This is a genomic window from Rhodovulum strictum (assembly GCF_009649175.1).
GTDB classification, from domain to species: Bacteria; Pseudomonadota; Alphaproteobacteria; order Rhodobacterales; family Rhodobacteraceae; genus Rhodovulum; species Rhodovulum strictum.
In genome coordinates this window covers 1-56563 of the sequence record NZ_WJPO01000013.1, presented here as the reverse complement: position 1 = coordinate 56563, position 56563 = coordinate 1, and the positions used below count along the sequence as shown (strand labels likewise).

General features: G+C 67.4%; 51 protein-coding genes (1 of these 51 cut by a window edge). 30 read left to right on the top strand and 21 right to left on the bottom strand.

The annotated features are described in order from the left end of the window. The 4 genes from GH815_RS09855 to GH815_RS09840 all read left to right on the top strand — a co-directional run. Positions 1–1412 carry the 3' portion of an acyl-CoA dehydrogenase gene (locus GH815_RS09855; RefSeq protein WP_153748607.1) on the top strand. It extends 367 nt beyond the left edge of the window, so 1412 of the gene's 1779 nt are visible here — the last part of the coding sequence; its start codon lies off the left edge, out of view; the stop codon is at positions 1410–1412. Between the two features lie 22 nt (positions 1413–1434). After that, a complete protein-coding gene (locus tag GH815_RS09850; RefSeq protein ID WP_153748606.1) occupies positions 1435–1647 on the top strand; it encodes a hypothetical protein in 213 nt (70 codons plus the stop codon). A gap of 307 nt (positions 1648–1954) precedes the next feature. Further along, a complete protein-coding gene (locus tag GH815_RS09845; protein ID WP_153748605.1) occupies positions 1955–3166 on the top strand; it encodes an acetyl-CoA C-acetyltransferase in 1212 nt (403 codons plus the stop codon). Between the two features lie 11 nt (positions 3167–3177). Beyond that, the gene (locus tag GH815_RS09840; RefSeq protein WP_153748604.1) at positions 3178–5364 is read left to right on the top strand and encodes a 3-hydroxyacyl-CoA dehydrogenase NAD-binding domain-containing protein; all 2187 of its coding nucleotides are present in this window, start codon (positions 3178–3180) and stop codon (positions 5362–5364) included. Here the strand turns inward: GH815_RS09840 and GH815_RS09835 are convergent. Further along, positions 5352–6062, bottom strand: a complete 711-nt coding sequence (locus GH815_RS09835; RefSeq protein ID WP_170290329.1) for a Hint domain-containing protein — start codon at positions 6060–6062, stop codon at positions 5352–5354. The two genes, GH815_RS09840 and GH815_RS09835, sit on opposite strands and share 13 nt — an antisense overlap. Before the next feature lie 383 nt (positions 6063–6445). On the opposite strand from GH815_RS09835, the gene GH815_RS09830 reads away from it, so the two are divergent. Next, the gene (locus tag GH815_RS09830; RefSeq protein WP_153748602.1) at positions 6446–8071 is read left to right on the top strand and encodes an AMP-binding protein; all 1626 of its coding nucleotides are present in this window, start codon (positions 6446–6448) and stop codon (positions 8069–8071) included. Between the two features lie 73 nt (positions 8072–8144). Further along, the gene (locus GH815_RS09825; protein WP_153748601.1) at positions 8145–9161 is read left to right on the top strand and encodes a hypothetical protein; all 1017 of its coding nucleotides are present in this window, start codon (positions 8145–8147) and stop codon (positions 9159–9161) included. 66 nt (positions 9162–9227) lie between these two features. Here GH815_RS09825 and GH815_RS09820 read toward each other — a convergent pair whose 3' ends face one another. The 6 genes from GH815_RS09820 to GH815_RS09795 form a co-directional block, all read right to left on the bottom strand. Then, complete coding sequence (locus GH815_RS09820; protein WP_153748600.1) at positions 9228–9638, bottom strand: SPOR domain-containing protein; 411 nt, start codon at positions 9636–9638, stop codon at positions 9228–9230. A 167-nt stretch (positions 9639–9805) separates the two neighbouring features. Then, complete coding sequence (gene upp / locus GH815_RS09815; protein ID WP_153748599.1) at positions 9806–10438, bottom strand: uracil phosphoribosyltransferase; 633 nt, start codon at positions 10436–10438, stop codon at positions 9806–9808. After that, a complete protein-coding gene (locus GH815_RS09810; RefSeq protein ID WP_343030775.1) occupies positions 10431–11423 on the bottom strand; it encodes an adenosine deaminase in 993 nt (330 codons plus the stop codon). Before GH815_RS09810 ends, upp begins: the two co-directional genes overlap by 8 nt. Next, positions 11420–12631 carry a phosphopentomutase gene (locus tag GH815_RS19190; protein WP_343030773.1) on the bottom strand — a complete coding sequence of 404 codons (1212 nt, stop codon included), beginning with the start codon at positions 12629–12631 and terminating at the stop codon, positions 11420–11422. The genes GH815_RS09810 and GH815_RS19190 overlap by 4 nt, the downstream gene beginning before the upstream one ends. Continuing rightward, on the bottom strand, positions 12628–13938 hold the full coding sequence (locus tag GH815_RS09800) for a thymidine phosphorylase (protein WP_153748598.1): 1311 nt from the start codon (positions 13936–13938) through the stop codon (positions 12628–12630). The genes GH815_RS19190 and GH815_RS09800 overlap by 4 nt, the downstream gene beginning before the upstream one ends. Next, positions 13938–14330 (bottom strand): cytidine deaminase, encoded by a 393-nt coding sequence (locus GH815_RS09795; RefSeq protein ID WP_153748597.1) that lies wholly within the window; start codon positions 14328–14330, stop codon positions 13938–13940. Before GH815_RS09795 ends, GH815_RS09800 begins: the two co-directional genes overlap by 1 nt. Before the next feature lie 151 nt (positions 14331–14481). Here GH815_RS09795 and prpE point away from each other — a divergent pair, with 151 nt between their 5' ends. From prpE to GH815_RS09780, 3 genes are all read left to right on the top strand, one after another. Then, positions 14482–16377 (top strand): propionate-CoA ligase PrpE, encoded by a 1896-nt coding sequence (gene prpE, locus GH815_RS09790; RefSeq protein WP_153748596.1) that lies wholly within the window; start codon positions 14482–14484, stop codon positions 16375–16377. Between the two features lie 182 nt (positions 16378–16559). After that, positions 16560–18104: a response regulator gene (locus GH815_RS09785; RefSeq protein ID WP_246176383.1), complete on the top strand. Its 1545-nt coding sequence runs from the start codon at positions 16560–16562 to the stop codon at positions 18102–18104. Then, entirely contained in the window at positions 18101–19531 is a 1431-nt protein-coding gene (locus tag GH815_RS09780; RefSeq protein ID WP_153748594.1) for a sigma-54-dependent transcriptional regulator, read from the top strand. The genes GH815_RS09785 and GH815_RS09780 overlap by 4 nt, the downstream gene beginning before the upstream one ends. Positions 19532–19573: 42 nt before the next feature. On the opposite strand, the gene GH815_RS09775 is transcribed toward GH815_RS09780, so the two are convergent. Then, a complete protein-coding gene (locus GH815_RS09775; RefSeq protein WP_153748593.1) occupies positions 19574–20341 on the bottom strand; it encodes an NAD kinase in 768 nt (255 codons plus the stop codon). A gap of 171 nt (positions 20342–20512) precedes the next feature. On the opposite strand from GH815_RS09775, the gene glyA reads away from it, so the two are divergent. Continuing rightward, the gene (gene glyA / locus GH815_RS09770; protein WP_153748592.1) at positions 20513–21808 is read left to right on the top strand and encodes a serine hydroxymethyltransferase; all 1296 of its coding nucleotides are present in this window, start codon (positions 20513–20515) and stop codon (positions 21806–21808) included. A gap of 395 nt (positions 21809–22203) precedes the next feature. On the opposite strand, the gene glmS is transcribed toward glyA, so the two are convergent. Together glmS and glmU are read right to left on the bottom strand one after the other, a co-directional pair. After that, on the bottom strand, positions 22204–24024 hold the full coding sequence (glmS, locus tag GH815_RS09765; RefSeq protein ID WP_153748591.1) for a glutamine--fructose-6-phosphate transaminase (isomerizing): 1821 nt from the start codon (positions 24022–24024) through the stop codon (positions 22204–22206). Between the two features lie 4 nt (positions 24025–24028). Beyond that, complete coding sequence (gene glmU, locus GH815_RS09760) at positions 24029–25378, bottom strand: bifunctional UDP-N-acetylglucosamine diphosphorylase/glucosamine-1-phosphate N-acetyltransferase GlmU (protein ID WP_153748590.1); 1350 nt, start codon at positions 25376–25378, stop codon at positions 24029–24031. A 124-nt stretch (positions 25379–25502) separates the two neighbouring features. Between glmU and GH815_RS09755 the strand changes: the two genes are divergently transcribed. The 5 genes from GH815_RS09755 to GH815_RS09735 all read left to right on the top strand — a co-directional run bounded on the left by GH815_RS09755 (position 25503) and on the right by GH815_RS09735 (position 28861). Then, a complete protein-coding gene (locus tag GH815_RS09755; RefSeq protein ID WP_153748589.1) occupies positions 25503–26180 on the top strand; it encodes an HAD-IA family hydrolase in 678 nt (225 codons plus the stop codon). Beyond that, a complete protein-coding gene (locus GH815_RS09750; protein WP_153748588.1) occupies positions 26177–27364 on the top strand; it encodes a DegT/DnrJ/EryC1/StrS family aminotransferase in 1188 nt (395 codons plus the stop codon). Before GH815_RS09755 ends, GH815_RS09750 begins: the two co-directional genes overlap by 4 nt. 84 nt (positions 27365–27448) lie before the next feature. Beyond that, a complete protein-coding gene (locus tag GH815_RS09745; protein ID WP_153748587.1) occupies positions 27449–27832 on the top strand; it encodes an NADH:ubiquinone oxidoreductase subunit NDUFA12 in 384 nt (127 codons plus the stop codon). Between the two features lie 4 nt (positions 27833–27836). Continuing rightward, positions 27837–28301 carry an outer membrane lipid asymmetry maintenance protein MlaD gene (gene mlaD, locus GH815_RS09740; protein ID WP_153748586.1) on the top strand — a complete coding sequence of 155 codons (465 nt, stop codon included), beginning with the start codon at positions 27837–27839 and terminating at the stop codon, positions 28299–28301. Continuing rightward, the gene (locus GH815_RS09735; RefSeq protein ID WP_153748585.1) at positions 28298–28861 is read left to right on the top strand and encodes a DUF2155 domain-containing protein; all 564 of its coding nucleotides are present in this window, start codon (positions 28298–28300) and stop codon (positions 28859–28861) included. Before mlaD ends, GH815_RS09735 begins: the two co-directional genes overlap by 4 nt. Here the strand turns inward: GH815_RS09735 and aat are convergent. From aat to accB, 3 genes are read right to left on the bottom strand one after another with little or no spacing between them, the layout of a single operon-like run. Beyond that, entirely contained in the window at positions 28825–29469 is a 645-nt protein-coding gene (aat, locus tag GH815_RS09730) for a leucyl/phenylalanyl-tRNA--protein transferase (RefSeq protein ID WP_153748584.1), read from the bottom strand. The genes GH815_RS09735 and aat overlap by 37 nt on opposite strands. Before the next feature lie 35 nt (positions 29470–29504). Beyond that, positions 29505–30854, bottom strand: a complete 1350-nt coding sequence (gene accC / locus GH815_RS09725) for an acetyl-CoA carboxylase biotin carboxylase subunit (protein WP_153748583.1) — start codon at positions 30852–30854, stop codon at positions 29505–29507. Between the two features lie 10 nt (positions 30855–30864). Next, positions 30865–31356 (bottom strand): acetyl-CoA carboxylase biotin carboxyl carrier protein, encoded by a 492-nt coding sequence (gene accB / locus GH815_RS09720; RefSeq protein ID WP_153748582.1) that lies wholly within the window; start codon positions 31354–31356, stop codon positions 30865–30867. 273 nt (positions 31357–31629) lie between these two features. Between accB and GH815_RS09715 the strand changes: the two genes are divergently transcribed. Continuing rightward, positions 31630–32970: an NAD(P)-dependent oxidoreductase gene (locus tag GH815_RS09715; RefSeq protein ID WP_153748581.1), complete on the top strand. Its 1341-nt coding sequence runs from the start codon at positions 31630–31632 to the stop codon at positions 32968–32970. Between the two features lie 3 nt (positions 32971–32973). Beyond that, a complete protein-coding gene (gene preA / locus GH815_RS09710) occupies positions 32974–34278 on the top strand; it encodes an NAD-dependent dihydropyrimidine dehydrogenase subunit PreA (RefSeq protein WP_153748580.1) in 1305 nt (434 codons plus the stop codon). A 28-nt stretch (positions 34279–34306) separates the two neighbouring features. Here the strand turns inward: preA and GH815_RS09705 are convergent, their stop codons facing one another. Together GH815_RS09705 and GH815_RS09700 are read right to left on the bottom strand one after the other, a co-directional pair. After that, positions 34307–34639: a hypothetical protein gene (locus GH815_RS09705; RefSeq protein WP_153748579.1), complete on the bottom strand. Its 333-nt coding sequence runs from the start codon at positions 34637–34639 to the stop codon at positions 34307–34309. Positions 34640–34753: 114 nt separating this feature from the next. Further along, entirely contained in the window at positions 34754–35368 is a 615-nt protein-coding gene (locus GH815_RS09700; protein WP_153748578.1) for a TetR family transcriptional regulator C-terminal domain-containing protein, read from the bottom strand. A 190-nt stretch (positions 35369–35558) separates the two neighbouring features. Here GH815_RS09700 and GH815_RS09695 point away from each other — a divergent pair, with 190 nt between their 5' ends. Next, positions 35559–36887, top strand: a complete 1329-nt coding sequence (locus GH815_RS09695) for an aspartate aminotransferase family protein (protein WP_153748577.1) — start codon at positions 35559–35561, stop codon at positions 36885–36887. Positions 36888–36939: 52 nt separating this feature from the next. Here GH815_RS09695 and GH815_RS09690 read toward each other — a convergent pair whose 3' ends face one another. Beyond that, a complete protein-coding gene (locus GH815_RS09690; RefSeq protein ID WP_153748576.1) occupies positions 36940–37500 on the bottom strand; it encodes an ABC transporter C-terminal domain-containing protein in 561 nt (186 codons plus the stop codon). Between the two features lie 252 nt (positions 37501–37752). Here GH815_RS09690 and GH815_RS09685 point away from each other — a divergent pair, with 252 nt between their 5' ends. Genes GH815_RS09685 through GH815_RS09650 form a run of 8 tightly spaced genes read left to right on the top strand, consistent with a single transcriptional unit; the run spans position 37753 to position 44646 of the window. Then, positions 37753–39003, top strand: coding sequence for a Zn-dependent hydrolase (locus GH815_RS09685; protein WP_153748575.1), 1251 nt, complete (start codon positions 37753–37755; stop codon positions 39001–39003). Continuing rightward, positions 39000–39416: a hypothetical protein gene (locus GH815_RS09680; protein WP_211365062.1), complete on the top strand. Its 417-nt coding sequence runs from the start codon at positions 39000–39002 to the stop codon at positions 39414–39416. Before GH815_RS09685 ends, GH815_RS09680 begins: the two co-directional genes overlap by 4 nt. A gap of 20 nt (positions 39417–39436) precedes the next feature. After that, positions 39437–40891, top strand: coding sequence for a dihydropyrimidinase (gene hydA / locus GH815_RS09675; RefSeq protein ID WP_153748574.1), 1455 nt, complete (start codon positions 39437–39439; stop codon positions 40889–40891). Between the two features lie 51 nt (positions 40892–40942). Beyond that, the gene (locus GH815_RS09670) at positions 40943–41725 is read left to right on the top strand and encodes an ABC transporter ATP-binding protein (protein ID WP_153748573.1); all 783 of its coding nucleotides are present in this window, start codon (positions 40943–40945) and stop codon (positions 41723–41725) included. Continuing rightward, entirely contained in the window at positions 41715–41924 is a 210-nt protein-coding gene (locus tag GH815_RS09665) for a hypothetical protein (RefSeq protein WP_153748572.1), read from the top strand. Before GH815_RS09670 ends, GH815_RS09665 begins: the two co-directional genes overlap by 11 nt. Then, the gene (locus GH815_RS09660; RefSeq protein WP_153748571.1) at positions 41917–42792 is read left to right on the top strand and encodes an ABC transporter permease; all 876 of its coding nucleotides are present in this window, start codon (positions 41917–41919) and stop codon (positions 42790–42792) included. The genes GH815_RS09665 and GH815_RS09660 overlap by 8 nt, the downstream gene beginning before the upstream one ends. Next, entirely contained in the window at positions 42789–43637 is an 849-nt protein-coding gene (locus tag GH815_RS09655; RefSeq protein WP_153748570.1) for an ABC transporter permease, read from the top strand. Before GH815_RS09660 ends, GH815_RS09655 begins: the two co-directional genes overlap by 4 nt. A gap of 22 nt (positions 43638–43659) precedes the next feature. After that, a complete protein-coding gene (locus GH815_RS09650; RefSeq protein ID WP_153748569.1) occupies positions 43660–44646 on the top strand; it encodes an ABC transporter substrate-binding protein in 987 nt (328 codons plus the stop codon). A gap of 36 nt (positions 44647–44682) precedes the next feature. On the opposite strand, the gene argE is transcribed toward GH815_RS09650, so the two are convergent. Beyond that, entirely contained in the window at positions 44683–45849 is a 1167-nt protein-coding gene (argE, locus tag GH815_RS09645) for an acetylornithine deacetylase (RefSeq protein ID WP_153748568.1), read from the bottom strand. Further along, positions 45846–47060, bottom strand: coding sequence for a M24 family metallopeptidase (locus tag GH815_RS09640; protein ID WP_153748567.1), 1215 nt, complete (start codon positions 47058–47060; stop codon positions 45846–45848). Before GH815_RS09640 ends, argE begins: the two co-directional genes overlap by 4 nt. Positions 47061–47236: 176 nt before the next feature. On the opposite strand from GH815_RS09640, the gene GH815_RS09635 reads away from it, so the two are divergent. From GH815_RS09635 to GH815_RS09625, 3 genes are all read left to right on the top strand, one after another. Continuing rightward, the gene (locus GH815_RS09635; protein WP_153748566.1) at positions 47237–48607 is read left to right on the top strand and encodes an aspartate aminotransferase family protein; all 1371 of its coding nucleotides are present in this window, start codon (positions 47237–47239) and stop codon (positions 48605–48607) included. A gap of 272 nt (positions 48608–48879) precedes the next feature. After that, complete coding sequence (locus GH815_RS09630; RefSeq protein ID WP_153748565.1) at positions 48880–50631, top strand: type I secretion system permease/ATPase; 1752 nt, start codon at positions 48880–48882, stop codon at positions 50629–50631. Next, the gene (locus GH815_RS09625; protein ID WP_343030770.1) at positions 50628–52001 is read left to right on the top strand and encodes an HlyD family type I secretion periplasmic adaptor subunit; all 1374 of its coding nucleotides are present in this window, start codon (positions 50628–50630) and stop codon (positions 51999–52001) included. The genes GH815_RS09630 and GH815_RS09625 overlap by 4 nt, the downstream gene beginning before the upstream one ends. A gap of 95 nt (positions 52002–52096) precedes the next feature. On the opposite strand, the gene GH815_RS09620 is transcribed toward GH815_RS09625, so the two are convergent. The 3 genes from GH815_RS09620 to GH815_RS09610 form a co-directional block, all read right to left on the bottom strand. Further along, entirely contained in the window at positions 52097–53140 is a 1044-nt protein-coding gene (locus tag GH815_RS09620; protein ID WP_153748564.1) for a cytochrome-c peroxidase, read from the bottom strand. A gap of 76 nt (positions 53141–53216) precedes the next feature. Continuing rightward, positions 53217–53930 carry a hypothetical protein gene (locus GH815_RS09615; RefSeq protein WP_170290327.1) on the bottom strand — a complete coding sequence of 238 codons (714 nt, stop codon included), beginning with the start codon at positions 53928–53930 and terminating at the stop codon, positions 53217–53219. Between the two features lie 49 nt (positions 53931–53979). Further along, positions 53980–54612 carry a hypothetical protein gene (locus GH815_RS09610; RefSeq protein WP_153748562.1) on the bottom strand — a complete coding sequence of 211 codons (633 nt, stop codon included), beginning with the start codon at positions 54610–54612 and terminating at the stop codon, positions 53980–53982. 239 nt (positions 54613–54851) lie between these two features. Here GH815_RS09610 and GH815_RS09605 point away from each other — a divergent pair, with 239 nt between their 5' ends. Beyond that, the gene (locus GH815_RS09605; RefSeq protein ID WP_153748561.1) at positions 54852–56312 is read left to right on the top strand and encodes a caspase family protein; all 1461 of its coding nucleotides are present in this window, start codon (positions 54852–54854) and stop codon (positions 56310–56312) included. The last annotated feature ends 251 nt before the right edge of the window (positions 56313–56563 follow it).

Below are 56563 nucleotides of genomic sequence, written 5' to 3'. Positions count from 1 at the left end.
ACATGTATTGGGGCCTGACCCATGGCGCGATGTCGGCGATCCACGAACATGGCTCGGACGCGCAGAAGGCGCTGTATCTGCCCAGGATGATCGCGGGCATCTGGTCGGGCACGATGAACCTGACCGAACCCCATTGCGGCACGGATCTGGGCCTGATCCGGACGCGCGCCGAACCGCAGCCCGATGGCAGCTACGCCATCACCGGCACCAAGATCTGGATCTCGGCCGGCGAACATGACCTGACCGAGAACATCATCCATCTGGTGCTGGCGAAAATCCCGGGCGGGCCCGAGGGCACCAAGGGCATCTCGCTGTTCATCGTGCCGAAATTCCTGCCCGATGCCGAGGGCAGGCCGGGCGCGCGCAACGCGCTGGCCTGTGTCGGGCTGGAACACAAGATGGGCATCCATGCCAACGCCACCTGCGTGATGAGCTACGAGGGCGCGACCGGATTTCTTGTGGGCGAGGAACACAAGGGCATGCGCGCGATGTTCACCATGATGAACGAGGCCCGCCTGGGCGTCGGGCTTCAGGGCTACGGTCAGGGTGTCGTCGCCTATCAGAACGCGCTGGCCTGGGCGAAAGAGCGGTTGCAGGGCCGCGCGCCGAGCGTGCCCGCCAATCCCGACGGACCGGCCGACCCGATCATGGTCCACCCCGATGTGCGCCGGAACCTGATGCACCAGAAAAGCCTTGTCGAAGGGGCGCGCGCCTTCACCTTCTGGGGGGCGCAACTGATCGACCGGGCACGCCGCTGCAATGACGACGGCGCCGAGGCGCTGATTTCGCTGCTGACCCCGGTCATCAAGGGCTTCCTGACCGACAAGGGCTTCGAGACCACGGTTCTGGCGCAGCAGACGCTGGGCGGCACCGGGTTCACCCGCGCCGCGGGGCTGGAACAATTCGTGCGCGATGCGCGGATCACGATGATCTACGAGGGCACCAACGGCATCCAGTCGCTGGATCTGGTGGGCCGCAAGCTGCCGCAGGAGGGCGGCCGCGCGATGCGCGATTTCTTCGAGATCGTGAAGGCTTTCATCAGGGAAAATGAGGGCGATGCCGAGCTCAAGGCGGGCTTCCTCGACCCGCTCAAGGCGGCGTCGAAGGATCTTCAGGCGGCGGTGCTCTATTTCGTCGAACAGGGAATCAGGAGCCCGGCCAATGCGCTGGCGGGCAGCTACGACTTCATGCACCTGTTCGGCCATGTCTGCCTTGGCCTGATGTGGGCCCGGATCGCGCACGCTGCGCGCGCGGGGCTGGCGGCGGGCACGGGCGATCCGGCCTTCCTGAATGCCAAGCTTGTAACGGGGCGCTACTACATGACTCGCCAGTTGCCCGCGACGACGCTGCATCTGGCGCGCATCACCTCGGGCGCCGAGACGGTGATGGCGCTGGAGCCCGACGCCTTCTAGCCGCCCGAAAGGAAGGACAGCCATGCCCCGACGCCTGCGCCTGACCCGCCGCTTTCCGGTTGCCATGTCCGAGGATGCCTATCGCCGACTGCGCCGTTTCGCGCGCGAGGCCGGGCTCGACGAGGGTGAGGCGCTGTCCTTCCTGTTCGAGCATTTCGACAGCGTGACCGATTCCGAGGTGCTGACCCACCGGCTGCGGCTGTTCAATGCCGAGCTTGAGGAGCGCAAGCGATGAACCCCGGAGGTCGCGCAGGATGGCGAGGGCAGCGTCGTGGGTATTTTTGCCAAGAAGAAGGCAGATGCGCGGCCCCCCGCCCGGACGGCGCCCCCGGTCGATACCGGGGTGGAGGCGCCGGGCGGAGGGTCTTCTCCTTGGGCGGTCATCGGCTCCCCAGCCTGTACCGCGAGTCGCAGACTGGCGCGTTAACGTTAACGCGCGGTTACGGGGCGCGGCCGTGCATTTCTTCTTGGCGAAAATACCCCTGCAACGCTGCCGCCGGGCGCAGCGCCAACCGTTTCTTCCCGACTGCGAGGACACAGAAATGACCGATGCCTATATCTACGACGCGATCCGCACCCCGCGCGGCAAGGGGCGTCAGGATGGCAGCCTGCACGAGGTCACGGCGCTGCGGCTGTCGGCACAGGTGCTCGATGCGCTGGCCGAGCGCAACGGGCTGACCGGCCACGCGGTCGAGGACGTGATCTGGGGCAATGTTACCCAGGTGGGCGAGCAGGGCGGCTGCCTTGCCCGCAGCGCGGTTCTGGCCTCGCGGCTGGACGAACGCATACCCGGCCTGTCGATCAACCGCTTCTGCGCCTCGGGACTCGAGGCGGTGAACCTGGCGGCCAATCAGGTGCGGGCCGGTGCGGGCGCGGGCTATATCGCGGGCGGGGTCGAGATGATGAGCCGCGTTGCCATGGGCAGCGACGGGGCGGCCATCGCCGTCGATCCGGGCCTTGCGATAAAGGCCCATTTCGTGCCGCAGGGCATTTCGGCCGATATCATCGCCACCCGATACGGCTTCACCCGCGATCAGGCTGACGCTCTGGCCGTGGAAAGCCAGCGCCGCGCCGCGCAGTCCTGGGCCGAGGGGCGGTTCGCGCGCTCTATCCTGCCGGTCCGGGATGTGAACGGCCTGACGATCCTCGATCGCGACGAGCATCTGCGCCCCGAGACCGACATGCAGAGCCTGGGCGCGCTGAAACCTGCCTTTCGCGAGATGGGCGAAACGATGCCGGGCTTCGATCAGGTGGCGCTGATGAAATACCCCGATCTTGAACGGATCGAGCATATCCACCACGCAGGAAATTCCTCAGGTATCGTCGATGGTGCCGCCGGTATCCTGATCGGCAGCGCTGAGTTCGGGCAGGCGAATGGCCTGAAACCAAGGGCGAAAATCCTGGCAACGGCCAAGATCGGCACCGATCCGACGATCATGCTGACCGGTCCAGTGCCCGTGACCGAGAAGATCCTGGCCGATGCAAGGATGCAGATTTCCGATATCGACCTGTTCGAGGTGAACGAGGCCTTTGCCGCGGTCGTGCTGCGCTTCATCCAGGCGTTCGGGGTCGATCCCACGCGGGTCAATCCCTGTGGCGGGGCGATCGCGATGGGTCATCCGCTGGGGGCAACGGGCGCGATCATTCTCGGGACATTGCTGGACGAGCTGGAGCGCACCGACAAGGCGACCGGGCTGGCGACGCTGTGTGTGGCCAGCGGCATGGGTGCCGCCACGATCATCGAACGGGTCTGAGGGAGGCTGGGATGGCAGAGTTTCATTACGCGGTGGATGCCGATGGCGTGGCCAGCATCACCTGGGATGTTGCGGGGCGCAGCATGAATGTCCTCAGCCTTGAGGGGTTGAAGGAGCTTGATGCCCATGTCGACGCCGCGCTTGCCGATGAGGCGGTCAGGGGCGTGGTCATCACCAGCGGAAAGAAGGATTTCGCGGGCGGGATGGATCTGAACGTCATCGCCCGCATGCGGGACGAGGCGGGCGACGATCCGGCGCGGGGGCTGTTCGAGGGCGTGATGGCGATGCATGGCGTGCTGCGCAAGATCGAGCGCGCGGGCATGGACGACCGGAACAAGGGCGGCAAGCCGATTGCCGCTGCCCTGCCGGGTACGGCGCTGGGGATCGGGCTGGAACTGCCGCTGGCCTGCCACCGGATCTTTGCCGCCGACAACCCCAAGGCCAAGATCGGGTTGCCCGAGATCATGGTCGGCATCTTCCCCGGGGCGGGGGGCACGACGCGGCTGGTGCGCAAGCTGGGCGCGATGGCGGCGGCGCCCTTCCTGCTGGAAGGCAAGCTGAGCGATCCGAGAAAGGCGAAATCGGCGGGGCTGATCGACGAGGTGGTGGACGATCCGGTGGCGGCGGCAAGGGCCTGGGTCCTGTCGGGTCCGTCCATCGTCAAGCCCTGGGACGAAAAGGGCTACAGGATGCCGGGCGGCGCGCCCTACAGCCCTTCAGGCTTCATGACCTTTGTCGGTGCCAGCGCGATGGTCAATGGCAAGACCAAGGGGGTCTATCCGGCGGCAAAGGCGCTTTTGTCGGCGGTCTATGAGGGGGCGCTGGTGCCCTTTGACACCGCGCTGCGGATCGAGGCGCGCTGGTTCACGCATGTGCTGATGCACCCGTCCTCGGGCGCGATGATCCGGTCGCTGTTCATCAACAAGGAGGCGCTGGAAAAGGGCGCCGTGCGGCCCGCGGGCGTGCCGGACCAGAGCGTGCGCAAGCTGGGCGTGATCGGCGCGGGCATGATGGGGGCGGGCATCGCGCTGGTGGCCGCACAGGCGGGTATCGAGGTGGTGCTGGTCGACCAGTCGCAGGAGGCCGCAGACAAGGGCCGGGCCTATACCGAAGCCCACATGGACAAGGGCATCGCGCGGGGCAAGGCGAGCCCCGAGAAAAAGGCCGAGATTCTGGGCCGGATCACCGCGACGACGGATTATTCCATCCTTTCCGGTGCCGATCTGGTGATCGAGGCGGTCTTCGAAGACCCCGCAATCAAGGCCGAGGTAACGAAACGGGTGCAGGCGGCGGTGGGCGAGGCGTGCATCATTGCGACGAATACCTCGACCCTGCCGATCAGCGATCTGGCCCGCGCTGCCGACCGGCCCGGCGATTTCATCGGCATCCATTTCTTCAGCCCCGTCGACAAGATGATGCTGGTCGAGATCATCAAGGGCCGCGAGACCGGCGACCGCGCCGTGGCCCGGGCGCTGGATTTCGTGCGCCAGATCCGCAAGACGCCCATCGTGGTGAACGACGCGCGCTTCTTCTACGCCAATCGCTGCATCATCCCCTATATCAACGAAGGCATCCGCATGGTCGGCGAGGGCGTGGCGCCCGCGCTGGTCGAGAATGCGGCGAAACTGGTGGGCATGCCGCTGGGGCCGCTGCAACTGGTGGACGAGACCTCGATCGAGCTGGGGGTCAAGATCGCAAGGGCCACGAAGGCCGCGATGGGGGCCGCCTATCCGGATGAGGCGGTGGATGCGGTGCTGTTCTGGCTGGCCGATCAGGGGCGGCTGGGGCGCAAGGCGGGCGCGGGTTTCTATGCCTATGACGAGGCGGGCAAGCGCACCGGGTTGTGGGTGGGGCTTGGCCATTACACGCCCGCTGCACAACAGCCGGAACTGTCCGAAGTGCAGCACCGGTTGTTGTTCGCGCAGGTGCTGGAAGCGGTCCGCGCGCTGGAACAGGGCATTCTGACCGATATCCGTGAGGGCGATGTGGGCGCGATCCTGGGCTGGGGCTTTGCGCCCTGGTCGGGCGGGCCGTTCTCGTGGCTGGACATGATCGGGGCGGGCCGCGCGGTCGAAATCTGCGCCGATCTGGCTGCGCGCCACGGCCCCCGCTTTGCCCCGCCCGCATTGCTGCGCGAGATGGCCGAGCGGGATGAAACCTTCTATGGCCGCTTCGATCCTGCGGCTCAGGCCGCCTGACGCGGACCAAAGCCGGGGTCCGGCGCCGGACCCTGGTCGCCCAACGCCTTGGCAAGCCGCCGCGCGTCATGCGGGGCGCGGGGGCGCAGGTAGTTGCAATCCTCTGCGACCTGCAATTCGCAAAGTCGGTTCAGCGGCACGGTTTCGCCCTCGCCCCGGGCCGGGCAGAACACCAGCGCGGCGCCGTTCGCAAGGGCGATCTCGGGCCGGTCGAACAGGGGCACGATCACCTCGACCGGCATCCCGAGCCGGGGCGCGACGCGCTCGATGCCCAACGCGTCTTCGAGATAGCGCGCGGGCAGAAGCACGAATGGATCGCCGTACAGGTCTTCGGCAAGGTCGGATTCGACCAGAACGCTTTGCTCCGCCAACAGCGTCAGCGGGGTGGAATTGCCCAGCACCCCCGCGGGCACCAGAAGCGGCCAGAGCGGGGCGGGGCAGGGCGTCCAGCCCCGCCACAGGAACCCGCGCTGGACCGCGCGCACCGGCTGCGAGCCATGATCGAAGGTCAGCACCCGGTCGCCCGGCGCCAGCGCCTCGACCGCCCGCCATCCGGTCGTGGTGGCGATCTCGGTCCCCGCGACAAAGCCCGAGGCCAGCCCGGCGATCCCGCGCACCGGCCCGCCCCCGCAAGGTTGTGGTTCGTCCTCGAACCCCGTGGCCGGTTCGCAGCCTTCGAAGGCGATCCTGAATTCCATCTTCCGCTCCCCAGAATGTTGGTGCGGCCCTGGTTTGTCAGGGGCCGTGATCGGGTGGTCTGCCGTCGGCATGCCGGGTCGGGGCCGGCCTGTTCGCTACAGCAACGTTAACCCGGGCGTGCGGACGGCAATTCGGCCCGATTGCGATTGCATTGCGGCGCGCGTGTCGCGGGCTCGCGCAATCGGATGCGTCGCGGGGGCATTGGGGGCCGGTCAGGAACAGTCAACCATGACCGGGCCGCCATCGACCGGCGCGCCGGGCGCAGGAGAATCGGCGCAGCCCGATGCGGCGCAGGGTCTGATCTGCGCGACGGCCCTTTTCAAAGCTGCGCGCCGCGGCCAAACTCCGCGCCGTCCAACGAAGCACCGGGAGGCAAGGAACAATGGGCTGGCTGTCCGACGAAACGGGTCTGGAGAAATGCGCGGCGAATTTCGTGCCGCTGACGCCCTTGTCCTTCCTTGCCCGGGCCTTGCAGGTGTTTCCCGATCACGAGGCCCTTGTCTACGGTGGCCGCCGCTACACCTACCGGCAGTATCATGCGCGGGTGACGCGGCTGGCCTCGGCGCTGGCGGCGATGGGTGTGAAACCGGGCGATGTGGTGGCGACGCTCTTGCCCAACATCCCCGCCCAGGCCGAGGCGCATTTCGGCGTGCCCGCCTGCGGGGCGGTGCTGAACACGATCAACATCCGGCTCGACGCCAATACGGTCAGCTACATCCTGGACCATGGCGGGGCCAAGGTGCTGCTGTGCGATCCGCAATTCATCCCGCTGGCCGCCGCCGCCATCGAGGACATGGAGGGCGAGCCCCCCGTCATCATCGAGGTGGCCGACGATGCCGCAGGCGTGCATGCGATCGGCGAGTATCCCGAATACGAGGATATCCTGGCCAAGGCCGATCCCGATTTCGACTGGATCCTGCCCGAGGACGAGTGGGAAAGCCTGGCGTTGAACTACACGTCGGGCACCACCGGGCGGCCCAAGGGCGTGGTCTATCACCATCGCGGCGCCTATCTGAACGCGATGGGGCAGGTGATTTCCTGGCGGATGACGCTTCATCCGAAATACCTGACCATCGTGCCGCTGTTCCATTGCAACGGCTGGTGCCACACTTGGATGATGCCGCTGGTCGGCGGCACGGCCGTCTGTTGCCGCGACATCACGGCGCGCGCGATCTTCGACGCCATCGCGGACGAGGGCGTGACCCATTTCGGCGGTGCGCCGATCGTTCTGAACATGCTGGTCAACGCCAAGGACGAGGACCGGCGCGAATTTGGCCACCTGGTCGAGGTCTTCACCGCGGGCGCCCCCCCTGCCCCGGTCACGCTGGCCCGGATCGAGCCGATGGGATTCAACATCACCCATGTCTACGGGCTGACGGAAACCTATGGCCCGGCGACAGAATGCACATGGAACAGCAAATGGGACCATGCGCAGGGCGAGGAGCGCGCCGCGCTCAAGGCGCGGCAGGGTGTGGCGATGCCCTTCATGGAACCGGCGCGGGTCTGGGACGAAAAGCACCAGCAGGTGCAGATGAACGGGCAGACGCAGGGCGAGATCGTGTTCCGCGGCAACGGGGTGATGAAGGGCTATCTGAAGAACCCCCGCGCCACGCGCGAGGCTTTCCAGGGCGGCTATTTCCATTCGGGCGACCTGGCGGTGCATCATCCCGACAGCTACCTTCAGATCGCCGACCGGGCCAAGGACATCATCATCTCGGGCGGCGAGAATGTCAGCTCGGTCGAGGTCGAGGGCGTGCTGATGCGCCACCCCGATGTGCTGCTGTGCGCCGTGGTGGCCAAGCCCGACGAGAAATGGGGCGAGGTGCCCTGCGCCTTTGTCGAGTTAAAGGACGGCCACAGTGTCGACGAGGCCACGCTGATCGCCTTTGCCCGCGACCAGCTTGCCGGGTTCAAGACGCCCAAGACGGTGGTATTCCGCGAATTGCCCAAGACCTCGACCGGCAAGATCCAGAAGTTCGAGCTGCGCAAGCTGGCGAAGGAGTTGTGAGATTGTGGCGCGCGCGCTGCGCGGGTATCTCTGGGCGTGATTGCAGGCAACGGACAGGCACGGTCGGCCGCCCATGACGGCGCTCAAGCAGTATCAACGGCTCGAAAGCCCCGGGGTCTGGCGCGAACACGCCGAGGCCCAGCGCCGGAACGTGATCCTGTCCTTCGGCGACGCCTCGCTGGTGGTTGCCGACAGTGCCGACCGGGTGCTGACGCATTGGTCGCTGGCCGCTCTGGACCGGCTGAACCCGGGCGAGATGCCCGCGCTTTATGCCCCCGACACCGACAGCGACGAGACGCTGGAGGTGGACGATCCCCTGATGATCGAGGCGCTGGAAACCGTGCGCACGGCCGTATCGCGGGCCGAACCGCATCCCGGGCGGCTGCGGCTGGCGATCCTTGGTGCCATCGCCGCCGGGATCATGGCGCTGGGCGTGTTCTGGCTGCCGGGCGCGCTGGTGCGCCATACCGTGTCGGTCGTGCCGCTTCAGGTCCGCGCCGAGATCGGGCGCGATCTTCTGGGCCGGGTGACGCAGGTCACCGGCCCGCCCTGCACCCGCCCGGGCGGTGCGCAGGCGCTGGACCGGCTGACCGAGCGGCTTCTGCCCGGCAGCGGGGCGCGTGTCTTCGTGCTGCCCACGGGGATGCCGCGGGCGACGCATCTGCCGGGGCGGATCATCCTTCTGAACCGCGCGCTGGTCGAGGAGCATGACGATCCCAGCGCCGTTGCGGGGTTCATCCTGGCCGAATCCGCCCGCGCCGCGCGGTCCGATCCGCTGGCCATGCTGCTGAAGGAGGCGGGCGTTCTGGCGACCTTCCGGCTGCTGACAACCGGCCACCTGCCCGAGCGCGCGCTTGACCAGCACGCCCGCACCGTGCTGACGGCACCCCCCCGGCCGCTGCCCGACGACGCCCTGATCGAGCGCTTCGCCCGCGCGGGCGTGCCCTCGGCGCCCTATGCCTATGCGCTCGACATCTCGGGCGAGCGGGTGCTGGGTCTGGTCGAGGCCGACCCGATGCGCGGCAAGCTGGCGCCGCCGCTGCTGTCGGATGGCGACTGGGTGCAGCTTCAGGCGATCTGCGGGGGCTGAGGCAGCCCTGCAAAGTGAAACGCCCCGTCCGGGGACGGGGCGCCTCTGTCTTGCTGCTCGATCGTCTTACTTGCGATATTCGAGGTCGAAGAAGCCTGCGCGTTTCAGCCGGGTTTCGGCCCGCGCCAGTGCTGCGGCATCGCGGAAGGGGCCGGCATAGATCACCTGGACGGGCTGGCCGGCGCGCTGCCCGGATGCCCGGCTGACCGGCAGGCCAAGGCCCTGGATCGTCCGGACGGTCGGCCGGGCCGCCGTGTCCGTGTCATAGGCGCCGACTCGCAGAAAGCGGGGCGCCGCCGCGGCCGGGACCGTGGGCTTTGCCAGTTGCATCGGCACCGTATCGGTCCAGACCAGCGCCATCTGGGCATCGCCCCGGGCCGTGCGCGGCCCGCGCTGCGGGTTCAGCCGGTCATCCTCCCACACCGCGCGAAAGCCCGGCGGAATGCGCACCGGCAGGGGCCGGATCGTTGCGTCCATCGCCCCGGTTCCGTTGGCCAGACCGGGTGCGGGGGCCGACCCGAGCGCCGCGCCCAAACCCGCAACCGCGAGGAATGTGCAAAGTCTGGCGCGGATTTCCATGCGATGCCCCACAATATCTAGTCATAGACTGCCAGATCGCCCACAAGTTGTAAAGTGGTTTCCGGCTATCTGGTGCCGAACATCCGGTCGCCCGCATCCCCTAGACCCGGCACGATATATCCGTGTTCGTTCAGGCATTCGTCCACCGCCGCCGTGACGATGGGGACATCCGGATGCGCCTGTCCCATCCGCGCGACGCCTTCGGGCGCGGCCAGAAGGCACATGAAGCGGATATTGTTCGCCCCCGACGCCTTGAGCAGATCGACCGCCGCGGCCGAGGAATTGCCGGTGGCCAGCATCGGGTCCAGCACGATCACCAGCCGGTCTTCCAGATCGGTCGGCACCTTGTAGTAATATTGCACCGGCAGAAGCGTCTTCTCGTCGCGGTAAAGCCCGACATAGCCCACCCGCGCGGACGGCACCAGTTCCAGCACCCCGTCCAGGAGCCCGTTGCCCGCCCGCAGGATCGACACCAGCGCCAGTTTCTTGCCCGCCAGCACGGGGGCGTCCATCTCGCAGAGCGGCGTCTCGATGCGGCGGGTCGTCATTTCCAGTTCGCGGGTGATCTCGTAGGCCAGCAACTGGCTGATCTCGCGCAGAAGCTGGCGGAAGACGGCGGTGGGCGTGTCCTTGTCGCGCATCAGCGTCAGCTTGTGCTGCACCAGCGGGTGTTTGACGATGGTCAGATGCTCATACATCGGCAGGCTCCAGTTTCTTGGCGATCGCGGCGCGGGTGTCAGCGTCGCAGAAGGCGGCGTCCAGCGCCACCCGGTTGATCTGTGCGAAAACGTCCTCGTCCCAGCCGAAGGCATCGGCAAGCCGGTCATATTCGCGGGTCATGCTGGTGCGGAAGAAGGGCGGATCATCGGTCGAGACGGTCAGCTTGACCCCCGCCTTGCGCAGTCGCTCGATCGGGTGCGACCGCCAGTCGGGGTAGAGCCCCAGCGCGATGTTCGACCCCGGGCAGATTTCCAGCACGATGCCGGTTTCGACCAGATGCTCGACCAGCGCGGGATCCTCGATGGCGCGCACGCCATGGCCGATGCGGTCCACCCGCAGATCGGACAGCGCGTCCCGCACCGATTGCGGCCCGCCCCATTCGCCCGCATGCGCCGTCAGCCCCAGCCCCGCCTCGCGCGCCATGTCGAAGGCCCAGGCGAAATCGCGCGGATGGCCTGCGGTCTCATTGCCCGCGATGCCGAAGCCGACGATGAACGGACCTGCGGTTTCGGCGGCGCACAGGGCTGTCTGGCGGGCCTTGTCGGGGCCGAAATGGCGGATGCAGGTGACGATGCCGCGCAGCGTGATGCCATGTGCGGCCTCGGCTGCGGCGGCCGCTTCCTCGATGGCATGCAGATATTCGCGCCAGGCCGTCAGGTCGCGGCCGCCGCAGAAATCGGGCGATAGGAAGGTTTCCAGGTAGACCACGCCCTGCGCGGCCGCCTGTTCCAGAACGGCCGCGGTCAGCCGGGCATAATCGCCGGGGCCTTGCAGCACCGAGGTCGCGGCTTCGTAGATGTCGAGAAACTGGGGGAAATCCCGGCAGAAATAGCCGCCATCAGGACCGAAGATACCCGAAATGTCGACATGCCGGGCACGCGCCATGTCGCGGATCAGCGCGGGCGGTGCGGCCCCTTCCAGGTGGTGATGCAGTTCGATCCTGGGCAGGGCGGTCAGGCTCACAGGAAACTCCGTCCCGGGCCTTGCGCGGGCACGCCCAGATGCGCGGCGATGCTGGCCGCGACATCGGCAAAGGCGACAAGGCCGATTGCGCGGGGGCCGAGCCCCGCGCCCAGCACCGGCACGCGTTCGCGGGTGTGGTCGGTGCCGGGCCATGTCGGGTCGTTGCCATGATCGGCGGTGATCAGGATCAGATCGCCGGGCCGCATCCGGGCGAAGACGCGGGGCAGTTGTGCGTCGAACCATTCCAGCGCGCTTGCATAGCCCGCAACATCGCGGCGGTGGCCATAAAGGCTGTCGAACTCGACGAAATTGGCGAAGGTCAGGCTGCCTTCGGGGGCCTGATCCATCAGCGCGACCCAATGTTCCATCAACTCGGCATCGCTGCCCCTGCGCAGCTCGTCGATGCCGCGCATGGAAAAGATGTCGCCGATCTTGCCGATGGCCTGCACCCGCCGCCCCGACCCCTGCACCCAGTCGCAGAGCGTTGGCGCGGGCGGGGCGCAGGCATAGTCGTGGCGGTTCTGCGTGCGGTTGAAGCCGGTTTCGGGGCTGCCGGTGAAGGGGCGCGCGATGACGCGGCCAACCCGCATCGCGTGCAGGCTGGGTGCGATCGCCTGACAAAGTCGCAACAGCCGGTCGAGCCCGAAGGACTGTTCATGGGCGGCGATCTGGAACACGCTGTCGGCCGAGGTGTAGCAGATCGGCCAGCCGGTCCTCAGATGCTCGGCGCCCAGTTGTGCAATGATCTCGGTGCCCGAGGCGTGGCAATTGCCCAGCGTGCCGTCGGTGCCCGCGAGGGCGCGCAACTCGGCAAGCAGGGCTTCGGGAAAGGCGGGCACCGTGCGCGGGAAATAGTGCCAGTCCCAGGGCACCGGCACCCCCGCCAGTTCCCAATGGCCCGATGGCGTGTCCTTCCCGCGCGAGGTTTCGGTTGCTGCGCCCCATAGGCCCTGCGGCGCGGCGCCCAGCCCCGGCGCGGCTTCGCCGCTGGCCAGCCGGATCGCGGCACCAAGGCCCAGATTATCGAGATTGTGCAAGTTCAATGGGCCAGTCCGGCCGGATTTGGCGGAGCCAGCGGCGCAGGCATGTGCGATATGTGCAAGTGTGTTCGCTCCGGTATCCGGCATGCCATCGCTGAAAAAGGCGCCTGCATCGGGTGCGCCGCCGCAGCCCACGGAATCGATCACCACCAGAAAGGCGCGTGTCACCGCAGGATCCTCTGATGCACCAGCGGGGGGATGTCGGGCACGCTGTCGCCCAGCCGATAGGCCGCCAGCACGGCCCGCGCCGCCGCCTCGGCATCTGCCTCGCAGGAGGCATGGACCAGCGCCAGCGGCTGGCCCGCGCCGATATCCTCGCCCAGCGCGGCCAGTTCCGACAACCCGACCGAGGGGTTGATCCGGTCGCCCTCGCGCCGCCGCCCGCCGCCAAGTGCCACGACCGCCAGCCCCAGCGCCTCGCCATCGATGGCCTGCACGATGCCGCCCTCGTTATCCACCACTTCCTGGATCACGGGCGAGGCGGGCAGCCGGTCGGGCCAGCGTTCGACGAAATCCAGCGGCCCGCCGAGTTCGGCGACCATCTCGCCGAATTTCAGCGCGGCCTCGCCCGATTCCAGCGCCCGCGCGATCCGCCGCGCGCCATCGGCAGAATCGTCCGCCAGCCCGCCCAGCGCCAGCACCTCGCCGCCAAGCGCACAGGTGATGTCCCACAGGGCGGGCGTGACGCCGGTCCCCGTGAGCGTCTCCATCACCTCGATGACTTCCAGCGCATTGCCCGCCGCGCCGACCAGCGGCTGCGACATGTCGGTGATCAGCGCCGTCGTCATGCAGCCCGCCCCCTGCGCGGTCGTGACCAGCGCGCGCGCCAGATCCTCGGCCTCGTCCAGTGTCTTCATGAAGGCGCCCGAGCCGACCTTGACATCGAGCACCAGCGCCTCGAGCCCGGCGGCCAGTTTCTTGGACAGGATCGAGGCGGTTATCAGGTCGATGCTTTCCACCGTGGCCGAGACATCGCGCACCGCGTAAAGCCGCCGGTCCGCAGGCGCGATATCGGCCGAGGCACCGACGATCGCGCAGCCGATCTCGGCGGTGATCGACTTCAGTTCAGACACCGAAACCTGCGTGCGATAGCCCGGAATCGCCTCCAGCTTGTCGAGCGTGCCGCCGGTATGCCCCAACCCGCGGCCCGAGATCATCGGCACATAGGCGCCGCAGGCCGCCAGCGCGGGGGCAAGCACCAGCGACACGCAATCGCCGATGCCGCCCGAGGAATGCTTGTCCAGCACCGGGCCAGGCAGATCCCAGTCCAGCACCTTGCCGCTGTCGCGCATCGCGCGTGTCAGCCCCACCCGCTCGGGCGTGGTCAGGCCGTTCAGCAGCACCGCCATGGCAAAGGCCCCGGCCTGCGCATCGGTCACGGCCCCGCTGGCAAGCCCGCTGGCGAACCAGATCAGGTCGTCCTGGGACAGCGCCTCGCCGTCGCGCACCCTGGCGATGATGCCGCGCGCGTCCATCAGCGCCCGCCCATTTGCGCCGCCGAGAACGCGCCGGGCAGCAGCGCGCCTACGGTCATCACCAGCGTTTCGCCCGACAGCGTCGCCATGGTCACGGGCACGTCCGCTGCGGCGAATTCGGCCAGTTTCTGGCGGCAGCCGCCGCAGGGGGTGACCGGGGCGGGGCCGTCCGCGATGACCGCGACCTCGACGATCTCGCGGCAACCTGCGGCCACCATCGCCGCGATCGCACCCGCCTCGGCGCAGGTGCCTTCGGGCGAGGCGATGTTTTCCACGTTGCAGCCCGCATAGATCGCCCCGTCGGCGCCGCGGATCGCCGCGCCCACCTTGAAGCGCGAATAGGGGGCGTGGGCGTTTTCGCGCACCGCGCGGGCAGCGGATATCAGCGGCATGGGGTTCTCCTTCGGGCTTAATCTGCGGCGGCCCCACGGGGGATGCAAGAGCACATCCCCGCCTGTGCGCTGCGCTGCGCGGGTTTGGATCTTGCGCTATCGCGCCTGCCTGCGTAACAGAATTTCGCACACCAAAGGAGGGACAGCGATCATGGGCTACGGCGCGCTTTACGAAGGCTGGAGGACCGACCCGGAAGGCTTCTGGATGCAGGCGGCCGAGGCCATCGACTGGGTGAAGAAGCCCACGAAGGCGCTGTTCGACGAGAACGCCCCGACCTATGAATGGTTCGTGGATGGCATGGTCAACACCTGCTGGAACGCGGTGGACCGCCATGTCGAGGCCGGACGCGGCGATCAGGTCGCGATCATCTATGACAGCCCGGTGACCGGCACCCGGAAATCCATCTCTTACGTCATGCTGCGCAACCGCGTCGCCCAACTGGCAGGCGCCCTGCGCGCCAAGGGCGTGGAAAAGGGCGACAGGGTCATCATCTACATGCCGATGATTCCCGAGGCGCTGGAGGCGATGCTGGCCTGTTCCCGCCTGGGCGCGATCCATTCGGTGGTCTTTGGCGGCTTTGCCGCGAACGAGCTGGCGGTGCGGATCGACGACGCGAAGCCGAAATGCATCATCGCGGCAAGCTGCGGGATCGAACCGGGCCGGATCGTGCATTACAAGCCGCTGCTGGACGGTGCGCTGGATCTGTCGACCCACCAGCCCGATTTCTGCGTGATCTTTCAGCGCGAACAGGAAGTGGCGCTGCTGAAAGAGGGGCGCGACGTCAACTGGCACGGGTTCCAGTATGGTGTGCAGCCCGCCGAATGCGTGCCGGTCGAGGGCAACCACCCGGCCTATATCCTTTACACCTCGGGCACCACGGGCCAGCCCAAGGGCGTCGTGCGGCCGACCGCCGGGCATCTGGTGGCGCTGAACTGGACGATGAAGAACATCTACAATGTCGAGCCGGGCGAGGTGTTCTGGGCGGCATCCGATGTGGGCTGGGTCGTGGGCCACAGCTATATCTGCTATGCGCCGCTGATCCACGGCAATACCACCGTCGTCTTCGAGGGCAAGCCCATCGGCACGCCGGATGCGGGCACGTTCTGGCGGGTGATCTCGGAACACAAGGTCAAGAGTTTCTTCACCGCGCCGACCGCGTTCCGCGCGATCAAGCGGGCCGATCCGAATGGCGAATTCGTCAACAAGTATGACCTGACCGGGCTGCGTGCGCTGTTCCTTGCGGGCGAGCGGGCCGATCCCGACACGATCAAATGGGCGCAGCGCATGCTGGGCGTGCCGGTGATCGACCATTGGTGGCAGACCGAAACCGGCTGGGCCATCGCGGCAAACCCGCTGGGCATCGAGAAGCTTCCGGTCAAGATCGGCAGCCCTTCGGTCGCGATGCCGGGCTTCGACGTGCATGTGCTGGACGAGGGCGGGCACGAGGTCGCGCCGGGCACGCTGGGCGCCATCGCCATCAAGCTGCCGCTGCCGCCCGGAACGCTGCCGACGCTGTGGAACGCGCCCGAGCGGTTCCACAAATCCTATCTGAGCCATTTCCCCGGCTATTACGAAACCGGCGATGCGGGCTACAAGGACGAGGACGGCTATCTCTACATCATGGCGCGCACCGATGACGTGATCAACGTGGCGGGCCACCGGCTGTCCACCGGCGCGATGGAGGAGGTTCTGGCCAGCCATCCCGATGTCGCGGAATGTGCCGTGATCGGCGTCGCGGACGAGTTGAAGGGGCAATTGCCGCTGGGTTTCCTGTGCCTGACCTCGGGTGTCACCCGCGACCATGGCGAGATCGTCCGCGAATGCGTCAAGCTGGTGCGCGACCAGATCGGCCCGGTCGCGGCCTTCAAGCTGGCCGTGGTGGTGGACCGTCTGCCCAAGACCCGCTCGGGCAAGATCCTGCGCGGGACGATGTGCAAGATCGCCGACGGGGAAGAGTTCAAGATGCCCGCCACCATCGACGATCCCGCGATTCTGGACGAGATCGCGCAGGCGCTGCGCGCGCTGGGCTATCCCCAGGCGGCCTGACCCGACCTGCGCCCCCGTGCCACGGGACGACCCGGCGGCACGGGGCCAGGGCAGGGCGCGACCTGACTTATTATACAGGTTGGCCTGCTGCATACGGGCGACTAGACTAATTTGATGCAACCTTTACGAGTGCCGCCATGGTTGGTCCACCGGTTTCGGACGTAGTGGCTGCGGTGATCGACATGCCGGAGGTACGACAGCCCGGAACCGGACTGCGGGGAGAGGGTGACGCGCAATCCCCGCGCAACCGGGCCGCCATGCTGGGCCACGACATGCGCGCCGCGATAGCGGATATCCTCGGCGGGCTCGCGCTTGCCGATCTCTCCCGGCTTGACCCCGATTCCCAGCTTCAGCTTCAGCGGGTCCAGAGTTCGGCCGAGCAGCTTGTGCGGCTCACCGACGAAACCCTTGCGCTGGTGACCGGCGATGACGCGCCCCGTGCCGATGCGCCGCTGCCCACCAGCCTTGGCCCCTTTCTCGATCGGATCGGGGCCCGCTGGCGGGCCCATGCCGGGCAGCGCGGGCTTGGCTTCCGGCTGGAGCGGGCCGACGACCTGCCCGCCGAGATCGGCACCGATCCCGCGGCGCTCGAACGCATCCTGTCGAACATGATCGGCAATGCGGTGAAATACAGCCCCGCCGGAGAGGTGCGTCTGCGCGTCCATCTGGGCCCGCAAGAGGCGCTGTGCCTGCGCGTGCGCGATACCGGCCCCGGCTTTTCCGACGCGGCGCTGGCGCGGCTGTTCGACTATGCCGGTCGGCCCGAGGACAGCGGCCAGCCCGGGACGGGGCTGGGGCTGCATATCGTGCGCGAGCTTGCGCAACGCATCCGCGCCCAGATCCAGGTTGCGAACGGTGCCGAGGGCGGGGCCGAAGTTTCGCTGATCCTGCCGCGCCGGTCCTGGGCGCCCGGCGTCGAGGCGCCTGCCGCGATGGCGGAACTGCCCGACCTGACCGGCTGCACCGTTCTGGTGGCCGAGGACAACCCGACCAACCGGCTTCTGGTGCAGCAGATGCTGGAAACGCTTGGTGCCGAGGTGACGCTGGTCGAGGATGGCGAGGAAGCGGCCGAGGCGCTGGCCGCGCGCCGCTTCGATCTGGTGCTGGTCGATATCGAGATGCCGCGGCTGTCGGGGATCGACGTGATCCGCCGCTTGCGTGCGGCCGAGGCCGAGGCCGGGGAACCTGCCTCGCCTGTGCTGGCGATCACCGCCTTCGTGCTGTCGGCCAACCGCGACCAGATCTATTCCGCGGGCGCCGACGGGATCCTTGCCAAGCCGATCATGAGCCTTGACGCCTTTGGCGAGGCGATTGCCCGGGTGCTGAGCAAGCGCCCCGCTTTCCGCGCCGCCCCATGGGTGGGGGCGCCGTTCGACCGCGTGCATCTGGACCGGCTGCTCGCCCTGGCCGGACCCGAGGACGGGCGCGAATTGCTGGGCCGCATGCGCGAGGATCTCGGCACCGTTCTCAGCGGGATCGGCGAGGGCAGCGCGCGCGACGACATGGCGCTGATCCGGGCCCGGACCCATGTGCTGATCTCGCTGGCGGGCGCGGTGGGCAATACCGCGCTCCAGTCCGATGCCGAGGCGCTGAACACCGCCGCCCGGATCGGGCAGCGGACGGCGGTTGCGGGCCTTGTGCCCGGGGTGATGCACCGGATCGAGATGCTGCGCGCCGCGCTTGGCGGCGAGCTTGAGACCCGTTTCGCGGTTGAGGCCGCAGGATGACCGCGCTTCCGCTTCTGCTGATCGAGGACACGCCATCGCTTCAGATGGTCTACGAATCGGTGCTGCGCGGGGCCGGGCACAAGGTCGTGTCGGCATCCACCGCTGCCGAGGGGCTTGACCGGTTCCGCGCATTGCGCCCGGCGGTGGTGCTGCTCGATCTGATGCTGCCCGACCGCCCCGGCCAGGCGGTGCTTCAGGAAATCCTGTCGATTGCGCCCGATACCCGCGTGATCGTCATCACCGCCAACGGCTCGATCAACCGGGCGGTCGAGGCGATGCGCGCAGGGGCCTATGAATTCCTGCTCAAGCCCTTCAACGAACAGCGGTTTCTGCATGCGGTCGAGACCGCGCTGGCCGAGCGGCCGGGCAATGGCGCCGCCCGCCCATCGCCCCCCCGTCCGGGCGCTGTCCCCCGCGAGGATTTCGTCGGAAGCTCGCCGCAGATGCAGGCGGTCTATGCCCGCATCGCTTCGGTCGCGCGGTCGATGGCGACGGTCTTCATCACCGGTGAAAGCGGCACCGGCAAGGAAATCTGCGCCCAGGCGGTGCATGCCGCCTCGTCCCGCGCAAATGGCCCCTTCGTGCCGCTGAACTGCGCCGCAATCCCGCGCGATCTTCTGGAATCCGAGGTGTTCGGCCATGCCAAGGGCGCCTTTACCGGGGCCCTGGCGGACAAGCCCGGCGCGGCCGCGGTGGCCGATGGCGGCACGCTGTTTCTCGACGAGATCTGCGAGATGGATGCGGCGCTGCAAACCAAGCTGCTGCGCTTCCTTCAGACCTCGACGATCCAGCCGATCGGTGCGCCGCATCCGCGCAAGGTCAATGTGCGCATCGTCTGCGCCACCAACCGCGATCCGATGGACGAGGTACGCCGCGGCCGGTTCCGCGAAGACCTGTACTACCGGCTGCATGTGGTCCCGATCCACCTGCCGCCCCTGCGCGACCGGGGCGAGGACGTGATCGAGATCGCCGAGTCGGCGCTGGTGCGTCTGGCGGCCGAGGAAGGGCGCCGCTTCACCGGCCTGTCGCCCGAGGTTGCGGACCTGTTCCGCCGACTGTCCTGGCCCGGCAATGTGCGCCAGTTGCTGAACGTGCTGCGCCATGCCGTGGTGCTGCATGACGGACCCGATGTCACGCTCGACATGCTGCCCGCCGCGCTGCAACAGGAGCGTGACATGATCCAGAAAGGATCTGCCGGGCCGGGGGACGAAGTGTTCCGCGGTGACGCCCGGCACTGCGCGCTTGGCGATCTGATCGGGCGCACGCTGGCCGAGATCGAGCAGATGGTGATCGAGGAGACCATCGCGCGCGAGGGCGGTTCGCTGCCACGGGCGGCGCGGGTGCTGGATGTCTCGCCCTCGACGCTTTACCGCAAGCGCGAGTCCTGGGGGCGCAAGGACGGATCGGCCGACAGCCAGGAGCCTTGAGCCGGACGAGGGGCAGATGCCCTGGTTGGCGCGTGCACGGCCCTAAAGGAACTGTTCGCGGATCAGCCGTTCTTCAAGCCCGTGGCCGGGATCGAACAGGATGCGATGCGCGATCGCGGGTTCCGAGGCGACCTCGACCGCCGTCACCACGCCCGCGCCGCGGCTGTCGCCCTCGGCCATCACCGGGCGCTTGTGCGGCTCCAGCACCTCGATGCGCACCCTTGCGGTCCGCGGCAGCAGCGCGCCGCGCCAGCGCCGCGGCCGGAACGGTGCGACCGCCGTCAGCGCCAGCACGTCCGAGCCGATCGGCAGGATCGGGCCATGGGCGGAATAGTTGTAGGCGGTCGATCCCGCGGGGGTCGCCACCAGCGCCCCGTCGCAGACCAGTTCATCGAGCCTGAGCTTGCCATCGACCACGATCCGCAGCTTGGCCGCCTGCGGACCTGCGCGCAGCAGGCTGACCTCGTTGATCGCCAGCGCCTCGACCACGCTGCCATCGGGCCGGGTCGCCTGCATCCTGAGCGGATGGATGATCTCCTGCTCAGCGGCGGCCAGCCGCGCGATCAGGCCCTTTTCGCGGTACTCGTTCATCAGAAAGCCGATGGTCCCGCAATTCATGCCATAGACCGGCGCGGGCAGATCCTGCGTGGCGTGCAACGTCTGCAACATGAACCCGTCGCCGCCCAGCGCCACGATCACCTCGGCCTGGTCGGCGGGCACCTGGCCATAGCGCGCCACCAGCGCCTCAAGCGCGCCCTCGGCACGGGCCGTCTCGCTGGCCAGAAAGGCGATTTTCGGTGCTGGCGCCATGTCCTGACCGCCCCCTTCCGGCCCTTGGGACCAGTGATTGCCCAGTGCGGCGCGAATGACAAGACCGACGAAAGGACCAGCCCCGCGGCGCCAATTCCGGCTTTCTTGGCGGCGCAGCTTCCGCTAGAACCGCGGCCACGCCGCCACCGGCCGCCAGAGGGAGACGCCAGGATGAACGCACCGCATCAGGACAACGGCTTTTTCACCGAGACGCTTGCCAGCCGCGACCCCGAGATCGCCCATGCCATCGGGCTTGAGCTTGGCCGCCAGCGCGACGAGATCGAACTGATCGCGTCGGAAAACATCGTCAGCCGCGCCGTGCTCGAGGCGCAGGGCTCGGTGATGACCAACAAATATGCCGAAGGTTATCCGGGGCGGCGCTATTATGGCGGCTGTCAGTTCGTCGACATCGCCGAAAGCCTGGCGATCGAACGGGCCTGCAAGCTGTTCGATGTGGCCTATGCGAACGTCCAGCCCAATTCCGGCAGCCAGGCCAATCAGGGCGTGTTCACCGCGCTTCTGAAACCCGGCGATACCATCCTGGGGATGAGCCTCGATGCGGGCGGGCACCTGACCCATGGCGCGGCGCCCAACCAGTCGGGCAAGTGGTTCAACGCGGTGCAATACGGCGTGCGCGAAAGCGACCTCATGCCCGATTACGACCAGATCGAGCGTCTGGCGAAAGAGCACAAGCCGCAGATGATCATCGCCGGCGGCTCGGCGATCCCGCGTATCCTGGATTTCGCCCGCTTCCGCGAGATCGCCGACATGGTGGGGGCGTATCTGATGGTCGACATGGCCCATTTCGCGGGGCTGGTGGCGGCGGGTCTTTATCCCTCGCCCTTCCCGCATGCCCATGTCGCCACGACCACCACGCACAAGACCCTGCGCGGCCCGCGCGGTGGCATGATCCTGACCAATGACGAGGCGCTGTCGAAGAAGTTCAACTCGGCCATCTTCCCGGGCATCCAGGGCGGGCCGCTGATGCATGTGATCGCGGGCAAGGCCGTCGCCTTCGGCGAGGCGCTGCAACCCGGCTTCAAGGTCTACCAGGAACAGGTCATCCGGAACGCCAAGGCGATGGGGGCCGCGCTGATGGAAGGCGGGCTTGACCTAGTGACGGGGGGCACCGACAGCCATGTGCTGCTGGTCGATCTGCGGCCCAAGGGGGTGAAGGGCAACGCCACCGAAAAGGCGCTGGGCCGCGCGCATATCACCTGCAACAAGAACGGCATCCCGTTCGACACCGAGAAACCCACCATCACCAGCGGCATCCGCCTGGGCAGCCCGGCCGGGACCACGCGCGGCTTCGGCGAGACCGAATTCACCCAGATCGGCCGCTGGATTACCGAAGTGGTGGACGGGCTGGCCGCCAATGGCGAAGACGGCAATTCCGCGGCCGAGGACAAGGTCAAGGCCGAAGTCGCCGCGCTTTGCGCGCGCTTCCCGCTCTATCCCGGGCTCTGAGCCCGGGTCCGGGCCCCGGCCCCGGCGGGTCGACCAGAGCGGTTGAACATCGCGAACCGATGCGGTCAGACGGGCGGCCCGTCTGACCGCAACCCCCTGACCGGACATCCCGGGCGCGCAGCAGCCGGTCTGTCCCCGTGTGCTGTGTCGCTCGCCATCCTGGGGCCACTGACGGCCGGAATGGCGCCCGCACGCGGCATCGCGATCTGCCAGATCGGGTGATGCCGGTCGTCCCCGACAAGCGGCATCCATGGTCGAGGTCAGCACGATTGGCACCGATCCGGCGAATCGGTCAGGCAGGAAGGTAACCGACCGGCCGCTGCCTGTACCCTCCTTGCAGCCCCGCTCAGGGACGCCTTACCGGTCGCATGCCGCTCGGCCACCGGCCGCCGGGGTCATTCGACGGTCACCGACTTTGCCAGGTTGCGGGGCTGGTCGACGTCGGTGCCCTTGGCGACGGCGGTATGATAGGCCAGCATCTGGGCGGGCAGAGCGTAAAGGATCGGGGCGAACAGTTCGGGCACTTCGGGCATCACGAGGCATTGCCAGACCCCGTCGCCCGCTTCGGCGGCGCCGCGGGTGTCGGTGACCAGCAGCACCTTGCCGCTGCGGGCCATGACCTCGTGCATGTTCGACACGGTCTTGTCGAACAGCCGGTCATGCGGCGCCATCACGATCACCGGGACGGTGGCATCCACCAGCGCGATGGGGCCGTGCTTCAACTCGCCCGAGGCATAGCCTTCGGCGTGGATATAGCTGATTTCCTTGAGTTTCAGCGCGCCTTCCAGGGCCAGGGGATACATCGCGCCGCGGCCCAGGAACAGCACGTCGGTCGCCTCGGACAATTGCCGGGCAATCGCCTCGATGCGCGGTTCGGTGGCCAGCGCGGCGTTCAACCGGCCGGGCATCGAGCGCAGATCCTCGATATGGCGGGCCAGCGTCGGCGCATCCAGCGTGCCGCGCTGCCGCGCCGCCTCGAGCGCGATCAGCGCCAGAACGACCAACTGGCAGGTAAACGCCTTGGTCGAGGCCACGCCGATCTCGGCGCCGGCAAGGATCGGCAGCGCCAGGTCGCTTTCCCGCGCGATCGAGCTTTCGGGGACGTTGACCACCGACACGATCCGCTGCGCCTTGCCCTCGCAAAAGCGCAGCGCGGCCAGCGTGTCGGCCGTCTCGCCCGACTGGCTGACGAAGATGGCCAGCGTGCCCTCGGGGATCGGCGGTTCGCGATAGCGGAATTCCGACGCGATATCGACATCGACGGGCAGGCCCGCCAGTTGCTCGATCCAGTATTTCGCCGTCAGGCAGGCCAGATAGGCGGTGCCGCAGGCAACCATGGTCAGGCGCGAGACGCGGGAAAAGTCGATGCCGCCGCCGGGCAGCGTGATCTGGCCGCCTTCGCCGATGTAATGGCGCAGCGCATCGCCCATGACGCTGGGCTGTTCGGCGATTTCCTTGGCCATGAAATGCTTGTAGCCGGCCTTTTCCACCCGGGTCGCGTCGATCTCGATGGTGCGGATCTCGCGGTTCACCGGGCGGCCCTGCTCGTCGAGGAAGGTGGCGCCTGCGCGGGTGACGATGGCGCGGTCGCCCTCTTCGAGATAGGTGATGCGATGGGTGAGCGGCGCCAGCGCGATGGCATCCGAGCCCACGAACATCTCTCCCTCGCCATGGCCCACGGCCAGCGGGCTGCCCTTGCGGGCCGCGATCATCAGATCGTCCTCGCCCTCGAACAGGAACAATAGCGCGAACGCCCCTTCCAGCCGTTCCAGCGTGCGTTCGGCTGCCTCGCGCGGGGCAAGCCCCTGATCGAGGAAGACCTGCGCCAGATGCGCGACCGTCTCGGTATCGGTGTCGCTTTCGAAGCCAGCGCCCTGCGCCACCAGTTCCTCGCGCAGCGTGCGGAAATTCTCGATGATGCCGTTATGAACGACCGCGACCTTGCGCGCCCGGTGGGGATGGGCATTGGCGACACTGGGTGCGCCATGGGTGGCCCAGCGGGTATGGCCGATGCCCGACTTGCCCGCGAGCGGATCATGCACCAGCAGATCCGACAGGTTCACCAGCTTGCCCACCGCGCGGCGGCGATCCAGCTTGCCCGCATTGACCGTGGCAATGCCCGCGCTGTCATAGCCGCGATATTCCAGACGCTTCAGCGCCTCGACCAGAATGGGCGCGACCTCGTGATCGCCCAGAACGCCGACAATTCCGCACATGATTTCAATTCCCTTTGCGCCGGGCCTTTTCGGCCTGCAATCTTTCAAAAAGTTTCGCCGCCAGTCCCGGCTTGTTGTCCTGCCGCGCCCGGCCCAGCGCCAATGCGCCATCCGGCACGTCCGAGGTGATGACCGACCCGCCGGCGGTCATCGCGCCTTCGCCGATGCGGACCGGGGCCACCAGCATCGTGTCCGAGCCGATGAAGGCGCGCGCGCCGATCTCGGTATGGTGCTTGAAGACGCCATCGTAATTGCAGGTGACGGTGCCCGCGCCGATATTGGCCTCGGCGCCGACGGTTGCATCGCCGATGTAACTCAGGTGGTTGATCTTGGCGCCCTCGGCCACCAGCGCGTTCTTGACCTCGACGAAATTGCCCACGCGCACGTCTTCGGACAGTTCCGCGCCGGGGCGCAGCCGGGCAAAGGGGCCGATGACCGCGCCGCGGCTGACATGGGCGCCTTCGAGATGGCAGAAGGCGCGGATATGGGCGCCGGATTCGACGGTGACGCCGGGGCCGAAGATCACGTTGGGCTCGATCAGCGCATCGCGGCCGATCACGGTGTCATGGGCAAAGAACACGGTTTCCGGCGCGATCAGCGTGACGCCGTTTTCCAGTGCCTCGGCGCGGGCGCGGGCCTGGAATGCGGCTTCGGCCCGGGCCAGATCGGCGCGGGAATTGACGCCCAGCGTCTCGGCCTCGTCACAGACCACGACGCCCGCCGAAAGGCCCCGCGCGCGGGCCAGCCCGACGATGTCGGTCAGGTAGTATTCGTCCGCGGCATTGTCGTTGCCGACCGCGTCGATCAACTGGAACAACAGCGCGCAATCGGCTGCGATCACGCCGGAATTGCAAAGCCCGATGGCCCGTTCGTCCGGCGTTGCGTCCTTGAATTCCACGATCCGGTCCAGCGCGCCGCCCGCCATCACCAGCCGGCCGTAACGGCCCGGATCGGCCGGTTCGAAGCCCAGCACGACCACCGCATGGCGCGCGCGCGCCTCGGCCATCGCCGCAAGCGTTTCGGGCCGGATGAAGGGGGTATCGCCGTAAAGCACGATGGCATCGCCCGTGAACCCGTCCAGCGCCGCGCGCGCCTGCGCCACCGCATGCGCGGTGCCCAGTTGTTCCTGCTGCACCACGACCGCAGCATCGGGGGCGATCTCCAGCACCGCTGCCCGCACCGCGTCGGCGCCATGGCCCGCGACGATCACCGTACGCTCGGGCGCCAGTGCCGCGCCGGCCGCCATGGCATGCGCGATCAGGGGCGCGCCCGCGATCTCGTGCAGCACCTTGGGTCGGTCGGACTGCATCCGGGTGCCCTGGCCCGCGGCCAGGATGATCAGGGCTGTTGGCATGGGGCCTGTGCTCTTTCCTTTTGGTCGCATCCCTTTTATCGCGGTTCGGCGGGCGCGCAACCGTCGCCCGGATCACTTGGCGTTTCGCTCTGTTTCAGGGAGCGCAACGGGCAGCGGGGGGCATATGCGCACGGTCATCTTCGATCTCGACGGCACGCTGGCCGATACCAGCCGCGACCTGATCGACGCGGCGAATGCCTGTTTCGAGGATGTGGGTCTGGGCCTGCCGCTTGACCCCGTGCAGGACGCCACGACTGCCTTTCTGGGCGGACGGGCGATGCTGCGGCTGGCGTTCCAGCGGCTGGGCGTGGCCGGGCCGGAGGCCGAGATCGAGGCGCAGTTTCCCGTCTTCTTGGCCCATTACGCGCAGAACCTTGACCGGCATACCCGGATGTATCCCGGTGCTGTCGAGGCGGTCGAGCAGTTGCGCGGCGCGGGCTATCGGGTTGGCATCTGCACCAACAAGCCCGAGGCGCTGGCCGAGGATCTGCTGGCGCGGCTGGGCGTGCGGGATCTGTTCGGCTCGCTGGTGGGCGCCGACACGCTGCCCGTGCGCAAGCCCGATCCCGCGCCCTATCGCGCCGCGGTCGAGCGGGCGGGCGGCGCGGTGCCGCGCTCGATCCTGATCGGCGACAGCGCGACCGACCGCAACACCGCGCGCGCCGCCGGTGTGCCCTGCGTGCTTGTCACCTTTGGCCCGGCCGCGGCCGAGATGCCCGCGCTGGACCCCGAGGCGCTGATGGCCGATTACGCAGAACTTTTCGATCTTGCCGGGCGGCTGATCCCGCAGGCAGTGCCATGACCGACCGGTTCACCGGCAGCTTCACCCAGCAGGAGCCGATCCCCGACGAGGCGATCACGGCGGCCGTGGCGGTGCTGCGGCACGGGCGGCTGCACCGCTACAACCTCGCCCCCGGCGAGACGGGCGAGGTGGCTGCACTGGAACAGGACTTCGCGGCCTTCACCGGCGCGCGCTATTGCCTCGCGGTTGCCTCGGGCGGCTATGCGCTGGCCTGTGCGCTGCGGGCCTTGCAGGTCGAGCCGGGCGAGGTGGTGCTGACCAATGCCTTCACGCTTGCCCCGGTGCCGGGCGCGATTGCCAGCCTTGGCGCAAGGCCGGTCTTCGTCGAGACGATCGAGGCGCTGACCATCGACCTGGCCCATCTGGAACAGCGGATCGACGAGACCGACGCGCGGGTGCTGATGCTGTCCCACATGCGCGGGCATATTGGCGACATGGACGAATTGATGGCGCTTTGCGATGGCGCCGGGGTCGCGGTGATCGAGGATTGCGCGCATACGATGGGCGCCGACTGGGCGGGCGTGCCATCGGGGCGGCATGGGGTGATCGGCTGCTATTCGACCCAGACCTACAAGCACATCAACTCGGGCGAGGGCGGGTTGCTTGTCACCGACGATGCCGGGCTTGCCGCCCGCGCGGTGCTGTTGTCGGGCAGCTACATGCATTTCGACCGCCACCGCGCCGCTCCGCCCCCCGAGGCGTTCACCGGGCTTGCGGGTGAGGTGCCGAATGTTTCGGGCCGGATGGACAACCTGCGCGCCGCGATCCTGCGCCCGCAACTGGCCCGCCTGCCCGAGCGGGTGGCCCGCTGGAACGCGCTTTATCGGGTGATCGAGGACGGGCTTGCGGGCGTGCCGGGGCTTGCGCTGATCCCGCGCCCGCCGCGGGAGGGGTTCGTCGGATCGTCCTTCCAGTTCCGCCTGCCCGGCTGGCCCGCGCCCCGGATCGAGGCGTTTCTTGCGCGCTGTGCGGCCCGTGGCGTTGAATTGAAATGGTTCGGCGCGGACCGGCCGCATGGCTTCACCTCACGCTACGACCAGTGGGACTGGGCCGCGCCCGAACCGCTGCCGCAGACCGACCTTGTGCTGGCGGGGCTGATCGACATGCGCCTGCCGCTGACCTTTTCGCAGGCCGATTGCGCCCTGATCGCCCGCATCATCCGCGCCGAGGCGCTTGCGGGCTGAACTGTCCGCGAGGCCCGGGGCAGGGCACTGGACCTTGTGGCCCGCATGCGGCATATGTGCTTTCAGCACCACGCGGAGGATCCCATGGGCGTGATCGACAACCTTCTGAAATACGTGACCTGGTGGAACGCCGAAACGCTTGGCACGCGCCTGTTCACGGCCCGCCACGGCCAGAAGGTCGGCGAGGATGCGCAGGGCAATGTCTTTTACCAGTCCAGGGACGGCACGCGGCGCTGGGTGATCTATAATGGCGAGGTCGAGGCCAGCCGCATCGCGCCGGACTGGCATGGCTGGCTGCACCACACCTTTGCCGAGCCCCCGACCGAGCGGCCGCTGCCGCGCAAGATCTGGGAAAAGCCGCATCAGGAAAACCTGACCGGCACGCCCCTGGCCTATGCGCCGCCGGGCTCGATCCGCCGGGCCGAGCCTGCGCCGCGGCGCGATTACGAGGCGTGGCAACCCGAATAGCGCCATGGCCGAGAATACAGCGACAGAGGTGATCACAGGCGGCGCGGTTCTGGCGCTGGCGGTCGGATTCTTCCTTTATGCCACCCAGTCCACCGGCATCGGCGGCGGCGCCGCGGGAAGCTACGAGCTGACGGCCAGTTTCCGTTCGGTCGAGGGGGTCAATGTCGGCACCGATGTCCGGCTGGCGGGCGTCAAGGTGGGCACGGTGACCGCGCTTGACCTGAATCCCCAGACCTTTCGCGCAGATGCCCGCTTCACGATGAAGAAGGGGATCGAACTGCCCGATGACAGCGCCGTTCTGGTCTCGACCGAGGGGCTTCTGGGCGGCACCTTTGTCGAGATCATCCCCGGCGGCTCGCCCTTCAACCTTTCGCCGGGCGACGAGATGCTGGACACCCAGGGTGCGGTCAGCCTGATTTCGCTTCTGATGAAGGTCTTTACCGCCACCACGGACGAGGCGGGCCGATGACCGCCGCGCGGCTGGCCCTTGGCCTTGCGCTGCTTGCCGCGCCGCTGGCGGCCCAGCAGGAACCCACATGGGATCCCGACAGCTGGACGACCGAGGGCTGGTCGGTCGCGCCGCTCGACGACCTGCCCTCCGGCGAGAGCATGCTGAATCAGCAGTTGCAGGGCGAGCCGCTGCCGATCATCGAACAGGAAGACCCGCTGGTGATGGTGCCGGCCGCGCCCGAGCCCGACACCGCCCGCACGACCCGGACCGAGACCCAGACCGAAACCGCGCAGGCGGGCGCGGTGCTGCGTGGGCTTGACCGGGTGTCGGGCGAGGTGGTCGATCTGGAGCTTGCGCCGGGGCAGGGCGCGCGGGTGGGGCGGTTGCAGGTGATGCTGCGCGAATGCCGCTATCCGGCGGACAACCCGGCCTCGGACGCCTTTGCGCTGATCGAGATTGCCGACGAGACGGGGGTTTCGCGGCTGTTTTCCGGCTGGATGCTGGCGTCAAGCCCGGCGCTGAACCCGCTGGACCATGCCCGCTACGATGTCTGGGTTCTGCGCTGCAAGAGCGCCTGACCGGAGGCGGGCGTTATGGGGCCGGTGAAATCCGCCTCTGCGGCCAGTGCCGCCTCAAGCTGCCGCATGTAGTCCACGCGCCCGATCTCGATGGCGCCCAGGCTTTGCAGATGCGGCGTCAGGAACTGCGCGTCGAACAGCCGGAACCCGCCTGCGCGCAGCCGGTCCACCAGATAGGCCAGCGCGATCTTTGACGCATCGGTGCGGCGCGAGAACATGCTTTCGCCGAAGAACGCCGCGCCCAGCGTCACGCCATAGACGCCGCCGACCAGCGTATCGCCGTCCCAGACTTCCAGCGAATGGGCATGGCCCTGCGCGTGCAGTTCGCGGTAAAGCGCAAAGATCGTGCCGTTGATCCAGGTCTCGTCACGCGCGGCGCAGCCCGCGACGACGCCCGCGAAATCGGTGTCGATGCGGATGGCGAAGGGATCGCGGCGGATATGCCGGGCAAGGCTTTTCGAGATGTGGAACCGGTCGAGCGGAAAGATCCCCCGCCGCCGCGGCCGGACCCAGAAGATCTCGGGATCCTCGCGCGATTCCGCCATCGGGAAGATGCCCGCGGCATAGGCGTTCAGCAGAACCCCGGGCGTCAGTCTGTCGGCCGTCATACCCTCGTTCCCGGCGGGCCAAGGCGCAGGGTCCGTCAGAGTTCCGGCCCGGCCTCCAGCCAGCGTTCCAGCCAGTGGATGTTGTAGTCGCCGCGCTGGATGTCGGGCTCCAGCAGAAGCGCGCTGAACAGCGGTGCGGTGGTTTCGATCCCGTCCACGATCAGCTCGCCCAGCGCCCGGTCCAGCCGCGCCAGCGCCTCGCCACGGTCGCGGCCGTGCACGATCAGCTTGCCGATCAGGCTGTCGTAATAGGGCGGGATCGAATAGCCGTCGTAAAGTGCCGAATCCATCCGCACACCCAGCCCCCCCGGCGCGTGATAGGCGGTGATGCGGCCCGGGCAGGGGGCAAAGTTCGGCAGCCGCTCTGCATTGATCCTGACCTCGATGGCATGGCCGTTCAGCACCAGATCGTCCTGGTCGAAGGACAGGGGCCGCCCCTCGGCCACCCGGATCTGTTCGCGCACCAGATCGACGCCGAAGATCGCCTCGGTCACGGGATGTTCGACCTGAAGGCGCGTGTTCATCTCGATGAAATAGAACTCGCCGTCCTCGTACAGGAACTCGATCGTGCCCGCGCCGCGATAGTTGATCCGCGCCACCGCGTCGGCACATACCTTGCCGATGCGCGCCCGCGTCTCGGCGTCGATCACCGGGCCGGGCGCCTCTTCCAGAACCTTCTGGTGGCGGCGTTGCAGCGAGCAATCCCGCTCGCCCAGATGCACCGCGCGGCCCTGGCCGTCGCCGAAGACCTGGATCTCGATATGCCGCGGCTTCTGGAGGTATTTCTCGATATAGACCTCGTCATTGCCAAAGGCCGCCTTTGCCTCGGCGCGTGCGGTCTGAAAGGCGCGTTCCAGATCCTCCGGCCCGCGCGCAAGCTTCATGCCGCGCCCGCCACCGCCCGCGGTTGCCTTGACGATGACCGGATAGCCCATGTCGGCGGCCAGCTTGCGGGCGGTCTCGACATCGGGCACCCCGCCTTCGGAACCGGGAACGCAGGGCACGCCCAGCGCCTTCATGGTTTCCTTGGCGGTGATCTTGTCGCCCATCATGCGGATATGTTCCGCCGAGGGGCCGATGAAGGTCAGGCCGTGATCCTCGACGATCTGCACGAAGCGCGCGTTTTCCGACAGGAAGCCATAGCCCGGATGGATCGCCTGTGCCCCCGTGATCTCGCAGGCCGAGATGATCGAGGGGATCGACAGATAGCTGTCGGGGCTGGGCGGCGGGCCGATGCAGACGCTTTCATCGGCCATGCGCACATGCATCGCATCAGCATCGGCCGTCGAATGGACCGCGACCGAGCGGATGCCCATCTCGCGGCAGGCGCGGATCACGCGGAGCGCGATCTCGCCGCGGTTCGCGATCAGGATCTTGTCGAACATCGCACCCGCCTTATTCGAGGATCATCAGCGGCGCGCCATATTCCACCGGCGCGCCATCCTCGATCAGGATGCGCTTGACGGTGCCGGACCGCGGCGCGGGGATGTGGTTCATCGTCTTCATCGCCTCGATGATCAGCAGCGTCTGGCCTTCGCTGACCGTGTCGCCGACCTTGACGAAGGCATCCGAGCCCGGCTCGGGCTGAAGATAGGCGGTGCCGACCATGGGCGAGGTGACCGCACCCGGATGCTGCGCCGGATCCTCGGCCGGTGCGGCGGCGGCGGGGGCGATGGCCATGGGGGCGGCCGGCATCGCGGCCATCGCGGGCATGGCCATCGGTGCCGACAGGACCGGCGCTGGCGCCGAGCGCGACACCCGCACATCCAGCGAGTCGTCTTCGCCATATTCCCGCTTCACCTGAAGCTCGGTCAGGTCGTGTTCGCGCAACAGTTCCGCCAGCGCCTGGATGAAGGCGACATCCGCTTCGTGGGTGGTGTTGGTCATGCCTGTCCTCGATCGGTCGCGATGCGGCCCCGCCCGGGGCCGCCCGCTTCGTGAATTGCGCCGCTTATACGCGAGGGTCACCCCCATGGAAAGCGGGTGCGGCGGTTTTTGCCGATGCGCCGCGCGCGCCCCGATCTGCCCAATCGGCGGGCACAGGATGTCCGCCCCATCGTCGAAGAACCGTCTCGGCACCGTACCGGGAATTTACCGTTTGATAAAATCCAACACTGTGGCAGGCTTCGAGGCATCGGGATGGCAGCAGGGAGGGCCAGCATGGCCAACACGCCACTTACCCCCGGAATCGTATCCGGGCGCCTCGGGGCCGAGCAATACCGCGACAATTTCGCCGACAAGGCGCCGCCCCTCACCCCGCACGAGGCCGCGGTGGCGGCCGACCGCTGCTATTTCTGCCATGATGCGCCCTGCGTCACGGCCTGCCCCACCGCCATCGACATACCCCTGTTCATCCGCGAGATCGCGACCGGCGCGCCCCGGGCCGCCGCGCGCACGATCTTTGCGCAGAACATCCTGGGCGGCATGTGCGCCCGCGTCTGCCCGACCGAACAGCTTTGCGAACAATCCTGCGTGCGCGAGACGGCCGAGGGCAAGCCGGTCGCGATCGGGCGGCTGCAACGCTTTGCCACCGACACGCTGATGGCGGCGGGGGGGCATCCCTTCACGCGCGCCGCACCGACCGGCAGGCGGATCGCGGTGGTGGGGGCGGGGCCTGCGGGGCTGGCCTGCGCGCATCGGCTGGCGATGAAGGGGCATGAGGTCACGCTGTTCGACGCACGGCCCAAGCCGGGCGGGCTGAACGAATACGGCATCGCCGCCTACAAGACGGTCGGCGGCTTCGCCCAGGCCGAGGTCGACTGGCTGCTGGGCATCGGCGGGATCAGCCTGCGCAACGGCATGGCGCTGGGCCGCGACATCACGCTGGACGGGCTCAGGGCCGAACATGATGCGGTCTTTCTGGCCATCGGGCTTGCAGGCGTCAACGCGCTGCGCGCCGAGGGCGAGGACAAGGCCCATGTGCGCGACGCGGTCGATTTCATCGCCGAACTGCGCCAGGCCGAGGATCTCTCGAAGATCGCGGTTGGCCGCAACGTGGTCGTGATCGGCGGCGGCATGACGGCGGTGGATGCCGCGGTGCAGTCGAAGCTGCTGGGCGCCGAGACCGTGACCATGGTCTATCGCCGCAGCCGCGCCGCGATGGGCGCCTCCGAGGCCGAGCAGAACCTGGCCGCCTCCAAGGGTGTGCGCATCGTCACCGGCGCGGCACCCCTGCGGATTCTGGGCGAAGGCGCGGTCGAGGCGGTCGAGTTCGCCTATACGAAGGAAACCGCGTCGGGGCTGGAACTGAGCGAGGAAACCTTCCGCCTCAGGGCCGATCAGGTGTTCAAGGCCATCGGCCAGCAACTGGAAGGTGCGCCCGAGGGGTTGGCGCTGTCGGGCCGCAAGATCGCCGTCACGGGGCCGGGGCGCACCAGCCTGCCGGGCGTCTGGGCGGGCGGCGATTGCGCCGCGGGGGGCGACGATCTGACCGTGACGGCAGTCGCCGAAGGCCGCGACGCCGCCGAGGACATCCATGCAACGCTGATGGGGGAGGGCTGAGCCATGGCCGATCTCAGGAACGATTTCGTAGGCATCAAGTCCCCCAACCCGTTCTGGCTGGCCTCTGCGCCGCCGACCGACAAGGAATACAATGTCCGCCGCGCGTTCGAGGCAGGCTGGGGCGGCGTGGTGTGGAAGACGCTGGGCGAGGACGGCCCGCCCGTGGTCAACGTGAACGGCCCCCGCTATGGCGCGATCTACGGGGCCGACCGGCGGCTTCTGGGGCTGAACAATATCGAACTGATCACCGACCGCCCGCTTGAGGTGAACCTGCGCGAGATCAAGACGGTCAAGCGCGACTACCCCGACCGCGCGATGGTGGTCTCCCTGATGGTCCCCTGCGAGGAGGAGGCGTGGAAGCGCATCCTGGCCCGGGTCGAAGAAACGGGCGCGGACGGGGTCGAACTGAATTTCGGTTGCCCCCACGGCATGAGCGAGCGCGGCATGGGCTCGGCCGTCGGGCAGGTGCCCGAATATGTCGAGATGGTCACCCGCTGGTGCAAGGCGAACACGCGGATGCCGGTGATCGTCAAGCTGACGCCCAACATCACCGATATCCGCCTTGCCAGCCGCGCGGCGCACAAGGGGGGCGCGGATGCGGTCAGCCTGATCAACACCATCAACTCGATCACCTCGGTTGACCTCGACCTGATGTGCCCGGAGCCCACCATCGACGGCAAGGGCACCCATGGCGGCTATTGCGGCCCGGCGGTGAAACCCATCGCGCTGAACATGGTGGCCGAGATCGCCCGCGATCCCGAAACCCGCGGACTGCCGATTTCCGGCATCGGCGGCGTCACGACATGGAAGGACGCGGCCGAGTTCATGGCGCTGGGGGCGGGCAATGTGCAGGTCTGTACGGCGGTCATGACCTATGGCTTCCGCATCGTGCAGGAAATGATCGCGGGCATGTCGGACTGGATGGACCGCAAGGGTTTCTCAACCCTGTCGGACTTTACCGGGATGGCCGTGCCGAACGTAACGGATTGGCAATATCTGAACCTTAACTACATCACCAAGGCGGTGATCGACCAGGAGGCCTGCATCAAATGCGGACGATGCTATGCGGCCTGCGAGGATACCAGCCATCAGGCGATCGGGATGACGCCCGAGAGGCGATTCGTGGTGAAGGACGAGGAATGCGTGGCCTGCAACCTGTGCGTCGATGTCTGCCCGGTCGAGGGGTGCATCACGATGCGCCGTCTGGCGCCGGGCGAGGTCGATCCGCGCACGGGAAGGACAGTTCCCGCCGAATACGGGAACTGGACGGCGCATCCCAACAATCCGGCAGCGCGCGCCGCAGAATAGGCGCGCGCCCCTGCGGTGACCTGCTGCCTCAGATCTCGATGTCGAGCTGGCGTTGCGTCGGCTCGGGCATCGGGGTGCCGCTGCGCCAGAGCAGCGACGCCTCGTTCATGCGCCGCTCTGCCTCTAGCTGGAGCGGCGTCGTGTCGAAGGCTGGCGGCGGTCCGGTCGGACGGTCGGGATCCGGCGCAGGGAAGATCGGACGCGGCGGCTGCTGGCCGCGCTCGCCGGTCTCGCTGCGGGTCTGTGCGGACGCACTTCCCTGTGCCGCAGGCGCAACGACGGTTACCGACGCCAAGGCATTGGCGGTGCTCACGCCGCTGTCCTGAAAACCGACCGCCGGAATCGGGGCGATGATATTCATTGGTCCCAAGCTCCTGCTCAGGCCCCCACCACAAAACTCAATGAAACCAGCTTGCCCGTGCTGGCCCGGCATGGCGAGCGGATTCGTGCGCCATGGTTAACGCCGCTTCGGCGGTCAGGGGGTCAGAAGCCGGGTGAACAGCATCACCAGATGCCGCTCGGCCCCGTCCAGCGGATCACCGCGCTCCTCGCCCAGCACGGCGCGCACCTGGACGTCGAAATCGGCGTAATGCTGGGTCAGCGCCCAGATCGAGAAGATCAGGTGATAGGGGTCGACATCGGCGATTCGGCCTGCTGCGGACCAGCCCGCGATCACCGCCGCCTTTTCATCGACCAGCGATTTCAGCTCGCCGCCCAGCGTCGGCGCGATCCGCGGCGCGCCTTGCAGGATCTCGTTTGCGAAAAGGCGGCTTTCGCGCGGGAAATCCCGGCTCATCGCCAGCTTGCGCCGGACATAGCCCAGAAGTTCCGCCACCGGCTCGCCCGCGGGGTCCAGCGCGCGCAACGGGTCGAGCCAGGTCTTGAGAAGCCCGGCCAGAAGCGTCTCGTGGATCGCCTCCTTCGAGGGGAAGTAATAAAGCAGATTGGGCTTCGACAGCCCCGCCTCGGCGGCGATCTGGTCAAGCGTGGCGCCGCGAAAGCCATGCTGCGAAAATACCACCAGCGCGGCGTCAAGGATCGCATGGCGGTTGCGGCGTTGAATGCGGGTGCGGGGGCGTTCGGACGTCATCGGAAAGGGATTGGTCGATATCTCTTTGGGTTTGCTGACGATAATCGGTCTGATGGCGATTTGAACAGCCGAAAGACGGTTGGTCGGTGCGCTTGACTGCCCCGGGGCCTCTGCTAGCGTGTTCCTGACCGCCCGGTCAAACGTTTCGCCCGCCCCTTCGCTCGGGCGGCCCGCCCTTTGGAGATCTGTCATGGCGCTCGACCGCAATCCCGGCCCCAACGACCTTTCGGCCTTCTGGATGCCGTTCACCGCGAACCGCCAGTTCAAGAAGGCGCCGCGGATGTTCGTGGGCGCCTCGGGCATGTATTACAAGACCGCCGACGGGCGCGATGTGCTGGACGGCACCGCCGGGCTGTGGTGCTGCAATGCGGGTCATTGCCGGCCGAAGATCACCGAGGCGATCCAGAAACAGGCGGCCGAGCTTGACTATGCGCCCGCCTTCCAGATGGGCCATCCCAAGGCGTTCGAACTGGCTAGCGCGCTGCGCGACATGGCGCCCGAGGGGATGGAGCATGTCTTCTTCACCAATTCCGGCTCGGAATCGGTCGACACCGCGCTGAAGATCGCGATTGCCTATCACCGGGCGCGGGGCGAGGGGGCGCGCACGCGGCTGATCGGGCGCGAGCGCGGCTATCACGGGGTCAATTTCGGCGGCATCTCGGTCGGCGGCATCGTCAACAACCGCAAGATGTTCGGCACGCTGCTGGCGGGCGTCGACCACCTGCCGCATACCCATCTGCCCGACCAGAACAGCTTTACCCGCGGCCAGCCCGAACATGGCGCGCATCTGGCCGACGATCTGGAGCGGATCGTGGCGCTGCATGGCGCGGAAACCATCGCCGCCGTGATCGTCGAGCCGATGGCGGGGTCCACGGGCGTCCTGATGCCGCCCAGGGGCTACCTTGAACGGCTGCGCGAGATCTGCACCAAGCACGGCATCCTGTTGATCTTTGATGAGGTCATCACCGGCTTCGGCCGTCTGGGCAGCCCCTTTGCGGCCGATCATTTCGGCGTGCTGCCTGACATGATGACGGTCGCCAAGGGGCTGACCAATGGCGTGATCCCGATGGGTGCGGTGCTGACCACGCCAGCCATCCACGACGCCTTCATGCAGGGCCCCGAGCATGTGATCGAGCTGTTCCACGGCTATACCTATTCGGGCAACCCGATTGCCTCGGCCGCCGGGATCGCCACGCTTCAGACCTATCGCGAAGAAGGGCTGTTCGAGAATGCCGCGGCGCTGGCGCCCTATTGGGAGGATGCGCTGCACAGCCTCCGGGGCCTACCCCATGTGATCGACATCCGAAACATGGGCCTGATCGGTGCGGTGGAACTGGAGCCGATCGCGGGCGAGCCGACCAAGCGCGCCTTTACCGCCTTCCTGAACGCCTATGAAAAGAACCTGCTGGTACGCACGACCGGCGACATCATCGCGATAAGTCCGCCCCTGATGATCGACAAGGCGCAGATCGACGAGCTGTTCGGCAAGCTCTCCGATGTGCTCAAGACGCTGGACTGAGATGGCCCGGGGCGCAGGCGCCCACGCCGCAACCGGCGCGGGCGCCGGCAGATCAGCTTCCGCAGGCGTAGCCGAAGCTTGCCCGTCCGTCCTCGATCGCGACAAGGCTGACCGAGCAGCCTGTCTCGTCGAGGCTGACAGCCTCGCCGGTGGACAGGGTCGCCATGGCGGTGCCGTTGACCGCGATGCGGGCCGATCCGGCATCGGCATCGACGCGCGAGACGAAGACGCGCACCGAACCGTCGCCGAAACTTGCCGTCTCGCCGGGGCCGACCGGGGCAGGGGCCTCGGCCACCGCATCGGCCGCATCGGCCGCGTCGGCCGGGCCGCTGGCCGCACCGGCTGCCGCCGCACCCTCAAGCACCACGCCGCCCAGTCCCTGCACCGTTTCGGCCAGCCGGCTGCCCAGCGCGGCAACCTCGGCCAGGCCCTGGGCCTGTTGCGCGCCAGCCTCGGCAAGACCCGCGACATCGGTGCCGATCTCGGCCAGATCCGCGCCCAGCGCGTCGATCCGGGCGTTCAGCGCGGCGATCTCCTGTTCCATGCCGCTGCTGCCCGAATCGGATTTCTGCCAGATCAGGAACGCTGCCATCAGCACGACGGCACCACCCACCAAAACCGTTCCGTTCTTTCCTTCCAAGATCATGTCCTCCCTGAGAGATTCGTCCCTGTACGGGGCTTTCCCCAGCCCCGGTCTTCCCGCCCCGGGCGAGCCGGGACGCCAGATTTTAGCCGCTTGCGGGGCAATTCGATAATTCTTTCGTGTGTCCGGGCCGGTGCGCTTGAAAGGGTCGGGACCGGGCGCAAGACTGTGGCCGAATTGTACGGCACAAGACAAAGAACCAGACAGGCGAGGTGACGGACGATGACAGCCCCCGGCGAGAACCTGAAGGTCAACGGCGAACGGCTATGGGACAGCCTGATGCAGATGGCGCAGATCGGCCCCGGCATCGCGGGCGGCAACAACCGCCAGACCCTGACCGACGCCGATGCCGAGGGCCGCGCATTGTTCAGACGCTGGTGCGAGGAGGCGGGCTGCACCCTGGGCGTGGACGAGATGGGCACCATGTTCGCGATGCGCCCGGGCGAGGACCCGGACGCGCTGCCGGTTTACGTGGGCAGCCATCTCGACACCCAGCCCACGGGCGGCAAGTATGACGGGGTGCTGGGGGTGCTGGGGGGGCTCGAGATCATCCGCACGCTGAACGATCTGGGCATCCGGACGAAACACCCCATCGTCGTGACCAACTGGACCAACGAGGAGGGCACGCGCTTTGCCCCCGCGATGCTGGCCTCGGGCGTCTTCGCGGGCGTGCTCGAGCAGGACTGGGCCTACGACCGGCGCGATGCCAAGGGGCTGCGCTTCGGCGACGAGCTGGACCGCATCGGCTGGAAGGGCGACGAGCCCGTGGGCGCGCGCAGGATGCACGCCTTCTTCGAACTGCATATCGAACAGGGCCCGATCCTCGAGGCCGAGGGCAAGGAGATCGGCGTTGTCACCCACGGCCAGGGCCTCCGCTGGATCGAATGCACGGTGACCGGCAAGGGCCAGCACACGGGGTCCACGCCGATGTACCTGCGCCGGAACGCGGGCCGCGGCATGGCGCGGGTGATCGAGCTGGTCCACGAGATCGCCATCGCCCGCCAGCCGAATGCGGTGGGGGCGGTGGGGCACATCGACGTCTACCCCAACAGCCGCAACATCATCCCCGAAAAGGTGGTCTTCACCGTCGATTTCCGCAGCCATATCCTGGACACGCTGGAGGGCATGGTGGCCGAGTTCCTCGCCCGCGCGCCGGGCGTCTGCGCCGATATCGGGGTCAAGTTCTCGTCCGAGCTTGTCGGCTTCTTCGACCCGCCCGCCTTCGACCCGGTGCTGGTGGGCCGCGTGCGCGACGCCGCGGAACGGCTGGGCTATTCCCACATGGACATCGTCTCGGGCGCGGGGCACGACGCCTGCTGGATCAACCGCGTCGCCCCCACCGCGATGGTGATGTGCCCCTGCGTGGACGGCCTCAGCCACAACGAGGCCGAGGAGATTTCCCCCGAATGGGCCACCGCCGGGGCGAACGTGCTGTTCCACGCGGTGGTGGAGACGGCGGGGATCGTGGGGTGAGCGAGCCTAGGTTTCGCCAGCGAGGCCAGCTAACAGGCAATGCCGGGCTTTTTCACGTTGCCCGCGAATTGTCTCGTCGTGGCTGGAACGTCATTCTGACGATTAGAAACGCGCGCGGCGCGGATTTGTATGCCGCGAACGACGATGAGACGATCGTTCACCCAATTCAGTCGAAAGCTCTATCGAAGCGAAGCGATGTTCCCTTGGGTAGCTCTATTGGGAGCTTGAGGTCGCCGTGGTGGGTAATAACGATGAACGCCCACGCGGACGAGCCGGAGTGTTATGTCCTGTCTCTGGACGAAGTGACCACGCTTGCGGTTGAAAACATCAAGGAAGGTAAGTCATCGTTCTGGCTTCCCTTTAAGTCCTTCACCCGACCGGAATTCAAAAACGCTTGGCACCGATTGGAATAGCAGAGAAAGGCCCCTGACTAATGACCACCATCATCAAGAACGGCACCATCGTCACCGCCGATCTGACCTACAAGGCGGATGTGGCTGTCGAGGGCGGCCGGATTGTCGAGATCGGGCCGGATCTGAAGGGCGATGAAATCCTCGACGCCACCGGCTGCTATGTGATGCCCGGGGGCATCGACCCGCATACGCATCTGGAAATGCCCTTCATGGGCACCTATTCGGCCGACGATTTCGAATCCGGCACCCGCGCCGCGCTGTCGGGCGGCACGACGATGGTGGTGGATTTTGCGCTGCCGAGCCCCGGGCAGGGGCTGCTCGATGCGCTTCAGATGTGGGACAACAAGTCGACGCGGGCGCATTGCGATTACTCGTTCCACATGGCGGTCACCTGGTGGTCGGAGCAGGTCTTCAACGAGATGGAGGCCGTCGTCCGCCAGAAGGGCATCACCACCTTCAAGCATTTCATGGCCTACAAGGGCGCGCTGATGGTGAACGACGACGAGATGTATGCCTCGTTCCGCCGCTGCGCCGAATTGGGGGCCATCCCGCTGGTCCATGCCGAGAATGGCGATGTGGTGGCCGAGTTGCAGCGCCGCCTGCTGGACGAGGGCAATAACGGCCCCGAGGCGCATGCCTATTCGCGCCCGCCGCAGGTCGAGGGCGAGGCCACCAATCGCGCGATCATGATTGCCGACATGGCGGGCGTGCCGCTTTATGTCGTCCATGTCTCCTGCGAGGAGGCGCATGAGGCGATAAGGCGCGCGCGGATGCTGGGCAAGCGGGTCTGGGGCGAGCCGCTGATCCAGCATCTGACGCTGGACGAAAGCGAATATGCCCATCCCGACTGGGACCATGCCGCGCGGCGCGTGATGTCGCCGCCCTTCCGCGACAAGCGCCATCAGGACAGCCTGTGGGCGGGGTTGGCCTCGGGCTCGCTGTCGGTCGTGGCGACCGATCATTGCGCCTTTACCACCGCGCAGAAACGCTTTGGCGTGGGCGATTTCACCAAGATCCCGAACGGGACCGGCGGGCTTGAGGACCGGTTGCCGATGCTGTGGACCCACGGGGTGAACACCGGGCGGCTGACGCCGAACGAGTTCGTGGCCGTGACCTCGACCAATATCGCCAAGATCCTGAACTGCTATCCGAAGAAGGGTGCGGTGCTGGTGGGGGCGGACGCCGATCTGGTGGTCTGGGATCCCGAAAAGGAAAAGACGATTTCTGCGGCGGCCCAGCAATCGTCCATAGATTACAACGTGTTCGAGGGCCACAAGGTCAAGGGCCTGCCGCGCTTTACCCTGACGCGGGGGCGTGTTGCGGTGAATGACGGGGCCTTTGTCGGCGAGGAAGGGCACGGGGCTTTCGTCCGGCGCGAGCCGAACGGGGCGGTCAACCGGGCGCTGTCGTCCTGGAAGGAACTGACCGCGCCGCGCAAGGTGGAACGGACGGGAATTCCCGCAAGCGGGGTCTGAGGCAGGGGCAGGGCGGCGGGCCCTTGGGCCCGCCCGGGCAAGGGAAAGACCATGCAGGCTTCGGTCATCAAGGCGGATCACCTCGATCTGGTGTTCCAGACGAACGACGGGCCAGTCCATGCGCTCAGCGACGTGTCGCTGGACATCGGCAAGGGCGAGTTCGTCAGCTTCATCGGGCCAAGCGGTTGCGGGAAAACGACTTTCCTGCGCTGCGTGGCGGCGCTGGAGCATCCGACGGGCGGCAGCCTGACGGTGAACGGGATGACGCCGGATGCCGCGCGGCAGGCGCGCAGCTATGGCTACGTGTTCCAGGCGGCGGGGCTTTATCCGTGGCGGACCATCGCCCGAAACATCAAGCTTCCGCTTGAAATCATGGGCTTTCCCAAGGCCGAACAGGAGGAACGGGTCGCCCGCGTGCTGGAGCTGGTGGACCTCAAGGGCTTTGGCAACAAGTATCCTTGGCAGTTGTCGGGCGGGATGCAGCAGCGCGCCAGCATTGCCCGCGCGCTGGCGTTTGACGCCGATATTCTGCTTATGGATGAACCCTTTGGCGCGCTGGACGAGATCGTGCGCGACCACCTGAACGAGCAGTTGCTGGCGCTGTGGGCGCGGACGGGGAAGACCTGTCTGTTCGTGACGCACTCGATCCCCGAGGCGGTGTATCTGTCGACCAAGATCGTGGTGATGAGCCCGCGTCCGGGGCGGATCACCGACGTGATCGAAAGCCCGCTGCCGAAGGAGCGGCCACTTGATATCCGCGACACGCCGGAATTCCTGGAAATCGCCCATCGCGTGCGCGAGGGCCTGAGGGCGGGGCATGCCTATGACGACTAGACGCTGGGTCTATCTGGGGCTGGCCGTGCTGTGGCTGGCGGTGGTGCTGGCCTGGGCCTTTGATCTGGGCGTCAGTGCCTCACCGCTGCTGGGCTGGGTCGCCTTTCTGGTGACGGTGGCGCCGGCGGTCCTGGCGCTGCATCTTTTGGGCAAGCGGTTCGGGGCCACGCGCAGCCCGCGGAGGCCGCCGGATGCGTAGCGTCCTGCCGATCCTGACGGTGGTGATGGCGATCCTGGCGCTGTGGTATGGCGCGGCGGTGATGCTGAACCGGCAATGGACGCTGGATCAGGCCGCGCGGGCCGGGCAGGAACTGACGCTGACCCAGATCGTCGCCGACACGATGGCGCAGGACCGCCCCAAGCTGCCCGCACCGCATCAGGTGGGGGCGGAGCTGTGGAACACCACCGGCGCGATGGTTCTGGAGGGCAAGGCGTTCACGCGGCGCAGCCTGATCTGGCATGGCTGGGTCACGCTGTCGGCGACGCTGGTGGGCTTTGGCATCGGGACCGCGGCGGGGATCCTGCTGGCCATCGGCATCGTGCATAACCGTGCGATGGACATGAGCGTGATGCCCTGGGCGATCGCGTCCCAGACCATTCCGATCCTTGCCATCGCGCCGATGATCATCGTGGTGCTGAACTCGGTCGGCATCAGCGGGCTGCTGCCCAAGGCGATCATCTCGGCCTATCTGTCCTTCTTCCCCGTGGTGGTCGGCATGGTGGCGGGGCTGCGCAGCCCCGACCGGATGCAGCTTGACCTGTTGCGGACCTATTCGGCCAGCCCGGCACAGGCGTTCTGGAAGCTGCGCTGGCCGTCCTCGATGCCCTATCTCTTTACCTCGCTGAAGGTCGGCATGGCCGCGAGCCTGGTGGGCGCCATCGTCGGCGAATTGCCCACGGGCGCGGTGCGCGGGCTTGGCGCGCGGCTGCTGGCGGGCAGCTATTACGGGCAGACGGTGCAGATCTGGTCGGCACTCTTTGCCGCCGCGATCCTGGCCGCGACGCTGGTGGGGATCATCGGGCTGATCCAGCGGATCACGCTGGCCCGCATGGGGATGGCGCGATGATCTGGGTCGGTGGGGTCGCGGCGTTCTGGGCGGCGGCGCTGGCGCTGAACGTGTGGCTGTCGAACTCGCCCTGGCGGCGGGCCTGGGGCGTGCGGCTGGCGGTGCCCGCGATCTTTGGCATCACCATCCTTGTGGTGTGGGAGGGGCTGGTGCGCGGCCTCGGCGTGCCGAGCGTGATCCTGCCGCCGCCCACCGCTATCGGCGCGCGGATCGTGTCCAGTCTGCCGATCCTTTGGGTCGATTTCGTGCAGACCTTCGTCAAGGGGGCGCTTTCGGGCTATGTGATGGGCTGTTCGGCAGCGGTGCTGACGGCGATTATCATCGACCGCTCGCCCTTTCTGAAACGCGGGCTTCTGCCGGTGGGCAATTTCATCGCGGCGCTGCCGATCATCGGCACCGCGCCGATCCTGGTGATGTGGTTCGGGTTCGACTGGCAGTCCAAGGCGGCGGTGGTGGTGGCCATGGTGTTCTTCCCCGTGCTGGTGAACACCGTTCAGGGTCTGGCCGCCAGCGATCCGATGCAGCGCGACCTGATGCGGACCTATTCCGCAAGCTATGGCCAGACGCTGCTGAAGCTGCGGCTTCCGGCGGCGATGCCCTTCATCTTCAACGGGCTCAAGATCGCAACCACGCTGGCGCTGATCGGGGCCATCGTGGCCGAGTTCTTCGGCAGCCCCATCAGGGGCATGGGATTTCGCATCTCGACCGAGGTGGGGCGGCTGGCGCTCGACATGGTCTGGGCGGAAATTGCCGTGGCGGCGCTGGCCGGTTCGGCATTCTACGGCCTCGTTGCATTGGCCGAACGGGCGGTGACCTTCTGGCACCCCTCGCAGCGGGGCGAATGACAAAGGCAACACGGAGGTAACGATGAAACTGAGAATGACGACGGCGGCGCTGGCGCTTGTGCTGGGCGCGGGGGCGGCGCAGGCGGCGGACAAGCTGAACCTGCAACTGAAATGGGTCACGCAGGCCCAGTTCGCGGGCTATTACGTCGCGCTCGACCAGGGCTTTTACGAGGAGGAAGGGCTGGATGTGACGATCAAGCCCGGCGGCCCCGATATCGCGCCGGTTCAGGTGCTGATGGGGGGCGGCGCCGATGTGATGGTGGACTGGATGCCCTCGGCCCTTGCCGCGCGCGAGGCGGGGGCGCCGATCGTCAACATCGCCCAGCCCTTCAAGTCCTCGGGCATGATGCTGACCTGTCTGAAGGAAAGCGGCGTTGCCGGCCCCGCGGATTTCCCTGGCCGCACGCTGGGCGTGTGGTTCTTCGGCAATGAATATCCGTTCCTGAGCTGGATGAGCCAGCTTGGCATTCCGACCGACGGATCGGCCGGGGGCGTGACGGTGCTGAAACAGGGCTTCAACGTCGATCCGCTGTTGCAGAAACAGGCCGATTGCATCTCGACCATGACCTATAACGAATACTGGCAGGTGATCGACGCCGGGATCTCGGCCGATGAGCTTGTGACCTTCAAGTATGAGGATCAGGGCGTCGCGACGCTGGAGGACGGGCTTTATGTCCTCGAGTCGAAGCTGGCCGACGAGGCCGAGGTGGACAAGCTGGTGCGGTTCGTCCGGGCCTCGATGAAGGGGTGGAAATGGGCCGAGGAAAACCCCGACGCGGCGGCGATGATCGTTCTCGAGAATGACGAGACCGGCGCCCAGACCGAGACCCACCAGAAGCGGATGATGGGCGAGGTGGCCAAGCTGACCGCCGGTTCGAACGGCGCGCTCGACCCCGAGGATTACGCGCGCACCGTCGCCTCGCTGATGTCGGGGGGCTCGGACCCGGTCATCACGAAAGAGCCCGAAGGCGCCTGGACCCACGCGATCACCGACGCGGCGCTGCAATAATTTGTCCCGGCCCGGTCCCCGTCCCGGGGGCCGGGCCTAGCGGGTCAGGACGGTGGCCAGACCGTCCATCATGGTCAGGCATTGGGCCAGTTGGTCCAGCGTGACGAATTCATCGGGCTTGTGCGCCTGCGCGATCGAGCCCGGCCCGCAGACGGCGGCCGCGCAGCCGATGGACTGGAACAGCCCCGCCTCGGTCGAGAACGGCACGGTTTCGGCGCGGGCCTCGCCGGTCAGTTCCATCAGCAGGCGGCGGGCTTCGCTGTCCTCCATGGGTTCCAGCCCCGCCACCTCGCCCACCACGCGGGTCAGGATGGCGGCGCTGGGATCGGTGGCGCGCATTCCGGGCAGCAATACCTCGTCGACATGGCGGGCCATCTGGTCCTTGACGAAAGCCATGTCCGCGGCCTGGACGGGGCGCATTTCCCAATCCACTTCGGCGCGGCCGGGGATCACGTTATGCGCATGCCCCCCGGCGATCCGGCCCAGGTTGATCGTTGTCCAGGGCGGGCTGAACGGGCTGTTATGCGGGGCGCGGGTCTTCAGTGCTTCGGCCAGTTCCATCAGCCGGGCGACATAGCGCACTGCGGCCTCTGCTGCGTTCACGCCTGCGTCGGGGTTCGAGCCGTGGCCTTCCAGCCCGTGAAACGTGACGCTGTATTCGCAGCAGCCCTTGTGTGCCTCGACGATGCGCATTTCGGTGGGCTCGCCGATGATCGCGACCTCGGGGCGGAGGCCGCGGGCCGACAGTTCGGCCACCAGCGCCTGCCCGCCAAGGCAGCCCACCTCCTCGTCATGGGTAAAGGCGAAATGCAGCGGGCGTTTCAGATCCAGCGCCGCCCAGACCGGCGCCATCGCCAGCGTCGCGGCGATGAATCCCTTCATGTCGCAGGTGCCGCGGCCGTAAAGCCGCCCGTCGCTTTCATGCAGCACGAACGGATCGGTGGACCAGTCCTGATCGGTGACCGGCACCACGTCGGTATGACCCGATAGCACGATGCCGCCCCCCGCCGCGCGCGGGCCGAGCGTGGCGAAGATGTTGGCCTTGTGCCCCGTCTCGTCGTGGAACAGGTCCACATGCGCGCCCAGATCGCCCAGCATCGCGGCGATATGGACGATCATTGCGAGGTTCGAGTCCGAGGACACGGTGGGAAAGGCCACCAGATCGGTCAGGATCGCGCGGGTGCTGTCCAGCCGGTCGGTCATGGCTTGACGTAAAGCCTGCGCGGACGGTTGCAGAAGGTTTCCGCCGGGCCGTCCTCGCGGATCAGGATGGATTCGGTGATCTCCAGCCCCCAATTCTCCATCCAGAGGCCGGGCATGAAATGAAAGGTCATGCCGGGTTCCAGCACGGTTTCATCCTCGGGGCGCAGGGAAATCGTGCGCTCGCCCCAGTCGGGCGGATAGCTGAGGCCGATCGGATAGCCGCAGCGCGCGCCGCGGCGGATGCCTGCCCGTTCCAGGGGGGCGGCCAGCGCATTGGCGATGTCGCAGGCCCGGTTGCCCGCGCGGGCGGCCTCAAGCCCGGCCTCGATCCCCTCCAGCAGCGCGGCCTCGGCCCGGCGCATGTAATCGGGCGGCTCGCCCAGAAAGATCGTCCGGCAGAAGGGCGCGTGATAGCGCCGGTAGCAGCCCGAGATCTCGAAGAATGTCGCCTCGCCCTGAACGAAGGGCCGCCCGTCCCAGGTCAGGTGCGAGGCCGAGGCATCCGCGCCCGAGGGCAGCAGCGGCACGATGGCCGGGTAATCGCCCCAGCCCTCATCTGTGCCGGTGATCGCGTCGTGATAGAGATCGGCCACCAGCCGGTTCTTGGGCAGGCCAGGTTCGATCCGGTCCATCACGCCGTCGACGATCTTTTCCGAGATCCGCGCGGCGCGGCGCATGAAATCCAGTTCCTCGCCGGATTTCACCGTGCGCTGCCAGTTCACCAGCGCCGTGGCGTCCACCAGTTCGGCCTCTGGCAGCGCCGCGCGCAGGGTAAGGTAGGCCTTGGCCGAGAAATAGTAATTCTCCATCTCGACGCCGATCCGCCTGGCGCCATAGCCTAGGTCGCGGATGATGCCCGCAAGCTGCTGCATCGGGTGGCGTTCGGTCGACTGGACGTAAGCGTCGGAATAATGGGTGATATGGGCGCCCGCCATCCAGACCGTGCGCAGCGCGGCATTCGCGTCCATCTGCCGACCCCACCACATCGGGTCGGCATCGTGGAAGACCAGAACGCCCTGATGGACGTAGAAGGACCAGCCGTCATAGCCCGTCAGCCAGGCCATGTTCGAGGGATCCTCGATGAACAGGATGTCGATGCCGCGCTCTGCCATCGCCCGGCGCACCAGGCCCAGACGGCGGTCATATTCGCCCCGGCTGAAGGGCGCAGGCCCCGCATTGGCGGGGCGGGTCGGGGCGGCATCCTTGGTCATGGGCGAAGGCTCCTGTTGGCGGCGTGCGGGGCGATTTCAGACCGGCGCAGGGGCGCGCGTCAATCGCTGTTGCGGGGCAGGGGTAGAGACGGCAGGCGAAACCGGCTATGCCATGCCTGTGCGATGCGTCCGGCGGCATCCGGTGGCGCGCGAGGCGGGACAAGGGGACGGGCGAGATGCTGAGAAACGACCAGCTTGAACAATGGGACCGCGAAAGCTTTTTCCACCCGTCGACGCATCTGGGCCAGTTCGCCCGCGGCGAGGCACCACAGCGGATCATCCGCACCGGGCAGGGCTGTTTCATCGAGGATCGCGACGGCAATCGCTTTCTCGACGCCTTTGCCGGGCTTTACTGCGTGAATGTGGGCTATGGCCGCCCCGAGATCGCCGAGGCGATAGCCGAACAGGCGCGCGAACTGGCCTATTACCACGCCTATGTGGGCCATGGCACCGAGGCCAGCATCACGCTGGCGAAGATGGTGATGGACCGCGCGCCCGCGCATATGTCGAAGGTCTATTTCGGGCTGTCGGGGTCGGATGCGAACGAGACCAATGTCAAACTCGTCTGGCATTACAACAACCTGCTGGGACGGCCCGAGAAGAAGAAGATCATCAGCCGCTGGCGGGGCTATCACGGCTCGGGGTTGGTGACTGGGTCGATGACGGGGCTGAAACTGTTCCATGACCGCTTCGACCTGCCGCTGGAGCGGATCCTGCATACCGAGCCCGCCTATTTCTATCGCCGCCCCGACCCGGACATGACCGAGGCCGATTTCGTTTCCTTCTGTGCGGCGGAACTTGAGGCGCTGATCGCGCGCGAGGGGGCCGAGACCATCGCCGCCTTCATCGGCGAGCCGGTGATGGGTACGGGTGGGCTCGTGCCACCGCCTGCGGGATACTGGGACGTGATCCAGTCGATCCTCGAACGCCACGACATCCTGCTGATCGCGGACGAGGTGGTGACGGGCTTCGGGCGGCTGGGCAGCATGTTCGGTTCGGAGCATTACGGGTTGCGGCCGGATCTGATCACGCTGGCCAAGGGGCTGACCTCGGCCTATGCGCCGCTGTCGGCCTCGATCGTGTCGGGGCGGATGTGGGATGTGCTGGCGCGCGGCACCGACGAATACGGGCCGATCGGCCATGGCTGGACCTATTCGGCGCATCCGATCGGGGCGGCGGCGGGGGTGGCGAACCTCAGGCTGGTGGACGAGCTGGGGCTGGTGCAGAACGCCGCCGAAGTCGGGGCGTATTTCGTGGCGGCGATGCGAACGGCACTGGCCGATCACCCCCATGTCGGCGAGGTGCGCGGCGAGGGGATGCTGTGTGCGGTCGAACTGGTCGCGGACAAGGCTGCGCGCCGCTTCCACGATCCGGCGGGCAAGGTGGCGGGGGCCGTGGTGGCCGAGATGGCGCGCAACGGCGTGATCGCGCGGGCCATGCCGCAGGGCGACATCATCGGCTTTGCCCCGCCGCTTTGCCTGACGCGGGACGAGGCCGATCAGGTCGTCGCGGTCACCCGAAATGCGGTCCGGGCCACGCTGGGCTGACGCTTCGGGGCCCCGCAATCCCCTTCGGTCTACGCCTGTGCTGCCACGTTAGCGGAAACCTGCGCAAAGCTACGCATTGCGAGCCTTGAATTTCGGCGCGGAAACCGCTTTGAGTAGGCGCGATATCCCAGCGCGCGGGGACGCCCGCCCGCAAGCCCGGCCCGCAACGGCCGTGACAAGAGGACGCCCATGAGCCTGTCGAACGGATTGTCGTGCAAGGCCACGGCGTGCCCTCCCTCTGCTACTCCGGGCCACCGTGAAAGGGCAAGGCGATGAGCGGCGCGGACGATCGAAACGAATTCACCCTGGCCCGCGCCAAGAGCAGTCGCCTGTTCTGGGCCGTTGCGCTTTTCAGCTTCTTTGCCAACCTCTTGATGCTGACCGGCCCGCTGTTCATGTTGCAGGTCTATGACCGCGTGCTCGGCTCCCGGTCCGAAGAAACTCTGGTCGCACTCTCCATCCTGGTGGCGGCGCTTTACCTCTTTTACGGGCTTCTGGAATATGCACGCGGCCGGGTGACGGCCCGGATCGGGGCGCGGCTTCAGGCGGCGTTCGGACGGCGCGTGTTCGGCGCTTCGCTGGAACGGTCGGCGCTGCGAAACGGGCAGGGGCCGGGCGCAACCGCGCTTCAGGATCTTGATTCGGTGCGCGGCATGTTCGGCTCGCCCGTGCTTCTGGCCTTTTTCGACCTGCCCTGGACGCCGGTCTTCCTGGCTGCGATCTTCCTGTTCCATCCGATGCTGGGCTGGCTGTCGATCGGCGGCGCCGCGGTTCTGATCCTCGTGACGCTGATCAACCGCGCGGTGACGCAAAAGGGGCTCGATGGCTCGAACCGTCTGGCCTTTGCCGCGCAACGCCTGGCGCGGCAGGCCGAGGAGGGCGGGCCGCTGGTCTGGTCACAGGGCATGGCGCCGGTGATGTCCGAACGCTGGGCGCGGCTGCAAGAGGAATCGGGGGCAAAGGGGCTTGATGCCAATGACCGTACCGGCACCTTCAGCTCGTTCTCCAAGGCGTTCCGCTTCTTCCTGCAATCGGCCATCCTGGGGTTGGGTGCATGGCTGGTGCTGCTGCATGAACTGACGCCGGGCGCGATGATCGCGGCCTCGATCATGTTCGGCCGTGCGCTGGCCCCGGTCGATCAGGTGCTGGGCCAGTGGCCCGCGATCCAGCGCGCCCGGGCGGGATGGCGCAACCTGAACGAGTTTCTCATCTCGGTGCCCGCGCGCCGCAAGCCGACCGACCTGCCCCCCCCCAAGGCGCGGCTGTCGGTCAATGGCGTCGCGCTGCGCAGTTCGGCCCCCGGTGCCCCGCCCATCCTGTACGGCATCACCTTTGACCTGGCCCCGGGCGAGGCGTTGGGCGTGATCGGCAAGAGCGGGGCGGGCAAGACCAGCCTGGCGCGCATGATCCTGGGACTTGTGGCGCCGACGGCGGGCGATGTGCGGCTGGACGGGGCAACGCTCGACCAGTATGGCGCCGAGCGGCTTGGCCGGCTTGTCGGGTTCCTGCCGCAGGAGGTGCGCTTCTTCGACGGCACCGTGGCCGAGAACATCGCGCATATGGCGCTTGATCCCGACCCGGCCCGGGTTGTCGCGGCGGCGCAGCTTGCGCGGGTGCACGAGATCGTGCTGCGCCTGCCCAAGGGCTATGACACCCCGCTTGTCGAGGGCGACGGGCTTTTGTCGGGCGGCCAGCGCCAGCGCCTTGCGCTGGCCCGCGCGCTCTATCACGATCCGGTGCTGCTGGTCCTTGACGAGCCCAACTCGGCGCTCGATGCCGAGGGGTCCGAGGCATTGAACGTGGTCGTCGAGGACATGAAGAAGGCCGGGAAATCGGTGATCATCATGACCCACAGACCCTCGGCCATCGCGGTCTGCGACCGGCTTCTGGTGATCGACAACGGCCAACAAAAAGCGCTGGGCCCGCGCGACGAGATCGTGCGGTCGCTGATGCGCAATGCCGGTGAAGTGCAGCGCACCATCGGATCGGTGCGCGGGACCACGGTGCAAGGGGCCAGCGGATGAGCGAGGTTCAGAACAAGGCCAGCGACAGCGCCAACACCCAGGCTGCCGCGCCGCCGGTCGCGGGCAAGACCCCGTCGGGCGGGATGCCCAGCGCCCGCCTGCCGCTGATCGTCGGCGGGATTGCGATCGTGCTACTGGTCGGCGGGTTGGGGGTGTGGTCGGTGGCGGCCAGCATCGCGGGCGCGGTGGTGGCTTCGGGGACCGTCAAGGTCGAGAGCGACCGGCAGGTGGTCCAGCACCCCGATGGCGGCGTGGTGGGCGAGATCCTTGCCCGCGATGGTGATGCGGTCGCGGCGGGCGATGTGGTGCTGCGGCTCGATGGCACCTTCCTGCGGTCGGAACTGGCCATCGTCGAGCGTCAGCTTCTGGAAATCGAGGCGCGCAAGGCGCGGCTGGTGGCCGAACGTGACGGAGCCGAGACGCTGGTGATCGGCATCCCCGAGGGGTTCGACAATCTCGACCCGGATTGGGTGCGCGGCCAGATCGAGGGACAAAAGAGCCTGTTCGCCGCCCGCAGGCTGGCACTGGCCCAGGAGCTTGAGCAGATCGAGGAGCAGAAGCTTCAGATCGAGAACCAGATCGAGGGCACAATGGCCCAGATCGCGGCGCTGGAAAAACAGCTTGGGCTGGTCGAGCGTGAACTGGTCGACAAGCAGCGGCTTCTGGACCAGAATCTTGTTCCGGTGGGCCAGGTGCTGTCGCTTCAGCGCGACGAGGCCGGGCTTGAGGGCGATATCGGGCGGCTGACCTCGCAGGTTGCCGAAAGCCGGGGCCGTATCTCGGAACTGGCGGTGCAGTCGCTGCGGCTGGTGGATACCCGCCGCGAGGAGGCGCTGACCCAGTTGCGCGACCTGCAATATTCCGAGATCGAACTGATCGAGCGCCGCCTCAGCGTGACGGAACGTCTGTCGCGTCTGGATGTGCGCAGCCCGGCAGACGGCGTCGTGTTCGGCTCATCCGTCTTTGCCGTGCGGGCCGTGGTGCAGGGCGGCGCGCCGATCATGTATGTCGTTCCCGACGGGCAGGGGCTTCTGGTCTCGGCGCGGATCGAGCCTACGGATATCGACCAGGTCTTTCCGGGCCAGCCGGTATCGTTGCGCCTGACATCCTACGACAGCCGCACGACCCCGGAACTGCCCGGCGAGGTGCTGCGGATCTCGGCCGATGCGCTGTTCGACGAGGCGACGCGGATGACCTATTACGAGGCGGTGATCCTGCCCGATACCAGCGTGTTGGCCGACATGCCCGGCGTGCAGCTTTTGCCGGGGCTTCCGGTCGAGTCCTTCCTGCGTACCCGCGACCGCAGCCCGCTGTCCTACCTGCTGCGTCCGCTGAAAATCTATTTCGACCGCGCCCTGCGCGAGGAATAGCGTGCCAGCCTTCGGCGTATCATCCGATGTCCCGAGCGGATCGGGGCCGACCCTGCGGGCCGGCCCCCTTGAGCCTGGACGAAAGGCATTCCGCCTCAGTTCGGCATCACCTCTGCGGTCGGGCGCGGCGTGGTCGCGGTTTCGGCCGGCAGGACCGGCAGCGTGATCGTCGGAACCGTGCCGGTCAGGCTGTGCAGGAAGGCCACGATCTTGTCGGCTTCCTCGTCGCTGACCTCTTCGCCAAGCTGCGCGGTGCCCATCACCTGCACGGCGACCTTCAGATCCCAGACATTGCCCGAGTGGAAATAGGGCGCGGTCACGCCGACATTGCGCAGCGGCGAGGCGCGGAACACATATTGGTCCGCGGCCGTGTCGGTCACCGCATAGCGGCCCTTGTCGTCAGGCGGCAGGATGTCGGCGCCGGGTTTCTCGATCAGGCCGAACGGATAATAGCCGTTGCCGCCGAGGTTCACGCCGTTGTGGCAGCTCACGCAGCCCTTGTCGACAAACAGCGTAAGCCCCTCTTTTTGCTCGTCGCTCAACGCCAGATCGTCGCCGTTCAGGAAGGCATCGAACGGCGCGGGCGTCAGCAGCGTGGCCTCGAACGCCTCGATCGCGCGGGCCATATTGTCGAAGCTGACCGCGTCCGCATCTTCGGGGAAGGCGTTTGCGAACCAGTCGCGGTACTGCTGCATCGAGTTCAGCGTTGCCACCACGTTCTCGGGAGTGTTCGCCATCTCGACGCCTGCCTGGATCGGACCCTTGGCCTGGGCCTTCAGGTCTTCGGCGCGGCCGTCCCAGAACTGGGCGATGTTGAGCACCGCGTTGAACACGGTGGGCGAGTTGCGCGGCCCCTTCTGCCAGCCATGGCCGACCGAGGTGCTCATGTTGTCGTCGCCGCCGGTGGTCAGGTTGTGGCAGGAATAACAGGAAAACACGCCCGAGGCCGACAGGCGCGGGTCGAAGAACAGCGCCTTGCCCAGCTCGATCTTCTCGGGCGTGACGCGGTTGTCGGGCATCTGCGGGATGGTCGAGGGCAGCGGCTCGAAATAGTCGAGCGCCATCTGCCGCAGCTCCGAGGCCGAGGCGGGAAGCGCCATCGCAGAGGTGAGTAGCGCGGTCGTAAGAAGACGTTTCATGGCAAGCACCGTTTTACAGAGGTTCACGCGTTCCCCCTGACCTTAGAACCCTTCCAAATGGTGGCTTTGACCTGCATCAAGTCGCGGTCGATCTGTCGCCGGGTGTCGGTATCTGATCGCATGCAATGGTAGACAATGTTTTTGATTTTTCGGGCAAATCTGCGATCCCCCGCATGATCGCGACCTTTTGTCCCTGTTCTTGCCCCAACCTGGCCGAGCGCATCAGAAACTTGGTCGATCCGACCGCGGCGGCGATCCTGCGGTAATGCACCATGCGCCGTTCCGAACCCTCGGCCGAGCGCAGCAACTGCGTTTCGGCCTCTTGCAGGATGGCGCTTGCCTGCGGGCCGATCCGCCCCAGCGCGTCCGGTCGCACCGGTGTCAGCGCCCGGGGCGAGGTTGCGTTGCCGACGCGGACCCGGCCGCGGGGCAGCGCGGGGTCGGCATTGGCCTCGGCAAGCCGGCGCAGATCACGCGCGGTCCGGTCGAGGATCTGCCCCGCAGCGCGATAATCCCCGCCGGGCATGTCGCGGGCGACCCCCTCCAGATGGGCGGCAAGGCAGTCGATCACATAGGCGTGCTGGGCGATCCGGCCGCAGAAGTCCCGCGCCGCCTCGATCCGGGCCACGATGCGGTCGGTGGTCGCGGCGGTTGCCGTGACCCGCGTCAGCCCGGGTGCGGCAAGGGCATGGGGATGGGCCGGGCCGGGCGCGGCGATCTGCGCCGCTGCCGGATCGGGACCGGACGCAAGAACGGCAAGCGCCGCGGCAAGCAGGGTGGTTCGGTGCAAGGGGGTGTTCATCGGGCGTTCTCCGATTCCCTGGTCCTGTCCTGCCCGCCTAGCCCGAGCGTAACAGCACCTTTGTCGAGCCCACGGCCGCCGCGATCCGCTGGTAATGAACCATGCGCCGTTCGGACCCTTCGGCCGAGCGCAACAGCCGCGTTTCGGCTTCTTCGAGGATCTGCGCGGCGGCGGCGTTCGTGGCGGCCAGCGCCTCGCGGCGCACCGGGCTCAGCGGCGGCGTGGTCTCGCCCGAGGGCAGCCGCAGCCGGATGCGCGGCTGTTCGCGGTCCCGATTGGCCGCCGCCAGCGCGCCCAGCTCGCGCGCGGCCTGCGCCAGCACGTTCCTTGCGTCCTGATAGTCGCCGCGCGGCATCTTGGCGGCGATACTGCCGAGGCTCTGGGACAGGCAGTCGACAATGTATTCGGGGCGCTGGATCTGGCTGCACAGGGCGCGCGCCTCGGCGATGTCGCGGATGACAAGCCCGGTGGTCCCGTCCGATACGGATCCGCGCGGTCCGTCCGATGGTGACGGGTAGGTTTCGGGCGTCGCGAATGGCCCATCATTGCCATCGCCGGATCCCGTCCGCCCGGTCTGGCCGCCGCCGGTGCTCTGGGCAATAGCCGTTTGCGCGATCAGAAGGAGCGCCATCATCAGCGCAAGTCCGGCGGCAAGGGGGCGGGGGGGCATGGCATATCCTCCGGTTGGCGTGGCCGGGATCGTGGCCTGCCGGCTCATCCAGAGAGCCGCCGGGCGATGACTGTCCCGCAGAGCCAGCTGCCCCGGCATGTCTTGAAGAAGCGCGAGAAACCCACCCCCGAACGGACGAACGCATCGTAACAGACCGGAATGCTACCATAATCCGGGCGACCGGCCAATCCGCAGCCCGAATCGGATAGGATGGTCCGCAGGAAGCATGGGGGAGGTCGATGCGCATCGTGGTCCTGGCCATTCTGATGGCGCTGGCGGCACTGCCCTTGCGCGCGGCCGACCGCGTGGCGCTGGTGATCGGCGTGGCCGATTACGCGACGATCCCGCCGCTGAGAAACACGGTGAACGATGCCGCCGCGCTGGCCCGCACGCTGCGCGGGATCGGCTTCGAGGTCAGCACGATGCTGGACCCGAGTGCCGCGGATCTGCGTGCGGCTCTGGACGATTTCGCCTTTGCCGCCGAGACTGCCGATCTGGCGCTGGTCTATTTCGCCGGGCACGGGGTCGAGGTGCAGGGGCGGAACTTCCTGATCCCGGCGGATGCGGCGGTGCGTTCGAACCGGGATATCCAGGGGCAGGCGATCTCGCTGGACGATCTGTTGCGCGCGGTCGACCGGGCGCGGCGGATGCGGATCGTGATCCTCGATTCCTGTCGCGACAACCCGTTCGGCGACCTGATCGACCTGAACGAGCCGATCGGCAGTGGCCGCTCGGGCCTTGCGCCGCCCTCGCCCGAACGCGGCACGCTGGTCGCCTTTGCCGCACGCGACGGGCAGGTGGCGCTGGATGGCCAGGGCGAGAACAGTCCCTTTGCGCTGGCGCTGATCGACCGGCTGGCGCAGCCGGGGCTGGAGATCTCGTTGATGTTCCGGCAGGTGCGCGACCGGGTGCTGGAGGCGACCGCCAACCGGCAGGAGCCGCATACCTATGGCTCGCTTTCGGGCGAGCCGTTCTATCTGGCCGGTTCAGGCGAGGCCGACGAGCGGGTACGCGACGAGGATCGCCGCATTGCCTGGTCAAGCCTGCGCCCGGAACAGGAACTGCAACTGGCCGCATTGGCCGCCGAAGGCGATACCCGCTCGATCCTGGGGCTGGCCTATATGCGGCTGAACCCGGCGCAGGATCGGTTCGACCCGGCCGAGGCGGCGCAATTGCTGACGCGGGCGGCCGAGGCGGGTTCGCCCGAGGCGCAGTTCGAACTGGCCAAGCTTTACGAGACGGGGCTGGGTGTCGAACAGGACGAGGCCCGCGCGCTGGCGCTATACCGGCAGGCGGCGGAGCAGGAATTCGCGGATGCGCTGAACGACCTGGCCTTCATGCATTTCCAGGGCGGGCTGGGCCTGCCGCGCGATCCGAAACGTGCGCTGGGCTATTTCGAGCGCGCCGCCGCCCAGCGCCATCCGCAGGCAATGTTCAACTATGCCGCGCTGATCGACGACGGGCTGGTCGAGGGCAAGGGGCCGGCCGAGGCGGCGGGCTATCTTTATGGTGCGCTGCGTTCAGGCAGCGAGGATGTGCTGGACCTGTTGACCGAGCGGCCGACCATGTTCAAGCCCGAGACAAGGCGGGCCTTGCAGGTGCTGCTGCGCGAGCATGATTTCTATGGCGGTGCGATCGACGGGAATTTCGGGCCGGGCACGCAGCGCGGGCTGCGGGCGGCCTATGGTCTGAGCGACTAGGCGCTTTGGCAGCGGGTCGCCCCGGCCTTGCCGGGGCGACCCGCGCGGGGGGCGCGGCCCCCCCCCCCCCCCCCCGGGGGTTTTTAAAAAAAAAAAAAAAAATTTTTTTGGGGGGGGGGGGGGGGGGGGGGGGGGTTTGGGGGGGGGGGGGGGGGGGGGGGGGGGTGGGGGCGGGGGGGGGGGGTGGGGGGCGGGGTGGGGGGGGGGGGGGGGGGGTGGGGGGGGGGGGGGGGGGGTGGGGGGGGGGGGTG

Excerpts from the sequence above, each read along its gene's own strand:
- GH815_RS09850 (WP_153748606.1), top strand. The coding sequence starts at position 1,435 with ATGCCCCGACGCCTGCGCCTGACCCGCCGCTTTCCGGTTGCCATGTCC.
- GH815_RS09845 (WP_153748605.1), top strand. The coding sequence starts at position 1,955 with ATGACCGATGCCTATATCTACGACGCGATCCGCACCCCGCGCGGCAAG.
- GH815_RS09840 (WP_153748604.1), top strand. The coding sequence starts at position 3,178 with ATGGCAGAGTTTCATTACGCGGTGGATGCCGATGGCGTGGCCAGCATC.
- GH815_RS09835 (WP_170290329.1), bottom strand. The coding sequence starts at position 6,062 with ATGGAATTCAGGATCGCCTTCGAAGGCTGCGAACCGGCCACGGGGTTC.
- GH815_RS09830 (WP_153748602.1), top strand. The coding sequence starts at position 6,446 with ATGGGCTGGCTGTCCGACGAAACGGGTCTGGAGAAATGCGCGGCGAAT.
- GH815_RS09825 (WP_153748601.1), top strand. The coding sequence starts at position 8,145 with ATGACGGCGCTCAAGCAGTATCAACGGCTCGAAAGCCCCGGGGTCTGG.
- GH815_RS09820 (WP_153748600.1), bottom strand. The coding sequence starts at position 9,638 with ATGGACGCAACGATCCGGCCCCTGCCGGTGCGCATTCCGCCGGGCTTT.
- upp (WP_153748599.1), bottom strand. The coding sequence starts at position 10,438 with ATGTATGAGCATCTGACCATCGTCAAACACCCGCTGGTGCAGCACAAG.
- GH815_RS09800 (WP_153748598.1), bottom strand. The coding sequence starts at position 13,938 with ATGGACGCGCGCGGCATCATCGCCAGGGTGCGCGACGGCGAGGCGCTG.
- GH815_RS09795 (WP_153748597.1), bottom strand. The coding sequence starts at position 14,330 with ATGCCGCTGATATCCGCTGCCCGCGCGGTGCGCGAAAACGCCCACGCC.
- prpE (WP_153748596.1), top strand. The coding sequence starts at position 14,482 with ATGGGCTACGGCGCGCTTTACGAAGGCTGGAGGACCGACCCGGAAGGC.
- GH815_RS09785 (WP_246176383.1), top strand. The coding sequence starts at position 16,560 with ATGCCGGAGGTACGACAGCCCGGAACCGGACTGCGGGGAGAGGGTGAC.
- GH815_RS09780 (WP_153748594.1), top strand. The coding sequence starts at position 18,101 with ATGACCGCGCTTCCGCTTCTGCTGATCGAGGACACGCCATCGCTTCAG.
- GH815_RS09775 (WP_153748593.1), bottom strand. The coding sequence starts at position 20,341 with ATGGCGCCAGCACCGAAAATCGCCTTTCTGGCCAGCGAGACGGCCCGT.
- glyA (WP_153748592.1), top strand. The coding sequence starts at position 20,513 with ATGAACGCACCGCATCAGGACAACGGCTTTTTCACCGAGACGCTTGCC.
- glmS (WP_153748591.1), bottom strand. The coding sequence starts at position 24,024 with ATGTGCGGAATTGTCGGCGTTCTGGGCGATCACGAGGTCGCGCCCATT.
- glmU (WP_153748590.1), bottom strand. The coding sequence starts at position 25,378 with ATGCCAACAGCCCTGATCATCCTGGCCGCGGGCCAGGGCACCCGGATG.
- GH815_RS09755 (WP_153748589.1), top strand. The coding sequence starts at position 25,503 with ATGCGCACGGTCATCTTCGATCTCGACGGCACGCTGGCCGATACCAGC.
- GH815_RS09750 (WP_153748588.1), top strand. The coding sequence starts at position 26,177 with ATGACCGACCGGTTCACCGGCAGCTTCACCCAGCAGGAGCCGATCCCC.
- GH815_RS09745 (WP_153748587.1), top strand. The coding sequence starts at position 27,449 with ATGGGCGTGATCGACAACCTTCTGAAATACGTGACCTGGTGGAACGCC.
- mlaD (WP_153748586.1), top strand. The coding sequence starts at position 27,837 with ATGGCCGAGAATACAGCGACAGAGGTGATCACAGGCGGCGCGGTTCTG.
- GH815_RS09735 (WP_153748585.1), top strand. The coding sequence starts at position 28,298 with ATGACCGCCGCGCGGCTGGCCCTTGGCCTTGCGCTGCTTGCCGCGCCG.
- aat (WP_153748584.1), bottom strand. The coding sequence starts at position 29,469 with ATGACGGCCGACAGACTGACGCCCGGGGTTCTGCTGAACGCCTATGCC.
- accC (WP_153748583.1), bottom strand. The coding sequence starts at position 30,854 with ATGTTCGACAAGATCCTGATCGCGAACCGCGGCGAGATCGCGCTCCGC.
- accB (WP_153748582.1), bottom strand. The coding sequence starts at position 31,356 with ATGACCAACACCACCCACGAAGCGGATGTCGCCTTCATCCAGGCGCTG.
- GH815_RS09715 (WP_153748581.1), top strand. The coding sequence starts at position 31,630 with ATGGCCAACACGCCACTTACCCCCGGAATCGTATCCGGGCGCCTCGGG.
- preA (WP_153748580.1), top strand. The coding sequence starts at position 32,974 with ATGGCCGATCTCAGGAACGATTTCGTAGGCATCAAGTCCCCCAACCCG.
- GH815_RS09705 (WP_153748579.1), bottom strand. The coding sequence starts at position 34,639 with ATGAATATCATCGCCCCGATTCCGGCGGTCGGTTTTCAGGACAGCGGC.
- GH815_RS09700 (WP_153748578.1), bottom strand. The coding sequence starts at position 35,368 with ATGACGTCCGAACGCCCCCGCACCCGCATTCAACGCCGCAACCGCCAT.
- GH815_RS09695 (WP_153748577.1), top strand. The coding sequence starts at position 35,559 with ATGGCGCTCGACCGCAATCCCGGCCCCAACGACCTTTCGGCCTTCTGG.
- GH815_RS09685 (WP_153748575.1), top strand. The coding sequence starts at position 37,753 with ATGACAGCCCCCGGCGAGAACCTGAAGGTCAACGGCGAACGGCTATGG.
- hydA (WP_153748574.1), top strand. The coding sequence starts at position 39,437 with ATGACCACCATCATCAAGAACGGCACCATCGTCACCGCCGATCTGACC.
- GH815_RS09670 (WP_153748573.1), top strand. The coding sequence starts at position 40,943 with ATGCAGGCTTCGGTCATCAAGGCGGATCACCTCGATCTGGTGTTCCAG.
- GH815_RS09665 (WP_153748572.1), top strand. The coding sequence starts at position 41,715 with ATGACGACTAGACGCTGGGTCTATCTGGGGCTGGCCGTGCTGTGGCTG.
- GH815_RS09660 (WP_153748571.1), top strand. The coding sequence starts at position 41,917 with ATGCGTAGCGTCCTGCCGATCCTGACGGTGGTGATGGCGATCCTGGCG.
- GH815_RS09655 (WP_153748570.1), top strand. The coding sequence starts at position 42,789 with ATGATCTGGGTCGGTGGGGTCGCGGCGTTCTGGGCGGCGGCGCTGGCG.
- GH815_RS09650 (WP_153748569.1), top strand. The coding sequence starts at position 43,660 with ATGAAACTGAGAATGACGACGGCGGCGCTGGCGCTTGTGCTGGGCGCG.
- argE (WP_153748568.1), bottom strand. The coding sequence starts at position 45,849 with ATGACCGACCGGCTGGACAGCACCCGCGCGATCCTGACCGATCTGGTG.
- GH815_RS09640 (WP_153748567.1), bottom strand. The coding sequence starts at position 47,060 with ATGACCAAGGATGCCGCCCCGACCCGCCCCGCCAATGCGGGGCCTGCG.
- GH815_RS09635 (WP_153748566.1), top strand. The coding sequence starts at position 47,237 with ATGCTGAGAAACGACCAGCTTGAACAATGGGACCGCGAAAGCTTTTTC.
- GH815_RS09630 (WP_153748565.1), top strand. The coding sequence starts at position 48,880 with ATGAGCGGCGCGGACGATCGAAACGAATTCACCCTGGCCCGCGCCAAG.
- GH815_RS09625 (WP_343030770.1), top strand. The coding sequence starts at position 50,628 with ATGAGCGAGGTTCAGAACAAGGCCAGCGACAGCGCCAACACCCAGGCT.
- GH815_RS09620 (WP_153748564.1), bottom strand. The coding sequence starts at position 53,140 with ATGAAACGTCTTCTTACGACCGCGCTACTCACCTCTGCGATGGCGCTT.
- GH815_RS09610 (WP_153748562.1), bottom strand. The coding sequence starts at position 54,612 with ATGCCCCCCCGCCCCCTTGCCGCCGGACTTGCGCTGATGATGGCGCTC.
- GH815_RS09605 (WP_153748561.1), top strand. The coding sequence starts at position 54,852 with ATGCGCATCGTGGTCCTGGCCATTCTGATGGCGCTGGCGGCACTGCCC.